At 48.3% G+C, this 57,671-nt stretch carries 52 protein-coding genes and 1 tRNA gene (1 of these 53 only partly in view); 35 read left to right on the top strand and 18 right to left on the bottom strand.

Annotated features, from left to right (window positions below; genetic code table 11):
• Positions 1-96: 96 nt before the first annotated feature.
• The 4 genes from K7B07_RS26155 to K7B07_RS26140 all read right to left on the bottom strand — a co-directional run bounded on the left by K7B07_RS26155 (position 97) and on the right by K7B07_RS26140 (position 3,263).
• Positions 97-170 (bottom strand) — tRNA-Met (locus tag K7B07_RS26155).
• A gap of 103 nt (positions 171-273) precedes the next feature.
• Positions 274-603, bottom strand: coding sequence for a bacillithiol system redox-active protein YtxJ (gene ytxJ, locus K7B07_RS26150; RefSeq protein ID WP_223713502.1), 330 nt, complete (start codon positions 601-603; stop codon positions 274-276).
• A 15-nt stretch (positions 604-618) separates the two neighbouring features.
• Positions 619-1,341, bottom strand: a complete 723-nt coding sequence (locus K7B07_RS26145; RefSeq protein ID WP_223713501.1) for a YebC/PmpR family DNA-binding transcriptional regulator — start codon at positions 1,339-1,341, stop codon at positions 619-621.
• A 176-nt stretch (positions 1,342-1,517) separates the two neighbouring features.
• A complete protein-coding gene (locus K7B07_RS26140) occupies positions 1,518-3,263 on the bottom strand; it encodes an amino acid permease (protein ID WP_223713500.1) in 1,746 nt (581 codons plus the stop codon).
• Positions 3,264-3,440: 177 nt separating this feature from the next.
• Between K7B07_RS26140 and K7B07_RS26135 the strand changes: the two genes are divergently transcribed.
• Both K7B07_RS26135 and K7B07_RS26130 read left to right on the top strand, forming a co-directional pair.
• The gene (locus tag K7B07_RS26135; protein WP_223713499.1) at positions 3,441-4,910 is read left to right on the top strand and encodes a dicarboxylate/amino acid:cation symporter; all 1,470 of its coding nucleotides are present in this window, start codon (positions 3,441-3,443) and stop codon (positions 4,908-4,910) included.
• Positions 4,911-4,930: 20 nt separating this feature from the next.
• Positions 4,931-5,713, top strand: a complete 783-nt coding sequence (locus tag K7B07_RS26130; protein ID WP_223713498.1) for a DedA family protein — start codon at positions 4,931-4,933, stop codon at positions 5,711-5,713.
• Positions 5,714-6,268: 555 nt separating this feature from the next.
• Here K7B07_RS26130 and K7B07_RS26125 read toward each other — a convergent pair.
• On the bottom strand, positions 6,269-7,327 hold the full coding sequence (locus K7B07_RS26125) for an RluA family pseudouridine synthase (protein WP_223713497.1): 1,059 nt from the start codon (positions 7,325-7,327) through the stop codon (positions 6,269-6,271).
• Positions 7,328-7,428: 101 nt separating this feature from the next.
• On the opposite strand from K7B07_RS26125, the gene lipB reads away from it, so the two are divergent.
• From lipB to K7B07_RS26080, 9 genes are all read left to right on the top strand, one after another.
• Complete coding sequence (gene lipB, locus K7B07_RS26120) at positions 7,429-8,157, top strand: lipoyl(octanoyl) transferase LipB (RefSeq protein ID WP_223713496.1); 729 nt, start codon at positions 7,429-7,431, stop codon at positions 8,155-8,157.
• Between the two features lie 300 nt (positions 8,158-8,457).
• The gene (locus K7B07_RS26115) at positions 8,458-9,393 is read left to right on the top strand and encodes a prephenate dehydratase (protein WP_223713495.1); all 936 of its coding nucleotides are present in this window, start codon (positions 8,458-8,460) and stop codon (positions 9,391-9,393) included.
• On the top strand, positions 9,384-10,544 hold the full coding sequence (locus K7B07_RS26110) for a pyridoxal phosphate-dependent aminotransferase (RefSeq protein WP_223713494.1): 1,161 nt from the start codon (positions 9,384-9,386) through the stop codon (positions 10,542-10,544). The genes K7B07_RS26115 and K7B07_RS26110 overlap by 10 nt, the downstream gene beginning before the upstream one ends.
• A 10-nt stretch (positions 10,545-10,554) precedes the next feature.
• Entirely contained in the window at positions 10,555-11,406 is an 852-nt protein-coding gene (locus K7B07_RS26105; protein ID WP_223713493.1) for a prephenate dehydrogenase, read from the top strand.
• Between the two features lie 31 nt (positions 11,407-11,437).
• On the top strand, positions 11,438-12,529 hold the full coding sequence (locus tag K7B07_RS26100; protein WP_223713492.1) for a chorismate mutase: 1,092 nt from the start codon (positions 11,438-11,440) through the stop codon (positions 12,527-12,529).
• Between the two features lie 83 nt (positions 12,530-12,612).
• Positions 12,613-13,629, top strand: a complete 1,017-nt coding sequence (aroB, locus tag K7B07_RS26095; protein ID WP_223713491.1) for a 3-dehydroquinate synthase — start codon at positions 12,613-12,615, stop codon at positions 13,627-13,629.
• Positions 13,630-13,676: 47 nt separating this feature from the next.
• Positions 13,677-15,026, top strand: a complete 1,350-nt coding sequence (gene aroA, locus K7B07_RS26090; protein ID WP_223713490.1) for a 3-phosphoshikimate 1-carboxyvinyltransferase — start codon at positions 13,677-13,679, stop codon at positions 15,024-15,026.
• Between the two features lie 177 nt (positions 15,027-15,203).
• Positions 15,204-16,202 (top strand): chorismate synthase, encoded by a 999-nt coding sequence (locus tag K7B07_RS26085; protein ID WP_223713489.1) that lies wholly within the window; start codon positions 15,204-15,206, stop codon positions 16,200-16,202.
• 108 nt (positions 16,203-16,310) lie between these two features.
• Entirely contained in the window at positions 16,311-16,574 is a 264-nt protein-coding gene (locus K7B07_RS26080) for a GlsB/YeaQ/YmgE family stress response membrane protein (protein WP_223713488.1), read from the top strand.
• Between the two features lie 47 nt (positions 16,575-16,621).
• Here the strand turns inward: K7B07_RS26080 and purU are convergent, their stop codons facing one another.
• Entirely contained in the window at positions 16,622-17,455 is an 834-nt protein-coding gene (purU, locus tag K7B07_RS26075) for a formyltetrahydrofolate deformylase (RefSeq protein WP_223713487.1), read from the bottom strand.
• Between the two features lie 31 nt (positions 17,456-17,486).
• Between purU and bshC the strand changes: the two genes are divergently transcribed.
• On the top strand, positions 17,487-19,130 hold the full coding sequence (gene bshC, locus K7B07_RS26070) for a bacillithiol biosynthesis cysteine-adding enzyme BshC (protein ID WP_223713486.1): 1,644 nt from the start codon (positions 17,487-17,489) through the stop codon (positions 19,128-19,130).
• Positions 19,131-19,146: 16 nt separating this feature from the next.
• On the opposite strand, the gene purE is transcribed toward bshC, so the two are convergent.
• A complete protein-coding gene (purE, locus tag K7B07_RS26065) occupies positions 19,147-19,659 on the bottom strand; it encodes a 5-(carboxyamino)imidazole ribonucleotide mutase (protein WP_223713485.1) in 513 nt (170 codons plus the stop codon).
• 177 nt (positions 19,660-19,836) lie between these two features.
• On the opposite strand from purE, the gene pncB reads away from it, so the two are divergent.
• The 4 genes from pncB (at position 19,837) to K7B07_RS26045 (ending at position 24,918) form a co-directional block, all read left to right on the top strand.
• Complete coding sequence (pncB, locus tag K7B07_RS26060) at positions 19,837-21,021, top strand: nicotinate phosphoribosyltransferase (RefSeq protein ID WP_223713484.1); 1,185 nt, start codon at positions 19,837-19,839, stop codon at positions 21,019-21,021.
• 224 nt (positions 21,022-21,245) lie between these two features.
• Positions 21,246-22,031 carry a murein L,D-transpeptidase catalytic domain family protein gene (locus K7B07_RS26055; RefSeq protein ID WP_223713483.1) on the top strand — a complete coding sequence of 262 codons (786 nt, stop codon included), beginning with the start codon at positions 21,246-21,248 and terminating at the stop codon, positions 22,029-22,031.
• Between the two features lie 122 nt (positions 22,032-22,153).
• Positions 22,154-24,130, top strand: a complete 1,977-nt coding sequence (locus K7B07_RS26050) for a sialate O-acetylesterase (RefSeq protein ID WP_223713482.1) — start codon at positions 22,154-22,156, stop codon at positions 24,128-24,130.
• A gap of 56 nt (positions 24,131-24,186) precedes the next feature.
• Positions 24,187-24,918 carry an esterase family protein gene (locus K7B07_RS26045; RefSeq protein ID WP_223713481.1) on the top strand — a complete coding sequence of 244 codons (732 nt, stop codon included), beginning with the start codon at positions 24,187-24,189 and terminating at the stop codon, positions 24,916-24,918.
• Here K7B07_RS26045 and aat read toward each other — a convergent pair.
• On the bottom strand, positions 24,915-25,562 hold the full coding sequence (gene aat, locus K7B07_RS26040) for a leucyl/phenylalanyl-tRNA--protein transferase (protein WP_223713480.1): 648 nt from the start codon (positions 25,560-25,562) through the stop codon (positions 24,915-24,917). The two genes, K7B07_RS26045 and aat, sit on opposite strands and share 4 nt — an antisense overlap.
• Positions 25,563-25,573: 11 nt before the next feature.
• Complete coding sequence (locus K7B07_RS26035) at positions 25,574-25,876, bottom strand: ATP-dependent Clp protease adaptor ClpS (protein WP_223713479.1); 303 nt, start codon at positions 25,874-25,876, stop codon at positions 25,574-25,576.
• 226 nt (positions 25,877-26,102) lie between these two features.
• On the opposite strand from K7B07_RS26035, the gene K7B07_RS26030 reads away from it, so the two are divergent.
• From K7B07_RS26030 to K7B07_RS26015, 4 genes are all read left to right on the top strand, one after another.
• Complete coding sequence (locus K7B07_RS26030) at positions 26,103-27,785, top strand: GMC oxidoreductase (RefSeq protein WP_223713478.1); 1,683 nt, start codon at positions 26,103-26,105, stop codon at positions 27,783-27,785.
• A gap of 97 nt (positions 27,786-27,882) precedes the next feature.
• A complete protein-coding gene (locus K7B07_RS26025) occupies positions 27,883-28,542 on the top strand; it encodes a gluconate 2-dehydrogenase subunit 3 family protein (protein WP_223713477.1) in 660 nt (219 codons plus the stop codon).
• Between the two features lie 110 nt (positions 28,543-28,652).
• A complete protein-coding gene (locus tag K7B07_RS26020) occupies positions 28,653-29,567 on the top strand; it encodes a sugar phosphate isomerase/epimerase family protein (RefSeq protein ID WP_223713476.1) in 915 nt (304 codons plus the stop codon).
• 117 nt (positions 29,568-29,684) lie between these two features.
• The gene (locus K7B07_RS26015) at positions 29,685-30,143 is read left to right on the top strand and encodes a GNAT family N-acetyltransferase (protein ID WP_223713475.1); all 459 of its coding nucleotides are present in this window, start codon (positions 29,685-29,687) and stop codon (positions 30,141-30,143) included.
• Positions 30,144-30,229: 86 nt separating this feature from the next.
• On the opposite strand, the gene K7B07_RS26010 is transcribed toward K7B07_RS26015, so the two are convergent.
• Entirely contained in the window at positions 30,230-31,312 is a 1,083-nt protein-coding gene (locus K7B07_RS26010; protein WP_223713474.1) for a zinc-binding dehydrogenase, read from the bottom strand.
• Positions 31,313-31,622: 310 nt separating this feature from the next.
• Here K7B07_RS26010 and K7B07_RS26005 point away from each other — a divergent pair, with 310 nt between their 5' ends.
• Genes K7B07_RS26005 through K7B07_RS25995 form a run of 3 tightly spaced genes read left to right on the top strand, consistent with a single transcriptional unit; the run spans position 31,623 to position 34,785 of the window.
• Complete coding sequence (locus K7B07_RS26005) at positions 31,623-32,909, top strand: DUF5690 family protein (protein WP_223713473.1); 1,287 nt, start codon at positions 31,623-31,625, stop codon at positions 32,907-32,909.
• A 27-nt stretch (positions 32,910-32,936) separates the two neighbouring features.
• Positions 32,937-34,097, top strand: coding sequence for a TIGR03364 family FAD-dependent oxidoreductase (locus K7B07_RS26000; protein ID WP_223713472.1), 1,161 nt, complete (start codon positions 32,937-32,939; stop codon positions 34,095-34,097).
• Between the two features lie 4 nt (positions 34,098-34,101).
• Complete coding sequence (locus tag K7B07_RS25995; protein ID WP_223713471.1) at positions 34,102-34,785, top strand: phosphonatase-like hydrolase; 684 nt, start codon at positions 34,102-34,104, stop codon at positions 34,783-34,785.
• 37 nt (positions 34,786-34,822) lie between these two features.
• Here K7B07_RS25995 and K7B07_RS25990 read toward each other — a convergent pair whose 3' ends face one another.
• The 4 genes from K7B07_RS25990 to K7B07_RS25975 form a co-directional block, all read right to left on the bottom strand.
• Positions 34,823-35,401 (bottom strand): helix-turn-helix domain-containing protein, encoded by a 579-nt coding sequence (locus tag K7B07_RS25990; RefSeq protein ID WP_223713470.1) that lies wholly within the window; start codon positions 35,399-35,401, stop codon positions 34,823-34,825.
• Positions 35,402-35,466: 65 nt separating this feature from the next.
• Positions 35,467-37,344 (bottom strand): ABC-F family ATP-binding cassette domain-containing protein, encoded by a 1,878-nt coding sequence (locus K7B07_RS25985; protein WP_223713469.1) that lies wholly within the window; start codon positions 37,342-37,344, stop codon positions 35,467-35,469.
• Positions 37,345-37,507: 163 nt separating this feature from the next.
• The gene (locus tag K7B07_RS25980) at positions 37,508-38,293 is read right to left on the bottom strand and encodes an SDR family oxidoreductase (protein WP_223713468.1); all 786 of its coding nucleotides are present in this window, start codon (positions 38,291-38,293) and stop codon (positions 37,508-37,510) included.
• Positions 38,294-38,300: 7 nt separating this feature from the next.
• Complete coding sequence (locus K7B07_RS25975; RefSeq protein WP_223713467.1) at positions 38,301-39,875, bottom strand: M1 family metallopeptidase; 1,575 nt, start codon at positions 39,873-39,875, stop codon at positions 38,301-38,303.
• Positions 39,876-40,162: 287 nt separating this feature from the next.
• On the opposite strand from K7B07_RS25975, the gene K7B07_RS25970 reads away from it, so the two are divergent.
• Genes K7B07_RS25970 through K7B07_RS25950 form a run of 5 tightly spaced genes read left to right on the top strand, consistent with a single transcriptional unit; the run spans position 40,163 to position 44,488 of the window.
• Positions 40,163-40,786, top strand: a complete 624-nt coding sequence (locus tag K7B07_RS25970; protein ID WP_223713466.1) for an SRPBCC family protein — start codon at positions 40,163-40,165, stop codon at positions 40,784-40,786.
• Positions 40,787-40,789: 3 nt separating this feature from the next.
• The gene (locus K7B07_RS25965; protein ID WP_223713465.1) at positions 40,790-41,584 is read left to right on the top strand and encodes an SDR family NAD(P)-dependent oxidoreductase; all 795 of its coding nucleotides are present in this window, start codon (positions 40,790-40,792) and stop codon (positions 41,582-41,584) included.
• A 4-nt stretch (positions 41,585-41,588) separates the two neighbouring features.
• Positions 41,589-42,581, top strand: a complete 993-nt coding sequence (locus K7B07_RS25960) for an NAD-dependent epimerase/dehydratase family protein (protein WP_223713464.1) — start codon at positions 41,589-41,591, stop codon at positions 42,579-42,581.
• 32 nt (positions 42,582-42,613) lie between these two features.
• Positions 42,614-43,705, top strand: a complete 1,092-nt coding sequence (locus K7B07_RS25955; RefSeq protein ID WP_223713463.1) for a sensor histidine kinase — start codon at positions 42,614-42,616, stop codon at positions 43,703-43,705.
• A gap of 12 nt (positions 43,706-43,717) precedes the next feature.
• The gene (locus K7B07_RS25950) at positions 43,718-44,488 is read left to right on the top strand and encodes a LytR/AlgR family response regulator transcription factor (RefSeq protein WP_223713462.1); all 771 of its coding nucleotides are present in this window, start codon (positions 43,718-43,720) and stop codon (positions 44,486-44,488) included.
• Between the two features lie 67 nt (positions 44,489-44,555).
• Here K7B07_RS25950 and K7B07_RS25945 read toward each other — a convergent pair whose 3' ends face one another.
• Together K7B07_RS25945 and K7B07_RS25940 are read right to left on the bottom strand one after the other, a co-directional pair.
• Positions 44,556-45,266 (bottom strand): rhomboid family intramembrane serine protease, encoded by a 711-nt coding sequence (locus K7B07_RS25945; RefSeq protein WP_223713461.1) that lies wholly within the window; start codon positions 45,264-45,266, stop codon positions 44,556-44,558.
• Between the two features lie 32 nt (positions 45,267-45,298).
• Positions 45,299-45,937 carry a J domain-containing protein gene (locus tag K7B07_RS25940; RefSeq protein WP_262903593.1) on the bottom strand — a complete coding sequence of 213 codons (639 nt, stop codon included), beginning with the start codon at positions 45,935-45,937 and terminating at the stop codon, positions 45,299-45,301.
• Between the two features lie 217 nt (positions 45,938-46,154).
• Between K7B07_RS25940 and K7B07_RS25935 the strand changes: the two genes are divergently transcribed.
• Positions 46,155-47,588, top strand: coding sequence for a DUF6600 domain-containing protein (locus tag K7B07_RS25935; protein WP_223713460.1), 1,434 nt, complete (start codon positions 46,155-46,157; stop codon positions 47,586-47,588).
• 132 nt (positions 47,589-47,720) lie between these two features.
• Here K7B07_RS25935 and K7B07_RS25930 read toward each other — a convergent pair whose 3' ends face one another.
• Entirely contained in the window at positions 47,721-50,132 is a 2,412-nt protein-coding gene (locus K7B07_RS25930; protein ID WP_223713459.1) for a hypothetical protein, read from the bottom strand.
• Positions 50,133-50,368: 236 nt separating this feature from the next.
• On the opposite strand from K7B07_RS25930, the gene rpmI reads away from it, so the two are divergent.
• Together rpmI and rplT are read left to right on the top strand one after the other, a co-directional pair.
• On the top strand, positions 50,369-50,566 hold the full coding sequence (rpmI, locus tag K7B07_RS25925; RefSeq protein ID WP_223713458.1) for a 50S ribosomal protein L35: 198 nt from the start codon (positions 50,369-50,371) through the stop codon (positions 50,564-50,566).
• A 50-nt stretch (positions 50,567-50,616) separates the two neighbouring features.
• Entirely contained in the window at positions 50,617-50,961 is a 345-nt protein-coding gene (gene rplT, locus K7B07_RS25920) for a 50S ribosomal protein L20 (RefSeq protein WP_223713457.1), read from the top strand.
• Positions 50,962-51,027: 66 nt separating this feature from the next.
• Here the strand turns inward: rplT and K7B07_RS25915 are convergent, their stop codons facing one another.
• On the bottom strand, positions 51,028-51,879 hold the full coding sequence (locus K7B07_RS25915) for a hypothetical protein (protein ID WP_223713456.1): 852 nt from the start codon (positions 51,877-51,879) through the stop codon (positions 51,028-51,030).
• Between the two features lie 259 nt (positions 51,880-52,138).
• On the opposite strand from K7B07_RS25915, the gene K7B07_RS25910 reads away from it, so the two are divergent.
• The 4 genes from K7B07_RS25910 to fusA form a co-directional block, all read left to right on the top strand.
• Positions 52,139-53,611, top strand: coding sequence for a type III PLP-dependent enzyme domain-containing protein (locus K7B07_RS25910; protein WP_223713455.1), 1,473 nt, complete (start codon positions 52,139-52,141; stop codon positions 53,609-53,611).
• A 297-nt stretch (positions 53,612-53,908) separates the two neighbouring features.
• Entirely contained in the window at positions 53,909-55,060 is a 1,152-nt protein-coding gene (locus K7B07_RS25905) for an META domain-containing protein (RefSeq protein WP_223713454.1), read from the top strand.
• A gap of 80 nt (positions 55,061-55,140) precedes the next feature.
• Positions 55,141-55,584: an META domain-containing protein gene (locus K7B07_RS25900; RefSeq protein WP_223713453.1), complete on the top strand. Its 444-nt coding sequence runs from the start codon at positions 55,141-55,143 to the stop codon at positions 55,582-55,584.
• Between the two features lie 282 nt (positions 55,585-55,866).
• A protein-coding gene (gene fusA / locus K7B07_RS25895; protein WP_223713452.1) for an elongation factor G crosses the window boundary here: on the top strand, positions 55,867-57,671 show its 5' portion. 343 nt of this gene lie beyond the right edge of the window; only the first 1,805 of its 2,148 coding nucleotides appear in the window; the start codon lies at positions 55,867-55,869; the stop codon falls past the right edge of the window.

Below are 57,671 nucleotides of genomic sequence, written 5' to 3'. Positions count from 1 at the left end.
AAAAGTGGTAGAAAGAGCGGAGTCATTAAAAACGGCAATTCTATAAGGAATTGCCGTTTAATTTTCTGTGAGATTTCCCCACCTAGGAAAAATTTGTAGCGGGATCGGGAGTTGAACCCGAGACCTTTGGGTTATGAATCCAACGCTCTAACCACCTGAGCTACCCCGCCATACGGAATCACGAATTTCGAAATCTCAAATCGATTACCGGGCCGCAAAAATAGCCATTCTGAATGGAATTAGGAAAACAATTTCGGATTTTTCAGAAAAAAATTACCCGGCGGCATCCAGGATATCTTCCATATAAACCGCGCTATGACTTTCATTATAAACGCATTTTCCGTTTTTGATCAGCAATACCTGGGGCGATTCGTGGCGGATCCCGTAACGTTCTGCTATCGCATTGGATATGGGACGGTAGCTGATCAGATCCAGGTAGTAAAAATCGATATCTTCCGGTAGACTGCCCTTATTCAGCCGGCTTTTTATAACACTGCTGATGGAACACCGGGTGCTGTGTTTAAAAATCAGTTGCGGCCGGCTTTCGGAGGCCCGGTCGATCGCTTCCAGCTGCTCTTCTTTTTCCAGGGGAATCCAGTTCATGTTGCTTTGTTCTGACTATTGCATATTATGGAACACTTTCTGTACGTCCTCATCCTGTTCCAGGCGCTCGATCAGCTTGCTCACTTCTTCAGCCTGCTCATCGGTTACCGGAACCGTTGTGGAGGGGATCCATTCTACTTCAGCACTGATGGGCGTAATGTGTTTTTCTTCCAGCGCCTTCTGCATATTGCCAAAATCGGTAAAGGCCACACGGATCACAAGAACCTCTTTATCATTCTCATCCGTACTTTCTCCTAACTCTTCCAGGCCTGCATCAATGAGTTCCAGTTCAAGGTCCTCAGCGTTCAATCCTTCGGGGTTTAATTTAAACACGCCCATTTTATTGAACTGGAACGCCACACTGCCGCTATTGCCCAGCGTGCCACCGCCTTTGTTAAAATGCGATTTTACATTTGCTACTGTGCGTACATGATTGTCGGTTGCGGTTTCCACCAGGATCGCTACACCATGCGGACCGTATCCTTCATAAAGGATTTCGTCGTAGTTCTCCATTTCCTTGCCCTGGGCCCTTTTAATGGCGGCTTCCACGCGGTCTTTGGGCATGTTCACACTCTTGGCGTTTTGCATACAGCGGCGCAAAGCAGCATTGGTGTTGGGGTCCGGGCCACCGGCCTTTACCGCAATGGCGATCTCCTTGCCGATACGTGTGAATTGTTTTGCCATCCGGTCGTACCGGGCAAACATGCTTGCTTTACGAACTTCAAATATCCTTCCCATATAAAATTATAATACGATTATTGTAAGGCGCAAATTTAAGCTTTATACAGTAATAAGTGCGGCAGATATCGGCTGTGCCGCGATTTTTTACCATAAAGAATGACCGGCCGTCCGCAACCTGGCACCGGGATAACAAAAAAGAAGCCGCAATCTGCGGCTTCCGGTTATTACATAGTTCAGGCCTTCCTCTTTCGAACAAAATACAGGCCTGTAAAGAAGATCAGGTGGATGGCCCCCAGTACATTGGCGATCTCTACCAGGTAATCGTTTTGAACGGTATCACTGATTTCGGCGGCCTTTGTCTCCAGCTCTGCGATGGTGGGCAGGGCCTGAGCCTTTGCGGTAGCCAGTTTTTCAGTAGCGATGGCCAGTTGCTGCTGGAGATCATAATGATGCCACCATGCAGAAACAAACAGCAATAAACAAAGGACGATTGCCGAAATAATGGCGATGCCCATTCCCTGCCGTTTAAAGGTGCCGTTGCCCAGTTTACTTTTGGCTGCTCCATAAGTAAGGTAAATGTCAAACCCGATAATCATCCATACAAATAACCGGATCCAGGTATCGGGGGGGAGGGCGATCATCATATACAGACAGGTAATGACCCCCAGGATGGGTACCAGCGGAACCAGGGGGGTGCGGAAGGCCCTTGGCGCATCCGGTATCTGTTTGCGCATTACCATGATACCGATACATACCAGTATAAATGCAAAGAGGGTTCCGATACTTGTCATCTCACCTACGATTCTTGCCGGGATAAAAGCTGCAAAAATACTTACCAGCAACATAAACACCAGATTGTTCTTGGCCGGTGTCCGGTATTTGGGATGCACCGAGCTGAACACTTTTGGCACCAGGCCATCGCGGCTCATACTGTAGAATACGCGGCTCTGACCCATCAGCATCACCAGTATCACCGACATATAGCCGCCAAGGATGGCTATGATGATGGCCCGGTTGAGCCAGGGATAATCCGCGTGATAAACGCCGCTGGCGTCCTGCTTGCCCATATGTTCAATAGCCACCGCTACAGGGGCGATGCCATCCTTTCCCTGGAAGGATTTGTAGGAGGTAACCCCTGTCATTACATGTGCAAACAGTATATATAATAAGGTACAGATGAGCAGAGAGATTAAGATGCCTTTGGGCATATCCTTGCCCGGGTTCTTGGCTTCCTGTGCGGCAGTACTTACGGCATCAAAACCGATGTAGGCAAAAAATACGATACCCGCCGCGCGCATGATACCCGAAAAACCAAAGACGCCATTGCCTTCGTTCTGGGGAATGTAGGGGTCATAATTGGAATAGTTGATATAGCCCCATCCCAATACGATAAATATTAATACCACGGCTACTTTCAGTGCCACAATGACCCCGTTAACGGTAGCACTTTCTTTGGTCCCTCTTATTAAAAGCAAACTCATCAGCACCACTACAAGAACAGCCGGCAGATTGATCATGCCTCCGTCCCAGGGACCGGCCATCAGCGATTCCGGTAAATTGATATTAAATCCTTCCAGGAATTTGTGCAGGTATCGGCTCCAGCTGATAGATACGGTGGCGGCACCCACCGCATATTCCAGCACCAGATCCCAGCCGATGATCCAGGCAATAAATTCACCCATTGTGGCATAACTATAAGTATAGGCACTACCGGCCACGGGTATCATGCTGGCAAACTCTGCATAGCATAATCCGGCAAACGCACAACCAAGCGCTGCTATTATAAAAGAGATCGTAATCGCTGGTCCGGCATTATTTGCCGCAGCGCCCCCCGTAATTGAAAAAAGACCAGCACCAATAATGGCACCAATTCCCAGGGCGACTAACCCCCAGGCGCCAAGGGTCTTTTTCAGACTCTTGTCATGATCTTCCGTTTCGGCTAACAATACGTTTAAGGGTTTTTTTACAAATAATCCCATAGAATAGATTCTTTAATGAGTAGTTTAATTTTTTTTAAACAAAAGCGATATTGTTGTGAAAAGTAAGCAATAATACGGTTCCCGGAGAAAACTTGTTGCATTTTTTTTAAATTTATTGAAATCGGGAATGCCTTTTTTCGGGCTAAACCCCTAGTTTTGGCGAATAACCACTCGACTATGAACAAAAGAAAAGCCGGGTTTATTTCTATTATACTTTTTACGGTTGCTGCTGCTTTACACCTAATCCATGAAGAGTGGACCCCCATCCCCGGGCAGGTACTTTTTTGCTCGCGCTGGATCGTTATTGCGGCACTTGTTTTATTCGGCTGGTATAAGAGATCACTCACTACCTGGATCTTTGTGGCCATGGCCATCGGTATTGAGATCGGGGTGGATTTCCCGGCATTTTCACAGAACCTCAAATTTCTGAGCACCATCTTTCTCCGGCTGATCAAAACCATCGTGGCTCCGCTGCTGTTCTCAACACTGGTAGTAGGTATCGCCAGTCACAGCAACCTGAAGCAGGTGGGCCGGATGGGATGGAAATCTATACTTTATTTTGAGATAGTTACCACTTTTGCACTGATCATCGGGCTGGTTTTTATCAATATCACGCATGCCGGAAAAGGTATTAAGATTCCCCCTTCTTTATTGCATGAGCTGCCCCACTCGCAGGAAAAAGTATTGCAGGAAAAAGTGATAACCATTATGGACAGCGCAGGGATAAATATACCTTCCAGGCTGATCGACCGCCTGCCGGATCCCTCCGAAAAAACATGGCAGGATCATATTGTGGATATTTTCCCGGAAAACATCATCAAATCCATTTATGAAGGCAATGTATTACCTATAGTTTTATTTAGTGTGGTATTTGGTATTTCATTGGCAATGTTGTCAGAGAGGCGAAAGAAACCTTTGGTGGATTTTACGGAAAGCCTTTCAGAGACCATGTTCAAGTTCACTAATATTATTATGCATTTTGCTCCTTTTGGTGTAGGTGCTGCAATCGCCGTCACTGTAGGACATTTGGGCATTGATATCCTGAAGAACCTGGGCATGCTGCTGATCACCTTATACCTGGCATTGTTCGCATTTATCCTGTTCATATTACTTCCCATTGCCCTGTTTATTGCCAAGGTTCCCGTGCGGCAGTTTATCAAGGCCGTGAGGGAACCGGTTTCCATCGCATTTGCCACAACAAGCTCCGATTCCGCATTGCCTAAAGCATTGGAAAACATGGAAAAATTCGGAGTACCTCAAAAAATAGTTTCGTTTGTGATCCCCACAGGTTATACCTTTAACCTGGACGGGACCACCTTGTACCTCTCACTGGCCTCGGTGTTTGTAGCACAGGCAGCAGGTATCCCGCTTTCATTTGGAGAACAATTGCTGATAGGTCTTTCTTTAATGCTGAGCAGCAAGGGAGTAGCGGCAGTTCCGCGGGCATCACTGGTGATACTTGTGGCTACCGCTCATACATTTAAATTACCGTTATGGCCCATCATGGCGATCTACGGGATCGATGAGCTGATGGATATGGCGCGTACATCTGTTAATGTTTTGGGAAATACGCTGGCAAGTTGCGTGATCGCAAGATGGGAAGGTGAATTTGATGAACAAAAAGCACGGAATTTTGTAGAGGAGTAGAGAATATTTAAACCAAAGAAATGATCGAACTTTTAACCAGCTTCAGCTGGACGGATTTGTTGCAACCGCAGTGGTATATTGAGAATGGCGGCCTGTGGCTGATACTTTTTGTTGTTTTTGCCGAAACCGGTCTTTTTGCCGGATTTTTCCTGCCTGGTGACACCCTGTTATTTATTGCGGGTATTTATGCCCATAAAATAGGAGAGGGTGCTACCGCCGAGCCCGGCCTGACCTATCAGTTTTTAAAACATTTTAATTTAGGACATATACAAAATGAATGGGTAGACCTGATCGTGCTCTGGGCGCTGATCGCGCTTTGCGGGATCCTGGGAAATATGGTGGGTTACTGGACGGGCCGTAAAGTAGGGCCGGCCATGTATCACTGGAAGGAGAATTTCTTTTTTAAACGCCGCTACCTGGAACAGGCGCATGATTTTTATGAGAAACATGGTGGCGGTGCCATCATCGTGGCACGTTTCCTGCCGTTTATCCGGACCTTTGCCCCGATCATCGCGGGTATCGTAGGGATGAACAAAGCCAAGTTTACCTTTTATAATATTGTGGGTTGCGTGGCCTGGGTATTTTCCATGTTGTTTGCGGGGCACTTCCTTCAGAAATGGCTGATGAGTGCTTTCCAGTTCGACCTGAAACAGCACCTGGAATATATTGTACTGGGGATTGTAGTGATAACAACGGCACCGGTTATCATTAAGCTGGCAAGCGGCAAGAAAAAAGCAAAGGAGAAAGAAGCAGCAGACGCCGCAAAAAAAGCGATTGATGCGGCAGCCGGTAATGCAGAATGATCCGGATCGCCAATAAATTTACAGCCCGTTAAGAACGGGCTTTTTTTATGAATGCTGCTGCCGCAGGAAAGTTGCCGGCGAACTATTACGGAATCGTTTATATCCCTTAACTTCTTAACGTTGCTAAATGCCGTGGTTCGGGACTTGCAAGGGAGTGATTGGAGAACCATTAAGGTCTTAAGAATAATTAAGATGTACTTTTATATCCCTTAACTTCCTACTGTTGTTAAATGCCGTGGTTCGGGATCTGCAGGGGAATGATTGGAGAACCATTAAGGTCTTTAAGAATAATTAAGATGTACTTTATATCCCTTAACTTCCTACTGTTGCTAAATGCCGTGGTTCGGGATCTGCAGGGAAGTGGTTGGAGAACCATTAAGGTCTTAAGAATAATTAAGGTGTACCTTATATCCCTTAACTTCTTAATGTTGTTAAATTCGATGGTTCGGTATCTGCAGGGGAATGATTGGTGAACGCGATTAAGGTATTAAGGATCATTAAGTGTTACTTAATGTCTCTTAACTCCTTAATGTTTTTAACTCCGCATCAAAAAAACTACGCCCGGCTCGTATACTTCCGCCATTTTTCAATAACAGCTTCCATGTCTCCGGGCAGCGGGCTGTCGAATAAGACCTCCTCATTGGTGTCGGGATGTACAAAACCCAGTGTTTTTGCATGCAGTGCCTGCCTTGGACAAAGAGCAAAGCAGTTCTCAACAAATTGCCGGTACTTGGTGTATACCGTTCCTTTTACGATCTTATCACCGCCATAAAAATCATCATTAAACAGGGGATGCCCGATGTATTTCATATGTACCCGGATCTGATGGGTGCGGCCTGTTTCCAGTATGCATTGCACCAGTGTTACATAGCCAAATCGTTCCAGCACTTTATAATGTGTGATGGCGTCTTTGCCATGATCGCCTTCGGGGTAGGCTTCAAACAATTTACGGAAGCGGAGATGCCGCCCCACATGCGCAATGATGGTGCCCTCGTCTTCTTCCAGATCGCCCCAGACAAGGGCAATGTACTTCCGGCTTACGGTATGATCAAAGAATTGCTTTGCCAGGGAACGCATGGCTTTTTCTGTTTTTGCCAGTACCAGCAGTCCGCTGGTGTTTTTATCGATCCGGTGCACCATGCCAAATCTTGGTAAGGTCTCTTCCGTAATGGCAGCGTTCTCCTGCTGCAGGTGATAGGCTACCGCATTGATCAGGGTGCCGTTGGGATTGCCGGAACCGGGATGTACCACCATGCCCGGCACCTTATTAACGATGAGTACCGCGGCATCTTCATAAGCGATGTTTAGCGGAATATTTTCAGGAACGATTTCGCTTTCTTCGGGAGCCATATCCGTAAAAACAACGATCTCCTGAATCCCCTTCAATTTATAATTAGGCTTTACTTCCCTGCCATCCACCAGTACCATTTTATTATGGATCGCCTGCTGGATCTTGTTGCGCGTGGCCCCTTCGATGCGGTTCATCAGGTATTTATCAATGCGGAAGGGCTCCTGTCCCTTGTCGGTCTTATATACAAATTTCTGGTACAGTTCATCATTGCTGTCTGTTCCTGCCGAAAAATCGTCCAACGCATCTGCTTCCTTTATTATCATGATAAACAGTATTTTAATTTGCTGAAAAAATGACGCCCTGCATCTTCCCGTTCCTGCAAATGTAAGACATCCGATTTTCTTGGTACCTTTGCGGATCAATTATGGAGCATCAGAAAGTACGGTTCAGTGATATGGGCATTATGCGGTACAAGGACGCATGGGATCACCAGGAGCAGCTGTTACAGGAAAATGTGGCGGTGAAAACAGCCGCAAGGGAGCGCGAAGACCGTGGGGAAGCGGCAACGGAGCCGGCCACCCTGCATCACCTGCTGTTTGTGGAGCACCCGCATGTATATACGCTCGGCAAAAGCGGGCATATGGAAAATGTATTGCTGAGTGAGGAAAACCTGGCCAAAAGGGGGATTGATTTTTTCCGGATCAACCGGGGCGGGGATATCACCTATCACGGGCCCGGACAGGTTGTGGGGTATCCCATTTTTGACCTGGAACGGTTCTATACCGATATCGGGCGGTACCTGCGTAATATCGAGGAAGTGGTGATCCGCACCCTTGCCGACTACGGCCTTAAAGGCGAACGTTCCCCCGGCGAAACGGGAGTGTGGCTGGATCCGTTCCTGCCCGGAAAAGAACGCAAGATCTGCGCCATCGGTGTGCGCACCAGCCGCTGGATCACCATGCATGGCTTTGCGCTGAACGTGAATACGGATCTGAACTACTTTAATTTTATCATTCCCTGTGGTATCCAGAACAAACAGGTGACCTCCCTGGCAAAGGAGCTGGGTGGCCCGGTTGAAATGGAGGAAGTGAAGGACCGGCTCCGCCGTCATTTTGAGGCAGTGTTCGAAATAACGCTCGACCGGAAGACCTGATCCTCCCCGGTGTTTTTTCTGATCATTTCCTGTTCAAAGGGACAGGGGAAAAAATGAATAATTACTAAAAACAACCGTTAGTTTTAAAAGAAATTTCAAATATTTATTTTGAAATTTAAATTTTCGTTTTATATTTGACACGCAATTATGAAAGCGACAAAATTTTATACCTGGTTTTATTTTAGCTTCTTCTTTTTTAGCGGAAAGCCGGGTGCATTTTTGTTGAACTAATTTTAAACAACATATTCAACATAAAAGAATCCCGGCGAAAGAGGCCGGGATTTTTTTGTAACTACAAGGATGCCGGAAGCAATAGCAGGAATTGACACGATTAAACAAATGAAAGAGCAGGAACCAGCAGTAAAAGCGCAGGAACAGCACAACGTTTCTTCCGGAAAGCCGGCAGGGAGCGTACACATGGCCATACAGGGGTACGAAGGCAGTTTTCACCAGGAGGCAGCAAACAACTTCTTTAAGAACCGGGTAACGGTTGAATGTTGTGATACCTTTAAAGAAGTGATCGCGGCTGCCAGGGATGCGGACCGGACTGACGGTTGTTTAATGGCCATTGAAAATTCCATCGCGGGCAGCATCCTTCCCAATTACAACCTGCTGCAGGGCAGCGACCTGCGGATCGCCGGGGAGGTATATATGCAGATCAACCAGAACCTGCTGGTAAATCCGGAGGTGGAGCTGGATGACATCCGTGAAGTACATTCCCATACCATGGCATTGCAGCAATGCTATGAATACCTGGATCAGTTTCGCTGGAAACTGGTAGAGGCTGAAGATACCGCGCTCAGTGCCCGTCATATCGCCCAGCACAAGGCCAAACATATTGCAGCTATTGCCAGCAAGCTCGCTGCAGAGCTATACGGATTAAAGATCATTGCACCTAAAATACAAACGCTTAAAAATAACTACACCCGTTTCCTGGTGCTGCGCCGCAGGGAAGACCTGCAGGAAACGGTTGAGGGGGATAAGGCATCGATCAATTTTCATACGGATCATTCCAAGGGCAGTCTGGCAAAAGTGCTTTCCATCATCGCAAAAGAAGACGTGAACCTGACCAAGCTGCAGAGCTTTCCGATCCCCGGAACACAGTTCCGGTACCAGTTCCACGCGGATATGGAGTTTGAGCAGTTAAAGGATTTTGAGAAAGTGATGGATAAGATAAAACCGGTGACCACGGGTTTAAAAGTTTACGGAATTTATAAAAGAGGTTCATGGAAGTAGCAAAAAGATTACAGGGTGTGGGCGAATACTATTTCTCAAAAAAACTGAGAGAGATCGATGAGCTGAATAAACAGGGGAAGAATATCATTAACCTGGGCATCGGCAGTCCGGACCTGCCGCCGCATCCCGAAGTGGTAAAGGCACTGCAGGAGGCCGCTGCACAACCCAATGTACACGGCTATCAGAATTATAAAGGCAGCCCGGTATTGCGTACTGCTTTTGCCGGCTGGTACCGGCAATGGTATGGTGTGGCACTGGACCCGGATACAGAAGTGTTGCCGCTGATCGGCAGTAAGGAAGGCATTATGCATATCTGCATGACCTACCTGAACGAGGGCGACCAGGTACTGGTGCCCAATCCGGGCTACCCCACTTACCGGAGTAATGTTACGATCGCCGGCGGTGTTTGCATCGATTACGGATTGAACGGGGAGAACGGCTACCAGCCCGACTTTGCGGCGATAGAGGCGGGGGACCTTTCAAAGGTGAAGCTGATGTTTGTAAACTATCCGCATATGCCTACCGGCCAGCAGCCGGATGCGGAAGTGTTCCGGGCGCTGATCGGTTTTGCAAAAAAACACGGGATCCTTATTGTGCACGATAATCCGTACAGCTTTATATTAAATGAAAAACCGCTCAGCCTTTTGAGTGTGGAGGGTGCAAAGGAAGTAGTGATCGAACTGAACTCACTGAGCAAATCGCATAACATGGCCGGATGGCGGGTAGGCGTGCTTTGCGGTGCCGCCGGCCGTATCAATGAAGTATTGCGCTTTAAAAGTAATATGGACAGCGGCATGTTCCTCCCCGTGCAGCTGGCTGCAGCAAAAGCCCTGGGCCTCGGAAAGGAATGGCACGATGAAGTGAATGCCGTTTACAGGGCGCGGCGGGAAAAAGTATATCAGTTACTCGATCTGCTGAAATGTACGTATTCCCGGGAACAGGTAGGCATGTTTATGTGGGCAGCGATCCCGGAGGGCTATAAGGATGGCTATGAACTGGCAGACGCCGTGCTGTATAATGCCAATGTGTTTATAACACCCGGTGGGATCTTTGGAAATGCCGGCGACCGTTTTATCCGGATCAGCCTCTGCGGTTCCACGGAACGGTTCGAGCAAGCTTTTGAGCGGATAAAAGAAGCGTCTATTAAATAAGGTACCTGTAATGAACAAACGGAAAAGAATAGCGATAATAGGAGTAGGGCTGATCGGAGGATCCATGGCCCTGCAGCTGCATGAGAAGAAGCTCTCGTCCCGGCTGATTGGTGTGGAAGCCAGCAGGGAACATGCGGAACAGGCGCTGGAATATGAGCTGGTGGATGAGTTCCTCCCGCTGGATGAAGCAATCACAGCAGCGGAAGTAGTGCTGCTGGCCATTCCGGTAAATAAGATGGCGCAGCTGCTGCCGCAGATCATGGACAAGGTGACCGACCAGATCGTAATGGATATGGGATCTACAAAATCATTGGTGATCGAAGCGATAAAGGATCACCCGAAACGGGGACGATTTGTAGCAACCCACCCGATGTGGGGTACAGAGTACAGCGGCCCGAAATCGGCCATACGCGGAGCTTTCGAAGGTAAGGCCGTGATCATCTGCAACGCGGCGGAGTCTGATCCTGATGCCCTGGAATGGGTAAAGAATATGTATGCAAAGATCGGGATGCGCGTTGTGGAAATGGAAGCAAAGGCACATGATCTGCACGTAGCCTACGTAAGCCATATTTCCCATATCACTTCATTTGCCCTTGCCAATACGGTGCTGGAAAAAGAAAAAGTGGAGAGCGCCATTTTTGAGATCGCCTCCGCAGGTTTTGAAAGCACGGTGCGACTGGCAAAAAGTAATCCGGATATGTGGGTACCCATTTTTTTACAGAATAAGGATAATATCATCGATGTACTGACCGAACACATCGATCAGCTGACCAAGTTCAAGGAGTCCATACAGTCCGACGATCCCGGAAGGCTGCAATCCCTGATCACCGATGCCAATAAAATAAAACGGATCATCCGATAACAAAATAGCAAATCACAAAATCACAAGTAAAATGAAAACTCTTGAAATGACGGATAAAGAAAAGACACAACAGGTATGGGCGAAACGCCCGATCGTTATCAGCGGGCCCTGCAGCGCTGAAACAGAAGAGCAGGTGCTGGCCACGGCGCAGCGCCTGGCAGCAACAGGTAAAGTAGATGTACTGCGTGCAGGCATCTGGAAACCCCGTACCAAACCGGGATTGTTTGAAGGCATCGGTGCCAAAGGATTACCCTGGCTTCAGGCAGCAAAGAAAGCAACCGGCCTGCCTACCGCAGTGGAAGTGGCAACCGCCAAACAGGTGGAAGATGCATTGACCTTTGATGTGGACATCCTCTGGATCGGAGCGCGTACTACCGTAAACCCCTTCAGCGTTCAGGAAGTGGCAGATGCCCTCAGAGGCGTTGATGTGCCGGTACTGGTAAAAAACCCGATCAATCCCGACCTGGAACTGTGGAGCGGCGGCGTGGAGCGTATCTCCCGTGCCGGTATCAAGAGCCTGGGCCTGATCCACCGCGGATTTTCCTCTTACGGAAATACACAATTCCGTAACGCACCCATGTGGCACCTGGCCATTGAAATGAAACTGCGTTACCCCGAACTGCCGATCATCAATGATCCTTCTCATATCTGCGGTAACCGCGAAGGCTTGTTTGATGTGGCACAGAAAGCCATTGACCTGGATTACGACGGGGTAATGATCGAGGCACATATCGATCCGGACAACGCCTGGAGCGATGCAAAACAGCAGGTGACCCCCGAGCGGCTGAAAGAAATGCTGGAAGCCATCGTATGGAGAAAAGAAAATACCGATAACTCCGAGCTGCAGGCCGGACTGGAAAAACTGCGCCAGCAGATCAACCACCTGGATGATGAAATGCTGCAGATCCTTTCCCAGCGCATGAAGATCGCCGATAAGATCGGACAATATAAAAAAGAGAATGACCTGACCATCCTGCAAACCAACCGATGGCAGGAAGTGCTGGATAAAATGATGGGCAAGGGCGAGAAGCTGGGCCTGAGCAAGGATTTTATTATGAAATACCTGGATGCAGTGCACCTGGAAAGCATCAATCATCAGAAGAATATCATGGACGCGCAATAGTTCATGGATCCTGGTTCATAGTTCATTGCAGATCGCGTTTATCTCATGAATTATGAACCATTCACTCTTAACCATCGTCAGGAATGGAAAAAATAATAAAATTCTCAAACGCTTCCACACATTTTTATTTCGACAGCAGCTTTAAACAGGTTACAAAAATTGCCGATAAAAAAGCACTGGTAGTAATAACGGATGAAAACATATTCAAAGCGCATCCGGCAACATTCAAAGGGCTGAATACGATCGTGCTCAAACCCGGCGAAGCCTATAAAGTACAGGCAACAGTAGATGAGGTGATCAATACCCTTATCAGCATGGAAGCCGACCGGAAGACCGTGCTGGTAGGCGTCGGCGGGGGCGTGATCACGGATCTTACCGGTTATATCGCTTCTGTGTATATGCGCGGCATACGGTTCGGGTTTGTACCCACATCCATATTGGCCCTGATAGATGCATCTATTGGCGGAAAGAATGGTATTGATGTGGACCGGTATAAGAACCTGGTGGGTATCATCCGCCAGCCTTCCTTCATTTTGCACGATGTATCTTTCCTGCAATCGCTGCCGCAGAATGAATGGGAGAACGGTTTTGCAGAGATCATCAAACATGCCTGTATCAAAGATGCGGCGATGTTCCGGCAGCTGCAGCAGGAATCGCTTTCCACGTATCAGAAAGATAAGAAAAAATTAAGCAGCCTGATCCGGCGGAATGCGCTGATCAAAACCAAGGTGGTGCAAAAGGATGAATTTGAAAAGGGAGACCGCCGCTTGCTGAACCTGGGGCATACATTGGGACATGCGCTGGAAAAAGAATATGAACTGATGCATGGACAGGCAGTGGCCATTGGTACTACTTATGCCTGTCATATTTCTGAACAACTGACCGGTTTTTCCCAGACAGCAGCCGTAGTGGCGTTGCTGGAGCAATACCAGCTTCCGACCTATGCGAGTTTTGATAAACAGAAAGTGTTTAACGGGCTGAAGATGGATAAGAAAAGAGAGCAAAAAGAAATGAACTTTGTATTGCTCAATAAGATCGGGCAGGGGGTGGTGAAACCGATTGCCATGAAGCAGCTGGAAAAAATCATAAATAAATTGTAAAGACCGTACCGGCAGCTGACGGCTTCCGGAACTTAAATAAAATCTGAATGAATAGAACCATACATCCTTCAAAGCTGAAGGGGGATATCTATGCGGCGGCTTCCAAAAGCTCGATGCAGCGGGCCTGTGCCGCTGCATTGCTTTCGCGCCGGCGCGTAGTGGTCGAGAATCCCGGTCACAGTAACGACGATCTCGCGGCCATGAGTATCATCAGGGCACTGGGCGCCACGATCACGGAAACCGGAAAAGACCATATGATCGAGATCGAGAGCTCCTTTTTAAAGAATGCCCCGGAAGTAAGGTCAAAAGAGGATGCGGTGAACTGTGGCGAAAGCGGTTTGAGTATCCGGATGTTTACACCCATTGTGGCCCTGTGTGAGAACCAGGTGACCATTAACGGGGAAGGCAGCCTGGTAACGCGTCCTATGGACTTCTTTGATACCGTATTGCCCGAACTGGGCGTACACATTCAATCAAATAATGGTAAACTGCCGCTGGTGGTTCAGGGCCCCCTGCTGCCGGCAACGATCACCATCGACGGATCGCTGAGCTCCCAGTTCCTTACAGGGCTTTTAATGGCTTTTTCCGCATCTCCGGTGACAGCGCCGGTCACCATCCGGGTAAACGAGCTGAAAAGCCGGCCGTATATCGATCTTACGCTGGATGTGATGAAACGGTTTGGCATGCGGATGCCCGAAAATCAAAACTATGAGGCCTTTGTATTTGATGGTGCTGCACCGCCAACCACAGATGAGCCGGTACATTATACGGTGGAAGGGGATTGGAGCGGCGGCGCCTTTTTGCTGGTGGCCGGTGCCATTGCCGGTGATATCCGTGTAAGAGGCCTGCAGCAGACCAGCACGCAGGCAGACAAAAAAATCATCGAAGCATTGATGGCTGCCGGTGCCGGTATTGCTATGGAGGCCAAAGGGATAGTATTGCATGCAGCACCCCTGAAAGCATTTGAATTTGATGCGACTGATTGTCCGGATCTCTTCCCGCCGCTGGTGGCACTGGCTGCCAATTGCAAGGGTGTTACCACCATTAAAGGGGTGAGCCGCCTGGCGCATAAGGAAAGCGACAGGGGTATTACCCTGCAGGAAGAGTTCGGGAAGATGGGCATCCGGGTAGAACTGGATGGTGATCAGATGCGGGTGCATGGTGGTGTTATAAAAGGCGCAGTGGTGCATTCCCGTCATGATCACCGGATCGCGATGGCCTGTGCTACTGCTGCTTTAAAAGCGGATGGTGCGGTGACCATCGAAGAAGCCCAGGCAGTGAATAAATCCTATCCCGATTTTTATGACCATTTGAAAGAACTGGGGGCAACGGTTACGGGCGGACTTGAATACAGAGATGCATTAAATGAAATTTATTCAAATAAGGGAGATCAATAGTTAGGTTTGTGCGGTGGGATGCGGGTCGTGAACGATGACCGTTTTATAAGGGGATGCTCATTTCATTTTTTACTTTCTCTCCCGCTAATCAACCCGGGTTCAGATCCGCCAGAGTAACTGATTCAGATCCGGATGAACTATGAGCGGGTATTTTTTTGACTAAAAATATTGATAATAATGAACACGTTCGGACAATTATTCCGGGTACAGATATTCGGAGAATCACATGGGGAATGCGTGGGAGTGGTGCTGGACGGGGTGCCTGCGGGACTGGCCGTGCCGGTGGAGGATTTTCTGCCGGATATGGAGCGCCGGAAAGGAGGTACACAAAAAGGGGCTACTCCCCGGAAGGAAGATGATATCCCCCTATTCAAAAGCGGTGTCTTTAATGGCATGACCACAGGGTTCCCGGTGATGATCTATTTTGAAAATAAAAATACCCGCAGCGGGGATTATGAAAAACTGCGGAGTTTTCCGCGGCCGGGGCATGCGGATTTTGTGGCGCATAAAAAATTTGGCGGGTTTGAAGATTACAGGGGGGGAGGACATTTCAGCGCCCGTCTTACAACAGGATTGGTGGCTGCGGGAGTCATCGCAAAAAAACTGCTGGCCGGAATCACTATCGAAGCCCGGATCACCGAGATCGGCGGCGATCCCGACCCGGAGCGGGGCCTGCAAAAAGCCATCGATGCCAAGGACTCGGTCGGCGGACTCATTGAATGCCGCGTAACAGGGCTTCCCGTAGGACTGGGAGAGCCGTATTTTGATTCGGTGGAATCGGTGCTGGCCCACCTGCTGTTCACCATTCCGGCTGTAAAAGGGGTGGAGTTCGGTGCGGGTTTTGCCGCAGCAAAAATGTTTGGTTCGCAGCACAATGATCCTATCGAAAATATGGAAGGTAAAACCGCTACCAATAATGCCGGCGGAATTGTTGGCGGCATCACCAACGGGAATGAACTGGTATTCCGGATCGCCATCAAGCCCACAGCTTCTACGCCAAAGCCGCAGCACAGCCTCAACTGGGAGACCGGCCAGATGGAGGATTTTTCAGTAAAAGGGCGTCACGATCTTTGTGTGGCACTGCGTGCACCGGTGATTGTAGAGGCTGTTACAGCGATAGCCCTGGCGGACCTGATGCTGCTGGAAGACCGGATCAGCCGGGTTGTCAAATCCTAAGCTGTTGATAAAGACCCCGTTCCTTAACGCTAAATTATTTTTTGGCATGTTTTTTTGTATTAACTTTAAAGTGACGAAAACTTTATTCACTTGTTAAACTGAAAAACTATGGGTATTTTATCTTGGATCATTTTTGGATTGATAGCAGGTGCTATTGCTAAAGCCTTACACCCGGGCAAAGATCCCGGTGGATGGATCGTGACTATTATTATAGGTATTGCCGGGGCCTTTGTGGGCGGATGGATCGGAACACAGGTGCTGGGCATTCCTATTAACGGGAACTGGTCGTTTAAAGGCTTTGCATTTGCTATTTTGGGAGCCGTTATTTTATTGTGGTTGTACGGGATGATCACCCGGAAGAAAGGCGTCTGACCTGCAATCGTCTGCATATAATTTCAACCCGCTGTAAAGCGGGTTTTTTAATTTTCAAACACTACGGTTTTGTTGCCATCCACAATGACACGATCCTGCAATACCAGCTGAAGGGCCCGGGCCAGTACTGCTTCTTCTACCTCTTTACCCAGTGTTACCATATCCCTTACCGAATGGGAGTGATTGACGGGTATGATCTGCTGGGCGATGATGGGGCCTTCATCCAGTACATCCGTAACAAAATGGGCAGTAGCACCAATAAGTTTTACACCGCGCTCATGTGCCTGCCGGTAAGGGCTGGCACCTACAAAGGCGGGCAGGAAAGAGTGGTGGATATTGATGATGCGGTGCGGGTAGGCGGCCACAAAGCCGGAGGACAGGATCCGCATGAATTTTGCCAGGATGATATAGTCAAATGTATAGGCGTTCAGTGCTGTCAGCAATGTTTCTTCAAACGCTGCTTTTGAACGGCTGGTGTGATCGATATAATGAAAGGGGATATCGAATTTTTCGGTAAGCGACCGCAGGGTCTCATGATTGCCGATCACACATTCCACGGAAGCCCCCAATGTGTTGAAATAATTCCGCAGCAGGATATCACCCAGGCAGTGGTATTCCTTAGTTACAAGAACTGCAACCTTTTTTTTGGGAGCGGTATGGATGACAATGGTGCTGTTTTGCGGTAATACCCTTCTGAGCTGTTCTTTAACGCCAGCGGCCTGCGCATCCCCGTCAGCGATCTCAAGACGCAGGTAAAAGCGGTCGACTTCCACATTCACATATTCCCGCATGGAGATGATGTTAAGACCGGCATCTGCCATTACCCGGGAAACAACGGCTACAAGCCCCACCTGGTCCGGACACTGTATTAAGATGATCATTGGCTAAAAATAAAACTATTTCACTTTAAAAATGTTATTGTATTTTCATTTTGGATTGCAATATCAATGTATGGACTGTAAGACCCTAGATTTTTCTTACGAGAACACCGGTTTCTTTAGCAAACTGGTGCTGGATTATCTGAATAAGGATGAAAAACTAAGCCCTTTTTACAACGAATTTCCTTCTGATGCCGCCATTGGGCGTGCGCTGGAACACAGAAAGAAAACCGGAGGGGTGGATCGTTCCCGTTTGTCCCGCGCATTGCAGCAGCAGTATACATCGGTGCCGGTTTCTGCCTCCGTAAAGACCAGTCTGGAACTGTTAGAACAGGAAACGACGTTTACGGTCACCACGGCGCACCAGCCCAACCTGTTTACAGGTCCGTTTTACTTTATTTATAAGATCCTGCATGCCATCCGCCTTGCGGAAAAATGCCGGCAATTGTACCCGGCATATAATTTTGTACCGGTATATTATATGGGAAGCGAGGACGCCGACCTGGATGAGCTGGGGCATCTTTTTATCAGCGGGCAAAAAATGGAATGGCAGACCCGTCAGACCGGTGCTGTAGGACGGATGAAGGTTGATGATGCTTTGCTGGAACTGCTCGGCAGGATAGAAGCCCAGATCGGCGTATTGCCCTGCGGAACTGAGATCAGCCGTCAGCTGCGGTCTTTTTATGAGAAGGGAGTGTCGATACAGGAAGCTACTTTCCGGCTGGTAAATTTTCTGTTTGAGGCTTACGGCCTGGTAGTGGTGATCCCCGACAGCGCCCTGCTTAAAGCTGCGGCAATTGAATTATTTAAAGACGAATTGCTGAACAGCCGGTCCTCCGTTATTGTGGAAGCAACCGCTGCGCAGCTGGCCGGCGCAGGGTACAGGGTACAGGCGCATGGGCGGGAGATCAACCTGTTCTATCTGACGGATGAGGGGCGTTACCGGATCGAACGGTCGGAGGAGCAATGGAAGGTATTGGAGACCCATCTTGTTTTTTCAAAAGAAGAATTGTTACAGGAGCTGGAGAAACATCCCGAACGCTTCAGCCCGAATGTGATCCTGCGCCCTGTTTTCCAGGAGCTCATCCTGCCCAATCTCTTGTTTATAGGCGGTGGCGGAGAGCTGGCTTACTGGATCCAGCTGAAAAAAATATTTGAACAGTATGGAGTGCCTTATCCGTTACTGGTTTTACGGAATTCATTTTTGTTCATTAACAGTAAGCAGGCTGCTTTAATGCAGCAACTGGAATTTGAACCACTGCAATTATTCCGGACGCTTCACCAGCTTAAAAACGACTGGATCACCCGGCATTCCGTGCATGAGCTGGGGGTGGAGAAAGCCCTGCTGGATGTGGAGCAACTGTACAACGGACTGAAAAAACAGGCGGCGCCGGTTGATGAAACACTATTGCGGCATATTACAGCCCTTGAAAAAACGACCGGAAAAGGAATTCTTGAACTCGGAAAAAAATTACTTCGCGCCGAAAAGCGGAACCATGAGTCGGCTATGAATCAAACCGGAAAGCTAAAAGATCAGTTGTTCCCTCATAACAGTTTGCAGGAGCGTATTGAAAACTTCCTGCCTTTTTATGCCGTATATGGTAAAGAAATGATAGCAGCGCTTTACCGGCATTCATTGGCATTGGAGCAGCGGTTCGTCGTCTTGCAGGAAAAATAGGCATGCCGGTGTTGCTCTAATCGAACCGGTTGGGTTGTCCGCCGGTTTTCAGGCGTTCTACTTTTTGAAGCACTTCTGCTTCCATTTCGGTTTTATAGGCAGCCAGTTTTTTGCTTACTGCTTCATCGGAAGCGCCGATGATCTGGGCGGCAAGGATGCCGGCGTTTTTTGCGGCGTTCAGAGCCACAGTAGCAACAGGCACGCCATTTGGCATCTGCAGGATGCTGAGTACCGAATCCCAGCCATCGATCGAATTACTTGATTTGACAGGCACGCCGATAACAGGAAGGGTGGTGATGGAAGCCACCATACCCGGCAGGTGCGCCGCACCACCGGCGCCGGCGATGATCACTTTCAGTCCGCGTTCTTTTGCCTTCTGCGCATAGCTCACCATGCGCAGGGGCGTGCGGTGTGCGGAAACGACTGTTATTTCATAATCGATACCAAATGTTTTCAGAACTGCAGCCGCGGGTTCGATTACCGGAAGATCGCTGTCGCTGCCCATGATGATGCCTACCTGTATTGCCATACTGCAAAGAACGGTAAAAAGATGTTATCAGCAATGAGCCAGCGGCTGTCAGTGATCAGCCGTCAACAGTCAAATCCCAGTTCTCAAATCTCAGTTCTCAATTCTCAAATCCCCGCCCCCTCTTTCCGGCTGAAAGCTAATAGCTGATAGCTCCTGAATTTTATGTAGGTTTGAAAAATGAAGACAGAAATGCCGCTCCCTTCGCCGTCTATCCTTGACAACGACTTTTATAAGTTTACCATGCAATGCGCGGTGGTACAATTGTTCCCGGATGTAAAAGCGCGGTACACCTTTATCAATCGCGGAGCACATGAATTTCCCGATGGATTCGGGGCAGCGTTAAGGGACCTGGTGGACCGGATGGCAGAGCTGAAGCTGGCGCCGGAAGAACACCGGTATCTCTCAAAGAATTGTCCTTATCTGAATGCGGCTTATCTGGACCTGCTGGCCGGTTACCGGTATGATCCGTCAGAAGTGTGTATTGAGCAGACAGGGACAGCGCTGGAAGTTTCTGTGGAAGGGCATTGGTTCCGTACCATTCTCTGGGAAGTGCCGCTCCTGTTCCTCATCAGCGAATTGTATTACCGGCTTACCCGCCAGCAGCGGGACAGCGATGAACAGGTGATCCGGAATACGATCGAAAAAACAACCATCTACAAGGAGCTGGACGTACCCGTGGCAGAGTTCGGTACGCGCCGCAGGCATTCTTATGAAGTGCAACGACTCGTGGTGGACACACTTACAGCGCACGGCGGTAAAAGCTTTGTGGGAACGAGTAATGTACACCTGGCCATGTGCGCCCGCACCAAACCCATCGGTACCCATGCGCATGAATGGTTTATGTTTCATGCGGCCAAATACGGATTTACAATGGCAAATGCATTAAGCCTGGAACACTGGACCGATGTTTACCGCGGCGATCTTGGTGTTGCCCTGTCGGATACCTATACCAACGATGTTTTCTTTGAGCAGTTCGATAAAAAATTTGCCAAACTTTTTGACGGTGTGCGGCACGACAGCGGCGATCCGATTGCCTATTCTGAGAAGGTGATTGCCCATTACAAAAAATTGGGTATCAATCCCGCTTATAAATTTATCATTTTTTCCGACGGGCTGAATACCGGCAGGGTGGCCGAGATCACCCATGCCGCCAAGGGAAAGATCGGTATTTCCTTTGGTATCGGCACCAATCTTACCAATGATGTAGGACTAAAGCCAATGAATATTGTGATGAAGCTAACGGCTGTTCAGTTTGACGGCAAACGTTGGGTATCTACTGTGAAGCTTTCTGATGAGCCGGGAAAACATACCGGTGATCCCGGGATGATCCGGCTGGCGAAGGAAGTATTAGGGATTGAATAGTAGAAATATATAAATTGGATTATATTAAATATTTTATTTAAGCTTTTCGTAACAGAAAAACCGGCTTTCTGTTGTAGCTTTGCAACTGTTTGTGGAGGAAACAATGCGCTTAACGGGTATATTGACAGCTCCCTGAACACCGGGTGATGCACCCGCCATAGGATTCAATCCGAATCAATTTAAATCTTAGTCTGTTTTTTAAAATTAAAAAAGAGTTTTTTTTAATGATGAGACTTTTTGTAAAAAAGATAGCAGGAGGACTGGCCATATTGCTGATCGCGCTGACAACAATGTCATGGAAGGCGCCTGCTGCCGCACCGGCTAAAGAAGAAACAGGTTTTTTCTCCCTGTATGGACTGTCATTCGGATGGGGAATGGACCGGCATATGCTGTTATATGATAGCCTGCACCTGGATCTGAAAGGCTTGTCGGAAAAAGCATTTACGTATGCACTGGATGGCCTGGAAGAACTGAAAGCAGAAGGGACTGTACAAAATGACTCCATTATTACGATCGTCGATTTTGACCAGCCCAGCACGAGCAAGCGAATGTACATCCTGGATGTTAAGAACTACCGGGTCCTCTTCAATACATGGGCGGCGCACGGAAGGAATTCCGGGGCATTAATGGCCACCTCCTTCAGCAACCGGATGTCGTCCAATAAAAGCAGCCTGGGCTTTTATCTTACGGATGCGCCCTATTATGGTGGTAATGGTTATTCGCTGAAGCTGAAGGGGATGGAATCCGGTATCAACGACAGGGCCATGCAACGGGCCATCGTGCTGCACGGTGCCCGGTATGTAAGTCAGGCCAGTATTGATGAACTGGGCTACCTGGGCAGGAGTTTCGGGTGTCCCGCTGTGCCGGTGGAGCTTACCCGCCCCATCATTGATGCTATAAAAGAGGGGTCGGTACTTTTTATTTATAACAGCAGTTATCAGCCGTCCTTAAATTATCTTTTGGATAATCCCCTGCGGTTACCGCTGCAGATAAACAATACGATTTCTTAAAGCCCTCCGGGGCTTTTTTTATTGCAGCACATCATAAAAAAGGGAATACGGCTTTACGCCGTTTTAAGCGGCTTGCCCGGTCGGCAGATTATCTGTAATTTAGTGACCCTAAAAACGATCATATGAAGTCTTGCCGATTCCTGCTGTTGATTTTTCTTATGACCGGCATCGCCGGAAAACTAACCGCCACGGTAAGGCTGCCGGCGGTTATCAGCAATAACATGGTGTTGCAGCAGAAGGCCACCCCGGCGCTCTGGGGTACTGCCGGTGCGGGAAAGACCGTTACTGTACAGACCTCCTGGGATAAAAAAACCTATCTCGCAAAGGCTGATAGCGAGGGGAATTGGAAGGTAAAGGTAAAGACGGCTTCCTATGGAGGCCCGTATGTAATCACCATTGCGGAAGACAATACCATTACGCTTGAAAATGTACTGGTCGGCGATGTATGGTTGTGCTCCGGTCAGTCCAATATGGAAATGCCGCTGGCCGGTTGGGGAAAGATCCTAAACTATGAAGAAGAAATCTCCAACGCGGATCATCCGTCCATTCGTTTATTGCAGGCAACCCATGTTACGGCCAATCAGCCGCAAAAAGAACTTGAGGTTCGTAATAATGGCTGGGATATTTGTACACCTGCCACGGTTGCAGAGTTCTCTTCGGTGGCGTATTTTTTTGCACGCGAGATCTATGAAAAGACAAAGATCCCTATCGGGCTCATACATAGTTCCTGGGGCGGTACCATTGCAGAAGCCTGGACCAGTTATGAAACCCTTCAGCAGCTTCCCGATTTTGCTGCCGCTGCGGCGAAGATAAAAGCGACGCCCAAAACAGATAAAGCAGCCTTTGAAGGGTTGATGGCAGAATGGAATGCAAAAAAGCAGGCTGCGGATAAGGGAATGCAGAACGGGAAGGCCGTTTGGGCTGCTGCCGGTCTGAATACGGCAGACTGGAAGCAGATGCAGCTTCCCGGACTGGTGGAAGATAACGGGTTGCCTGGCTTTGACGGTGTGATCTGGTTCAAACGGAAGATCACGATCCCGGACAACTGGCAGGCGGGCGATCTCACCCTTAGCCTCGGTCCGGTTGATGATGACGATATTACCTGGTTTAACGGGGAACAGATCGGTGCCACCGAAGGCTGGAATAAAGAACGGGTCTATACGATCCCGGCAGGGCTGATCAGAAAAGGAGAAAATGAGCTGACCGTGCGGGTGACAGACAATGGTAACGGAGGAGGTATATATGGAAATGCAGCGCAGCTTTTTATTAAGAACGGCACCGGACAAAAGGTAGCGCTTTCGGGCAACTGGCAGTATAAAACATCCTTTGCATTAACCGACCTGCCGCCGGCACCCGAGAACCCGGAGAATCCCAATCGTCCGACCGTCCTGTACAATGCCATGATCTATCCCATTATTAATTATACCATAAAAGGTGCTATCTGGTACCAGGGGGAATCCAATGCCGGAAGGGCCTACCAGTACCGGCAGCTCTTTCCGGCAATGATCAGGGACTGGAGGTCAAAATTTTCCTCCGGTGATTTTCCATTCTATTTTGTGCAGCTGGCTAATTTTATGAAACGTTCTGAAACACCGGCCGCATCTGCATGGGCAGAGCTGCGGGAGGCGCAGCTGATGACCACCGGTCTGCCGCATACCGGCATGGCCACCATTATTGATATCGGCGATGCTGGGGATATCCATCCAAAGAACAAACAGGAGGTAGGAAGAAGGCTGGCGTTGATCGCACTGAATAAGGATTACAAAAAGAAGGTGGAGTATTCAGGTCCCCTTTATAAATCACAGCAAATAAACAACGGGCAGATTATACTGACATTCGACCATGCTGCCGGAATGAAAGCGGCCGGTGAAAAGCTGACCGGTTTTGCAATTGCCGGAACCGATCAGCAGTTCCACTGGGCGGATGCGGTCGTTAAAGGCAACACCATTATTGTAACTGCTGCTGCCGTAAAACAGCCTGTGGCAGTGCGTTATGCCTGGGGGGATAACCCCGAAGCGAATCTTGTGAACAGTGCAGGGCTTCCGGCTGCTCCGTTCCGTACGGACCGATGGGAAGGCGTGACCCGGAATGCGAAGTAATTTTTTTATAAATCGGTTTTAATACCTATTTTGTATGGGCATTAAAATTCTGATTTATGGAAAAAAAGATCAGTCACTGGTTCAGCCCATCGCTTCAAAAAGAGATGCCGGTCGTGTCCTATGGTTATTTCGGGACGGTGCTGCTGCTGGTACCTACTGCAGGTGCAGACTACCTGGAATATGAGCGGTTTCAGCTGATCGACAGCCTGGCTCCTTTTATTGATACGGGCCGGTTGAAAGTATATTCGATCGACAGTGTGAATAATGAGAGTTGGCTGAACAAAGAAATGAACAATTGGGATAAGGCCCAGCGGCACGAACAGTGGAATACCTATGTGTTCAATGAAGTGCTCCCATTTATAAAAAATGAATCCGGTGCGCAAACCCCGGTATTCATCAGCGGTGCTTCCTTTGGTGCGCTGCACAGTATGAATCTTTTTCTGAAACGCCCCGATCTGTTGAGTGGGGTGATCGCCATGAGCGGGGTATACGATCTTACCTATTATTCCGGTGGCTTTATAAATGATACGGTGTATTTGAACAGTCCCTGGCATTACATGCCCAATCTTACGGATCATGGAATGCTGGAGCAGATCCGGAAAAGCCCGCATATCCATATCTTAACGGGTGCGGGCGCTTATGAAGATCCGACGGCGGGAGGGGAGTTTGCAAAGATCCTGTATGACAAAGGGATCTATTATGAATTTGACAACTGGGGAGAAGATTACAAACACGACTGGCCTACCTGGCGGGCGATGCTGCCGCATTATATTGAGACCCGTTTTTAAGGGTTATACTGTTTCAGCAACGCGGCAAATTGTTTTCCTTCGATCATTCGCGCGCCCATGCTCTCAAGGTATTCCGAATAGATCTGGCAATCGATCAGCTGCACCTGCTCTTCCTGCAGCAGCTCCACATATTTTGTAAAGGCATAGCGGGACGCATTGCTTACCAGGCTGAACATGCTTTCCCCGAAGAAAACGCCCCCCAGACGGATGCCATAGAGGCCGCCGACGAGCATACCATTCTGCCACACTTCGGCACTATGCGCATAACCCATACGATGCAGGTTGCAATAAGCAGTTACCACTTCATCGGTGATCCAGGTGCCGTCCTGGTCGACACGCTTCACATGGCGGCACTGCCGGATCACGCCTTCAAAATCTCGGTTGACCGTAAAATCAAAAGCATTCCTGTTGAGAAGCGACCGGACGGTTTTACTGCGTTTGAATTCACCAGGGAATAACACAAAGCGCGGATCGGGGCACCACCACAATACAGGAGGATGTTCATACCAGGGGAAAATACCGGAGGAGTAGGCCAGCAGCAGCCGTTCGGGACTCAGATCACCGCCAACGGCCAGGAGGCCATCCTTCTCCACCAGATGTACAGGAGGGAAATACAATGCATCGGATAACGCAAAAATGGCCATGGTATACAGGGCTATGCCACCAGCTCTTCGATCGTGGCAGCGATCCCGCGGTCGAGGATCGCATTGCACATGGGCTTAAGATCTTCATACATGCCTTCCTTAACAGCATATTTGCCCTTAAAATGAATGATATAGGAGCATTGCTCTGCCTGCTCATAGGTATGACCACATACCTCCATGAGGGTTTCGATCACCCATTCAAAAGTGTTTACCTCATCGTTCCATACGATCAGCTGCCAGGAAGCTGATTCCGCCGTCAGTACGTCGGTTTCAACTGCTGTTTTTGTAAACGGGTTGGTTTCTGAAAAACTCATGGAGCAAAGATAACCCATTCCCAAGAATTCATTTTCTGGTAGTTTTTTGTTAGAAAAAATTAAAAAAAAGCCGCAAATCAGGGGTATGTATTAAATACACAACACCGTTCATATAATTTAAAAAAAAATAGCAAAGAATTTAAATTTAAAACGATACTTTTATAGCTATTAAATGATTGTTTATTTTTTTTACTAACGATTTAAAGATTTTTTTAAAATCAGTCTAATGGCAGAAACGAATACTTACGACGCTATTGTAATCGGTAGCGGTATTTCCGGTGGATGGGCTGCAAAGGAACTCACCGAAAAAGGGCTCAAAGTGATCATGCTGGAGCGCGGTAAAAACATTGAACATGTAAAGGACTATGTAAATGCCGGCAAGGCTCCCTGGGAGTTTCCGCACAGGGGAACAAAAACACAGGAGATGATCAAGGAGCACCCGGTATTGAACCGGGACTACCCGCTGAACGAAATGAATACCGATTGGTGGGTGGATGAAAAGGAATCGCCTTATACCGAAATCAAACGCTTCGACTGGTTCCGCGGATACCATGTGGGCGGACGTTCCCTGCTGTGGGGCCGTCAGAGCTATCGCTGGTCCGATCTGGATTTTGAAGCCAATGCCAAGGACGGAATTGCCATTGACTGGCCGGTACGTTATAATGAGATCGCTCCCTGGTATGACTATGTAGAAAAATTTGCAGGCATCAGCGGAAATAAAGATGGTATTTCGCACCTGCCCGACGGACAGTTTCTGCCACCGATGGACATGACCATTGTAGAAAAAGATTTTGCTTCACGGATCAAGGACATTTATAAAGGTCAGCGGCATGTGATCATTGGCCGTACTGCTAACATTACCGAGCCGCTTCCCGGGCGTACGAATTGCCAGTACCGGAATAAATGTTGGCTGGGATGCCCCTTCGGTGCCTATTTCAGCACACAGTCGTCTACTTTACCGGCTGCGGTGAAAACAGGAAACCTTACATTAAGACCCTGGAGCATTGTTACGAAGATCTTATACGATAAAGATAAAAAACGCGCTACCGGAGTAGAGGTGCTGGATGCGGAAACCAATAAAACATACGTATATAACGCAAAGATCGTTTTCCTTAATGCATCCACCCTGAACAGTACCTGGATCCTGATGAATTCAGCCACAGATATATGGCCGGGCGGATTGGGAAGTTCCAGCGGTGAGCTGGGGCACAACCTGATGGACCATCACCTCGGCGTGGGAGCTTCAGGTCGTGTTGAAGGGTTTGAAGATAAATATACTTACGGACGGCGGGCAAACGGCATCTACATCCCGCGGTTCCGGAACATGAACGGCGAAAAACGCGATTACCTGCGGGGCTTTGGCTACCAGGGCGGCGGCGGCCGCGGCCGCGGTAATGCTTCAGCAGAAGAAATGTCGATAGGTGTAAGTCTGAAGGAAGCACTTACGGAACCGGGATCATGGTCTATGAACATCGGCGGTTTTGGCGAGATATTACCCTATCATGAGAACCAGGTCACACTGGATAAAACAAAGAAAGATAAGTGGGGGCTGAATGTACTGGCGATCGATTCTGAGTGGAAGGAGAATGAACGCAAGATGCGGGTGGATATGAAGAACGATGCAATAGAAATGCTGGAAAAATTCGGTGCAAAGGATGTAAAAGGCCGGGACGGTGACGGTACGATTGGCCGCGGTATCCATGAAATGGGAACAGCACGGATGGGAGCGGATCCCAAGACCTCTGTGGTAAATAAATGGAATCAGGTTTGGGATGCCCCAAATGTATTTGTTACTGACGGTTCGTTTATGACATCCGCCAACTGTGTGAATCCCTCACTCTCGTATATGGCCTTTACAGCCCGTGCGGTGGATCATGCGATGGAAGAGCTGAAAAAACAGAATCTTTAAAATGTGTGGTCATTCAGAATGATGCAATAAATCAAATTTTGTTACAAGAATGACCGGAAAGGAGCAGAAGTACTTTCCGGTCTAAAAAAAATAATCGATGAACAGAAGAGAAGCTTTATCACGCGTAGGTATTTTGCTGGGAGGTACCATAGTGGGCGCCGAGATGTTTATGTCGGGCTGTAAGGCCCCCGGCGCAAAGGCCGGTTCATTTTCACCGGAAACCATCGCCCTGCTGGATGAAATAGGAGAGACCATTATCCCTACCACGCCGGATTCGCCGGGCGCAAAGGCTGCAAAAATCGGCGAGTTTATGAAAGCCATTGTTACGGATTGTTACCGGGAGAACGAACAAAAGGCGTTTAATGATGGTATCGGGAAATTTAACGATGCCTGTAAGGCAAAATATAAAAAGGCCTTTGCGGAACTGTCTGCAACAGAGAAGACCGAATTCCTGACGGCATTGGATAAGGAAGCAAAGGATTTTGTAAAAACCGAGGTCTATAAAAATGAAAGAGATGCCTTCAATAAACAACAGGATGAATGGGTGAAAGCAGAGGAGGCAAAAAAGAATTTTGGTGCGGTGAAGGTAAAACAAAGTTATCCGCCACATTATTTTACAATGATGAAACAATTAACGTTGTGGGGGTACTTTACTTCCAAGCCAGGTGCCACACAGGCGCTGCGTTATGTAGAAACCCCCGGAAAATTTGACGGTGCCTATCCTTATAAAAAAGGAGATAAAGCCTGGGCATTATAATGATATAAAATGGCACTGTATCAGTCAGGGCCGGAAAGAAAAGCGTTCCTGTTGAATGGAACGCTGTTTTTTTAGCGATCAACTCACCTTACAATCCCCTCAAAATGCGTATGAACAGAAAAGATTTTTTAAGAACGACATCCGTGCTGGCGGCTGGTGCACTGGGCAGCCAGTCGCTGCTGGCAGCAGGTAAAGTAAAAACATATCCGATATCGCTGGCCGAATGGTCGCTCCACCGTGCCCTTCAAAAAAAGCAGATCACCAACCTCGATTTTCCGAGGATCGCAAAAAAGGAATTCGGGATCTCCATTGTGGAATATGTGAACCAGTTCTTTAAGGATAAAGCAGAGGATACGGGCTACCTGAATGAGTTGCTTACGGTATGTAAGGATAATGGGGTATCCAATCACCTTATCATGTGCGACGGGGAAGGAGAGCTGGGAAATACCGATGACAACGAACGGAAAAAAGCAGTGGAGAACCATTATAAATGGGTACACGCGGCCAAGCACTTGGGCTGTAAAACCATCCGGGTGAATGCTGCAGGCAACGGAACGGCGGAAGAAGTTGCCAAAGCCGCAGTGGACGGATTGGGGCGGCTGGGCGAATATGCAGCCAAAGAAAATATTAATGTGATCGTGGAAAATCACGGGGGCTATTCCTCGGATGGTAAATGGCTGAGTGGCGTAATGAAAGGAGTGGGCAAAAAAACAGTGGGTACACTTCCCGATTTTGGAAATTTTTGTCTGAAGCGGGGCGAGAACTGGAAATGCGTGGAAGAATACGACCGCTACCTGGGGATAAAGGAAATGATCCCCTATGCAAAAGGGGTGAGTGCAAAGTCGTATGGTTTTGATGATAAAGGAAACTGCATCGAAACGGACTATAAAAAAGTGTTTGATATTATTAATGCCTCCGGTTTCTCCGGCATAGTGGGTATCGAATATGAAGGCGATGTCTTAAGCGAATATGATGGCATTAAGGCTACCCTTGCCTTATTGAAAAGAGTAATGGGCGCCGCCTGACAGGGGCCGGCATACCAGAATAAAGAGCGGGCGGTTCATGCGTCCGCTCTTTATTTAAACCGGGGGGAGCTATTTTATGTTAGTGAATCGCTTCTTTTGTAAAATAAAAGGATCAGTATGGACCTGGTGATACGAGCGGCCGTTGCAGCGGATGCTGAAATACTTCTGGAATTTGAAAGCGGCATCATAAAGGCCGAACGGCCTTTTGATAATTCGTTGAGGGAGGGGGAGATCCATTATTACGATCTCCTTGAACTGATCCGGTCGCCCCGGGCGACCGTGCTGCTGGCTGTAACGGAACATGAGATCATTGGCTCGGGCTATGCAAAAATACTGCCGGCCAAACCCTATCAGAAATATAAGGAATACGCTTACCTGGGGTTCATGTATGTAAAGCCCGCTTTTCGCGGACAGGGGGTAAGTCAAAAAATACTGGAAGCGCTGATCGCGTGGGTGAAAACCACAGGGGTCACGGAAGTACGGCTCAATGTTTACGACGAAAATACTGCTGCCAAAAAAGCATATCAGAAATTTGGTTTCCGGCCCAACCTGCTGGAAATGCGTTTGGAGTTATAGCAGAAGACCGGGAAGTTTCCGGTAGCAATGTCTGTCCGCCTGGACAGGAATCGCAGCGCATACATTTATTCCGCAGGTGGAAAAAATTATTGTACTACGCCTACACGATAGTGCAGCCCTTTCTTTGCAAGCGCAAATGCTTCATCAATGCGATCGAGCGGAAATGCAGCCCCGACAAGCGTTTTAAAGGGATAGTCGTGTTGTTTTGCAATGATAAACCGTACCGCAGCATCCAGATCGGGAATGGTGTAATTGTGCAGCCCCTTTATGGTCAGCAGGTTTCTTACCACCATTTCGGCATCCACTGCTACGGGCGGCTGGGTAAATACAGCGCCCACCCAAATGGCCTGCCCACCGGTGGTCAGCAATTGCAGGCCCTTTGTCATTACATCCGGGATGCCAGTAGTATCAATCACGATATCGATCTTTTCTTCAGCCGAAAGCTGATTATTGATCTCGTCTGCGGACAGGCTTCCGTTAAACAATCTGGCAGCCCCGAATTTTTTTGAAAACTCCAGCCGCTCCTTATTTATATCCAGGGCATAAACAGTTCCGGCCCCGCTTTCTTTGGCCATTGCGCAGGCTGAAAGCCCCAGCATGCCGGTGCCGGTGATCAGTATATTTTTATTTTTCAGATCGCCCGCAAGCCGCAGCGCGCCCGCAATGGTAGCATGGGTACAGTTGATCGGCGCGACCGTTCCCGGATCGATCGTGTCCGGCAGTTTAAAAACAGCGGTACCATTCTTGAGCAGACAGTGGGTTGCAAACCCGCCATTCAATCCGTCGGTGGATGTGAATGGCTGATGGCCGTATTTGTAAATTCCCGGCGATTTCTGTGGCATTCCTTTCCGGGCTATTTCTGTGGTAGCATCAAAGGCATAAACACACCAGGTAATCAGATCGCCGGTTTGCAGGGCAATACCGTTATGGTCGGTCTGCCTGTTTGCTCCGCAACGCACGATGCGGCCGATGATCTCATGACCCAGCACTCCGGGACAGGGAGCAGAACGCCGTCCGGAATGGGTATGCAGATCGCTGGTGCAGATGGTCGTATAAGTGATCTGCACCAGCAGTTCACCCGCACCCGGATCGGGCAGGGGATATTGCTTTTTCATAAACGGATCACCGGCGCCGGTAAATACCATGGATGTGGCCTGTGTAGGATACATAATTATTTATTTTTACTATTTGTAATAATTTGTTTTATTCCGGAACGGCCGGCACAGTTGCTGCTGCTGTTTCGCATACCAGGCAAGCAATATAATGTTGATTTTTTATCAGAATTTTCCCGGATGATCTTAAATAAGCCTGTTTTTATTTTAATTATTTGATTATAAATTAATTATAATTATTATTGTGCAATATTAGTAAAAAAACAACATAATTTCGTGCGTAACAATTGCTTAACCTTAAGTTGACAAAGGCTTAATAAAGCACAGGACTAAAGGATCTAATTTTGGGGCGTTTAATAAAAATACCATGCCCGGATCTGAAAATAAATTTACAAATAGTAAAAAATCAACGATCTTTATCCTCTGCGCCGTATTTCTTTGTTATACTGCAATGTACGCTGTAAGAAAATCTTTTCTGGCGGGGCAATATACAGATCTGGATCTTGGTTATGGTTTGGACGCGAAGACGATACTGGTGATCAGCCAGGTATTGGGTTATATGGTGTCAAAATTCATCGGTATCCGGGTGATCTCGGAAATGAAGCAGGAGAAAAGAACACTGTGGCTGATCGGTTTTATCACCTTCGGGCTGGCCATGCTGGGTTTGTTCGCCGTAGTGCCGCCCCGGCTGAAAGTACTGGCTCTTTTTTTTAATGGAATGCCTCTGGGAATGGTGTTCGGCATTGTGTTCTCTTATATCGAAGGGCGCAAAAACACAGAATTGCTGGCAGCAGCGCTCAGCGCTACTTTTATTTTCTCAACCGGATTGGTGAAGACGGTCGGGTTGGTGCTGATGAAGGATTTTAATGTCAGTGAATACAATATGCCGTTTTTGACGGGGCTGTTATTCTTCCCGGTTTTTATCCTGTCGGCCCTTGTGCTGAAAAAAACCAAAGGCCCGGATGAGCGCGATATCAAAGAACGGACGCAACGGGTGCCGATGTTCCGCAGCGACCGGAAGCGTTTTTTAATACAGAATGGCCTTGGGTATTTCGGGTTGGTGCTGATCTATATACTATTGACGATCATGCGTGATTTCCGGGATAATTTCATCGTGGAGTTCTGGGCGGAGCAGGGGGTGTCGGGCGTACCGCAGCTTGTTACTTTAACAGAGATACCGGTTGCGGTGGTGGTACTGGTTGTGGCAGCCGGAGGGATACTGGTGCGGAACAATCAAAAAGCATTTGGCATGGGGATGGTACTTATTGCAGCCGGGGCCCTGCTGGCCATTCTTTCCAGTTATCTGTTCCACCGGGCCGTATTGTCACCTGTGTGGTGGATGATCCTTTCAGGCATCGGGAGTTACCTGCCTTATATCCTGTTTCATTGCCTTATTTTCGAACGGCTGGTAGCATTGCTGGGATTCAGGGGCAATGTAGGGTTTTTGTTCTACCTGGCGGATGCGCTGGGTTACCTGGGAACGGTGATCATCCTCTTCCTGAAAGAGATCATCGGATTGAAACAAAGCTGGACGAGTTTTTTTGTGTCTTTAAATATTCAGTGTGCGGCACTCATCCTGGTGTTGGTTGCATTTGCGCTCTGGTATTTTAACCGCAGGATCAGCCCAAAAAGCCGCGACATGGTTCTCGTATAACCGCAGGGAATTTTTGATAAAATGAGTATGAATAAAAAGTATGATCTGATAGTTGTAGGCGGTGGGGTACTGGGTACTTTTCATGCCTGTCATGCACTGGAGAACGGACTGCGTGTAGCGGTCATAGAAAAGGATAAACTACCCCAAAGCGCTACGGTGCGCAATTTTGGGCAGGTGGTGCCATCTGGGATGAATACCAAATGGCAGGAGTATGGAAGGGAGAGTCTGAGAATTTATAAACAGATCCAGGACCGGTTTGATATCTCCGTAAGGCAGAGCGGATCGGTTTACCTGGCATCCAATGAGGAAGAGGTACAGCTGATCGAAGAACTGAGCGGTATCAACAGGAAAAATAATTATAAATCCCGGCTGCTGACCCGGCAGGAATGCCTGGAGAAGTATCCGGGACTAAACCCCGGCTATGTTAAGGCCGGACTGTTCTTTCCGGATGAAATAACCGTAGAGCCGCGGGTGATGATCGGACGACTGCTGGAATACCTTGTCAGCGAAAAAGGCCTGGACTATTACGACAGCACTCCTGTGCTTCATTGTGCGGCGGTAGCGGACGGAGCAACCCTGCACACTTCAGGAGGAAGGGTGTTTACGGCTGCTAAAGTGATCATCTGTTGCGGATCGGAATTTAAGACCCTGTACCCGGAGCTGTTTGTAAACAGCGATCTTGAGGTGACCAAGTTGCAGATGCTTCAAACCGTTCCGCAAACAGGCTATGAGCTGAAAGGCTCGATACTGACGGGTTTGTCCATAAGAAGATATGAAGCGTTCAGCGAATGCCCGTCGTTTGCGGCCATTAAAGCAAAGGAAGACCCAGACGCGTTTGAAAAGAAATGGGGCGTGCATATCCTGTTTAAACAGGCAGTTGACGGATCCGTTATCATCGGCGACTCTCACGAGTATGCGCCTGCCGCTGATGCCGATGTGCTGGGCTTTGATCTGCGGACGGATGTGGATGATTTTATGATCAGTGAGGCGCAGAAGATCGTTGCGCTGCCCAGTTATGAGATCCGGAACCGCTGGTACGGGATTTATTCCCAGTGCCGGACGCAGGACCTGTTTCAGCATACCATTGATGGATGCATACATATTGTTACGGGTATCGGGGGTAAGGGAATGACCGGCAGTGCGGGATTTTCCAAAGAAAACATTAAACGGATATTTGATTTAAATTAGAGATATGAGTAAAATTAGAATGGTTGTTTTTGACATGGCGGGTACCACGGTAAATGAGAACAACCTGGTGTACCGCACCGTGTTAAAAGTGATCAATGATCAGGGATTTAAACTGACACTGAGTGATGTACTGAAATATGGTGCAGGCAAGGAAAAATATAAGGCGATAACTGATGTGCTTACGGCCTGCACGGATGTAGCCGATGTTAAACCGGTTGCTGATGCGGCATTTGCGCACTTTAAAACAGCGCTCGAAAAAGCCTATGATGAGGCGGCTGTGAGCAGCTTTAAAGGGATGGAGGCTTTTTTTGAACGGCTGAGAAATAACAATATTCTTGTAGCGCTGAATACCGGGTATGATAAAAAAACGGCATTGAAGCTGATCGGCAAGCTCCAATGGCAGGAGGGACGCGATTTTGATACGCTGGTGACCGCCGATGATGTTCAGAAGGGGAGGCCCTTTCCCGATATGATCGAATGCGCCATGCGGCAGTTTCATATTACAGATGCCGGCAGTGTATTAAAGGCCGGGGATTCTGTAATTGATATCGAGGAAGGAAAGAATGCCGGTTGCGGTATAACGGTTGGGGTATTGAGCGGCGCCCAGACAAGGGAACAGCTCGAAGCTGCGAAGCCCGATTATATTTTGGATACGGTTACAGAACTTGATGCAATACTGTTGAATTAGGAGTGTTCTTTCATAAAGCTGATGCGGCCTATAAATCTTATTCATTTTTGGGAAGAAAGAAATACATCACGATCATTTTTGCAGCAGCCTTGCCCCGGTTCACCGGTACATGTGGTATACGTCCGTCAAAAAAAAGGGCATCTCCTTCCCGGAGCGAAACCTCTTCTTCCCCGATGATATAAGCACATTCTCCTGATAAGATATATTTGAATTCAAAGGCGTCTGTTTCAACCCTGTCTCTTTGAGAGCCCGGCTGCACTTCCAGTAAAACAGCCTCAAAGCCTACCGAAGATAGCTGCCTGCCCAATAAGGAACGGTATTCAAAGCCCCGGGCCTCATCTTCCTTTTCGATAATGGTATTGTCTTCTTTTCTGGAAACAATAAAGCTCTTTCCGCCGGATAAAGGGATGTCTTTAAAAAAATCGGCAATGCCTACATCCAGAACGTTGATGATGGTTAACAGTACCGGAAGCGAAGGAATGGTCCTCCCGTTTTCAATACGTGAAATCAGTCCATTGCTCAGGTCGGCCTTGCCGGCGACATTGTTGATGGTAAAGCCTTTGTTTTTCCGGAGCGCTTTTATCCGTTTTCCGATACCGATAAGATAATCTTCCATAGTTTAAATATACCCGGTTTAGGCCGGTCATTAAATAGTTCACTTCCCACGTCTCATATCTTATTTCACCCCTCTATCAGCTCACTCAGTTCCAGCCAGCGCAGTTCTTTTTCATCCAGCAATCCGGTGATCTCACCGATCCTGCGGGACAGGGCCTCCAGCTGTTCAAAGTCGGTGGTGCCGCCGGATAACTGCGCCGTAATGGTTTCTTTTTCGGCATTCAACCCGGCAATTTCTTTTTCCAGTTGCTCGTATTCCCTCTTTTCCTTGAAAGATACTTTTTTATTGCCCGGTTTTTGCGTTGCAGTCACGGCGGAGGTTTCCCTGGCGGGTATAGCTGCGGCAGCGGGCTGGCTTTTTTCCTGTAACCGGTACTGGGTGTAATTTCCGGGAAAGTCGGTAATGACGCCGTCGCCCTCAAAAACAAATAAATGATCGACCAGCCGGTCCATAAAATACCGGTCGTGCGAGACGATCAGGAGGCAGCCGGGATATTCGCTGAGAAAATTCTCCAGGACCGAAAGCGTAGGAAGGTCCAGGTCGTTTGTCGGCTCATCAAGAATCAAAAAGTTAGGATTGCGGAACAGGATGGAGAGCAGGTGCAGCCGTCTTTTTTCGCCCCCGCTCAGCCTGCTGATATAAGTGTATTGTTTGTCCGGGTCAAAAAGGAACAGTTGGAGGAACTGGGACGCACTGAGCGTACTGCCATCGGCCAGGGGAAAATTTTCTGCGATGTTCTTTACAAACTCGATCACCCGCATGTCTTCTTTTAAGATCAGCCCCTGTTGTGAATAGTTGCCGAACACTACCGTATCGCCAACATTGATCTTGCCATTGTCGGCAGATTCAACACCCTGTAATATATTGATAAAGGTCGACTTTCCCGCTCCGTTTTTCCCGATGACGCCCGCCCGCTCGCCTTTCTTAAAAGTGTAGTCAAATCCATCCAGTATTTTTTTGCTGCCAAATGATTTGTACACTTTTTTTAGTTCCACTACCTTGCCGCCGAGGCGGTTCATTTTCATCTGCAGTTGCAGCTGGTCATCAGAAACCTGTTGTTTGGCGGTTTTCTCAATGGCATAAAAATTATCTTCCCTGCTTTTCGATTTGGTAGTACGTGCCTTCGGCTGTTTCCGCATCCATTCCAGCTCGCGGCGATAGAGGTTACGGGCTTTATCAATAGAGGCATTCAGGTTCTCGATCCGCAGTGCTTTTTTTTCGAGATAGTATTCATAATCGCCTCTGTGTACAAACAGTTCGCCCCCTTCCATTTCCCAGATCTCATCGCAAACCGCATCCAGGAAATAACGGTCGTGGGTAACAAGCACGAGGGTAACGTTCTCCTTTCCCAGAAAATGTTCCAGCCATTCCACCATTCCTACATCCAGATGGTTGGTGGGCTCATCCATGATCAGCAATACATGCTTATGCTCAAAACCAATGTCGATCAGTGTTCTGGCAAGTGCAACCCGCTTTTTCTGACCACCGCTCAGGGTCTTTATTTTCTGATCAAGATGGTGAATGTTCAGTTTGCCAAAGATCTGTTTCACACGGGAATCAAAATCCCAGGCATTCAGCTCATCCATCCGGACAAGGGCCTGGCCGATACGGTCGGCATTCCCGCTTTCGCTTGCCAGTTCGTATTCCCGGATGGCCTGCACGGTAGGGTGGTTGTGAAAGAAAATATTATCGGAAACCGTCAGCTCTTCTTCCAGGTCCGGCTCTTGTTCAAAAAGGATCACTTCCACATCTTTGTGGACCCAGAGCTTGCCGGCGTCGGGCGTTTCTTTTCCTGCAAGTATTTTTAATAATGTAGATTTTCCTGTACCATTCCGGGCTACAATAGCTACTTTATCACCCTCTTCTATATGAAATGAGATATCAGAGAAAAGGGGCTGGATCCCATAGCTTTTTCCTAAACCTTCCGCAGAAACATAATGCATCTGGCAAAGGTAGGAAAGTTTGGGGTTTGAGATGAGAAGTGAGCACTGGGATCTGAGACGCGAGATGGGATATGAACGGATAATAATGAAGGCGGTGTGCCGTTAAGCGATCCGGTAAAGTTTAACTGCTGACTTTTCACCATCGACTGCTCACTTTCCGTATTTAAACACTCTTTATCAATCCGCCGTCAATCGCAATGCTGGTTCCGGTAATATAGGCTGCTTGATCCGAAGCCAGGAAGGTGACGAGGTCGCCCATCTCCTCCGGCTTGCCCAGGCGCTTCATCGGGATGCTTTCGAGTGCCTGTTCTTTATAGGCCTCCAGCGGCAGGCCCTTTGCGGCAGCCTCCCTTTCGTATAGCTCCAGGATGCGGTCGGTTTCGAAATTACCGGTAAGGATATTATTGACCGTTATATTGTCCTTCGCCACCTGCGTGGCCAGGGTCTTGCCCCAGGTTACCACCGCAGAGCGGATGGTATTGGATAAAGCCAGTGCTTCAATAGGCTCTTTAACCGATCGCGAAGTAAGATTGATGATGCGCCCGAACCGGTGGGCGATCATATGGGGCAATGCCTTTTCCGTAGTGTACTGAACGGTCCGGAACAACAGGTTGAATGCCGTAACATAGTCCGCATCCTTTTTCTCAAGTGCAGTACCCGGGCTGGGCCCACTGGTATTGTTTATCAGCAGGTCCACCTGGTTGTTTGCAAAGTAGTCATCCATTTTGTTTTTGTATGCATCTATATCCGAAAAGTCGGCCACCAGGTATTGATGCTGCTGGTTCCCGGAACAGGGTAAGCTGGTCACCAGCTGCTGAAGCGTGTACTCCCTCCGCGCAAGGAGGGTCACTGAAGCCCCTGAGGCCGCCAGCTGCAGGGCGATGGCTTTTCCCAAACCGCTGCTGCTGGCACCCACCAGTGCTTTTTTATTCGTTAAAGAGATCTGCATAAATTATTTATTGAGTAATGGATCCTTCTTTTTTCAGAAGCTCGAAAAAGCGGTCAAGGTTCGTTCCCAGACTTTTTTCAAAAGAAGCCTTCAGGTCTTCCGGCTGCGGATGCTTATTATTCCAGGTATCGAAATAGTCGCGGAATGCCTGGTCTACCTTTTCCTGGCCGAACTGGCGCTCGAGCAGGTACATCCAGATAGAGGTCTTGATATAGGAGACCAGCCCATAGTCCTCCGATGTTTTGAAGTCAGCGGCGGGTTGTTCTATAGGACTTTGCATGGGGATTTGTGAAAGCGCAAAATAAACCCGCTCCTGGAATTCCTTCACCGGTAACTTTTTGATCTCTTCGGGGATGGCTTCACGGGCCACCGAATTGTAATGGTATTTTTCTGCTTCATACCGGAACTGGTAGTAGGTGTTCAGCCCTTCATCCTGCCAGGTATGTGCGCGCTCATTGGAGCCCAGCATGCTCATGAACCAGTTGTGCCCCACTTCATGGGCAATAACACCATCTAGGTATTCCTTTGTGGCATCAGGACAGGTGATCAGGGTGATCATGGGGTATTCCATGCCCCCGCTGGAATTGTTTTTAGGCCCTTCAAAAGCCTGAACGGTCGGGTACTGGTATTCACCGATCCATTTGCTGTAATGCTGAACGGCATCCTTCACATAGTCGATGCTGTTATTCCATAAGGTACCGGGCTGGTTGTGGTAATAGGTGAAGGCATCCACGGTTTTATTTTTCAACTGTATGGTGTCATATTGAATGATCAGGCCTTTTTCTGCAAACCATGCAAAATCCGGAACATTCTGAGCGGTATACGTAAGGGTTTTGGTGCCGGGCTTTGCCGCTTTGTAAAGCGATGGGGTGGTTCTGTTGGTAGCATTCTTTTTCCCCAGGGTCTTGTAGTGCTCCAGCTCGTCCTTATCCTGCAGTACACCCGTTGCGCCAACCACATAATCGGACGGCAGGGTTATTTTAACATTGTAATCAGCATATTCACTATAAAACTCACCCATGTCAAGGTAAGGAAACTCGTGCCAGCCACTCTTGTCAAATACGGCCGGTTTCGGATACCACTGGCAGATCATGTACTCGCCGTCGGAAAAACCGGATCTTGAAAAATAGGAAGGGAGCTTCACGTGGAAGTCGGTAGTAATGGTAACAGAAGCTCCCGGCTTCAGCGGCGCCGGCAATAGTACCTTGATGATGTCAATGTATTCCGGGTTGGAATGCGGTACTGTTTTAGCGGGCTTTCCATCTACCTTAAAATTGAGTCCATCAATGGAGCCATATGTTACCGCATCCAGTTTCTCCTTACGGGAAAGATCAGAGTGTATCTGTTTGAACAGGGCTGTTGAATCATTCTTGTAGGCATTGGGCCAGAGATGAAACCAGATAAAGTCCAGTGTTTCGGGTGAATTGTTTTTGTACTGGATGGACTGTTTTCCGGTAAGCGATTGATTCTTGTCGTTCAAGGTTACCTGCATGTCATATTTCAGGTATTGCTGCCAGTAACCATCCTGCGCAGAACCAACAGCAACAATAGCCATAAAAATGAGCGTAAAGATTTTCTTCATGTATACATTTTTTTTAAAGATAGAAAAAAAATGACAGGTGACGGATTTCCGGTTACTGCAATCAGTTCCGGCGGCGGAAAGTCGGGCTGCAACAGGATATTGGCCGGTAAAAGACTGCTGCCCCGGCCAGGCTGTTAAAGCGGATTTAAGGAAATCTTAAAGATTGTTAAGCCGGTAAAGTCAGTTCCGGTTCAGTTACATAAGCAACATTCCAGCGGGGAAATCATACGGCTCGTATACTATTCCTTTAAAAGGGATCACGGGCAGTTTATGTTTGTAAAAAAAATATGAAACAAACACTTTTAATCTTTTTTCTGATACTGTTCTGCGGCCGCCTGCTTGCAGCTCCCGGCGGTGACTTTAAGCTGGTGAAGACCTCCAACGGGATCAATCTCTATGAGCGCTGGGTAATGCATAACGGCAGCAAGGTGCGGGAACTGAAGGTTTCTTTTGAGGTAACAGGTGTCGGTTTTTCAGATGTGGTAACGCTGCTGAAAGATGCCGGCAAGGGAGGCCGCTGGAATGTGAAATCGAGTCAGTATAAAATCGCCGTAACAAGGGATGCAAACGTATGGCTGAATTATATCCGTTATGCATTGCCCTGGCCCATGGAAGACCAGGACTGCAGTCTGAAGTTTTTTTATACCCCGACGGGAGGTTCCGGAGCGCAGACCATCTATTTCGAAAGCGTGCAGCACCAGGTATATCCCCGGTTAAAGAATGTGACCCGGCTGGAGGGCACATCCGGGCGATGGGTGCTGGATCCGCTGGGTGGGCAGGAAGCCCGGATTACTTATCAGATCCTTACCAATAAAAGCGCAAGCGTACCCCGCTGGGTTTCGGACCCGATCGTCTATGATAATATCCTCAACACGATGTACCGTTTTAAATCATTACTGCAACAGCATTAAACTATGAATAAAAAATATACCTTGATCACAGGAGCCAGCGGCGGACTGGGAAGCGCATTTGCCCATTGCTGCGCCCGACTGAACAGGAACCTGATCCTTATCGCCCTTCCGGGAAGCGCTATAAAAAAAATGGGAGAAGAGCTCAGCCGGTTCTACCAGGTTGATATAAAGGTTTTCGAATTTGACCTGACGGACCGGCCTTCATTTGACGCGCACGTTGAGATGATCAGCCGCAATTTCTCGATCGATTTCCTCATTAATAACGCGGGTATGGGAGGAACGGTATCGATGCTGGATTGCGCGCCAAAGGTGATCGATAAGATCATTCAGCTCAACATTGGTTGTACGGCGCTGCTTACCCGGCAGCTGTTACCCCTGCTGCTGGAGCACGACCGGAGCTTTGTGTTGAACATCGCGAGCATGGCGGCCTTTTCGCCGATCGCCTACAAAACCGTATACCCGGCATCAAAGGCATTTGTGTCTTCCTTTTCATTAGGGCTGCGGGAAGAAATGCAGGACCGGGGCGTTTCGGTAAGCGTGGCGTATCCCGGACCGATCATGACGAATTCCAATACTTCGCAGCGGATCCTGTTACAGGGATATAAGGGCCGGCTGGGGCTGTTCTCCACAATGGACCTGGCCAACCGGATCCTCCGGCAAACGCTGGCAGGACGGGCCACCATTGTGCCCGGCTGGTGGAACCGGATGAACCAGAAACTGATGGGACTGATCCCCCCCACAATAAAAGTACGGCTGATCTCGGGAGCTATTAAACGTGAACTGCAATTAACCCATTAAAAAAATGTCAAAGGTACTGATAACAGGCGCCAGCGGATTGCTGGGGTATAATACAGCGCTGGAATGCTGCCGGCACGGACTTGAAGTAAGAGTGCTGGTCCGGAAATCGTCCAATACCAATTTATTGAACGGGCTTTTTTGTGAAGTGTATTATGGCTCGATCGAAAACGGTGCAGAGGTACTGACCGCGGTGAAAGACTGCGATTATGTAGTACACACTGCATCACTTACCGAACAATGGGGAAAAAGCCGGGAAGATTATGAACAGGTGAATATCCGGGGTACGGAACACATCATCCAGGCTTGCCTGCACCACGGGGTAAAGCGGCTTGTTTATATCAGCACTGCCAATACCATGGCACCGGGTTCGCTGAAGCAACCGGGCACCGAACTGAATTCTTTTTCACTTTTCAGGATCAATTCGCCTTATATCAATACAAAGTACATTGCCCAGCAGAAAGTACTGGAGGCCGTGGTGGAGCGGCAATTGCCCGCGGTGGTACTGAATCCTACTTTCATGATCGGAGCGCATGATCTGAAGCCGAGTTCGGGGCAGATCCTGAAATATGCGATGAACAAATGGCTGTTGTTCTGTCCGCCCGGCGGAAAGAACTTTGTTCATGTACGGGATGTGAGCCGGGCTATAGTAGAGGCCTGCACACAGGGCGCGAACGGTGACTGTCTGCTGATTGCCGGGGAGAACCTGAGCTATCGCGAATTTTTCCGGATCGTGAACCGGCTGGCACAGCAAAATCCCGTTATGCTGCGGATCCCGCGCTTTATCTTAAAGATCGGCGGATTGCTGGGTACCGCCCTGGGAAAGATAACAGGGAAACGGTTGAAACTCAACTATGCATCGGCATACTTATTATGCCTTGATAATTATTATTCGGGACAAAAAGCTGCTCGGGCCCTGGGACTTACCTATACACCGGTTACCACTGCCGTGGAAGAAGCGCTTGACTGGTTTCAAAAAAACAATAATTCTTCCGTATGATTTTAGGAGCTATAGTACTAATTTTAAGGCGCATGACGAAACGGCAATTTGAAATAATGCTGCAGCATCCGATGGTAAAATACATCGCGCGGATTGTGATCCTTTATGGTTTCAGTGTTGTATTCCGTTCTTTTGATATGTCGTTTAAAAGCGATGCGGATTCTTCTTTTTTCCGCGAACAATCCTTCAGCCTGATGTTTGTTTCACTGGGTCTGCTGATCTGGGAAGGAGGAGAGCGGCTGTCGCGGTTATTGCAGAAGGGCACCGTCAAGAAAAGATTTCCCTACACCATTTTGTTCCTTTGCCTTGGCCTGATTATATATGGGGTTTTTGCTGCTTTTTTGTTTGGTCTTACCTATTCTTTTTTTGATATTTATTTTTTTAACAACTATGAAGCATGGAAAAGCTTCAGCGCTCTCAGCTACGACCTGATCTTTGGAGCATTTATTTTCTACCTGTTGATATTGAGCTTTAGCGGGATCCTTTTTTATTACAAGAACTGGCAGGAGGCCCGCCTGAATGCCGAGCGGCTGAAACGGGAGAACATGCAGGCACGTTATGATGTGCTGAAAAGCCAGATCGATCCGCATTTCTTTTTTAATTCCCTGAGTGTGCTTACCGGTCTTGTTTATAAAAGCGCCGATCTTTCCGCGGAATATATCACCCAGCTTTCCAAATGCTACCGGTATATCCTCGATCAGAAAGAAGAGAACCTTGTTTCGCTGCAGACCGAATTGTCATTCCTGGAGTCCTACCTGTTCCTGATCCGGATCCGGCATCAGAATAGTATCCTGTTCCATATCGATCAGCCTTCCGAAACGCAGCAGTATTCGATGCTTCCGCCTTCTGCACTGCAGATGCTGGTGGAGAATGCGGTAAAGCACAACCGCTTTGCCGCAAACGATCCGCTTCATGTGAACATCCGGTTCACCGATCATCATATTATTGTGTCCAACGACCTCCGGAAGCGAAACGGCATCCGGTTCTCTACGGGGGTAGGACTTTCCAATATCCGCAAAAGATATGAGCTGATCACCAATGAACAGGTGGAGATAATTGAGGCAGACGGGAATTTTGTGGTAAAACTTCCTTTTCTTCCGGAGACCTTAAAAGACCAATTTTAACCAGGAACCGTTATGAATGTTATCATTTTTGAAGACGAAAAACTGAACGCCGACCGTCTGATCCAGCTGCTGGAGGCCCTGGTGCCGCGTTTGAATGTGCTGAAAGTGATCGAATCGATCGATGAAGGAAAGAAGTGGCTGGCCACGAACGGCGCGGATGCAGACCTGGCATTTATGGACATTCAGCTTTCGGACGGAAATTGTTTTGAATTGTTTCAGCAAACAGAAGTGCGGATGCCGGTGATCTTTACAACCGCCTATGATAAATTTGCACTACAGGCATTCAAGGTGCACAGCATCGACTACCTGATGAAGCCCATCGACAAAACGGAGCTGGAACGGGCGTTGCAGAAATTCAGTTATTTTAAACCGCAGGCAAACCCGGTACTGGATCTTTCGCGGATCGCGGAGGCTTTTTACCGCCAGGAGAATACCCGCTTTATCGGAAGAGCCAACAACCAGATCGTGTATGTAAAATCAAAGGATATTGCCTGTATCTATTATGCAGATGGCATCACCAAGGCCATAACGCATGCCGGGAAAAAAGTACCGCTGGATTATTCGCTGGATCAGATGGATAAGCTGCTTAATAAAACCCTGTTTTTCCGGATCAACCGGAAGATGATCGTTTGTATTGATGCCATTGTAAAGATCAACAGCTACTACAACAGCCGGCTGATCCTGCAGCTGAACCCGGAAATGGAACTGGATACCGTTGTAAGCAGGGAGCGGGTGGGGCTGTTCAAGAGCTGGCTGGAAGGCCGTGAGACGACGGTGTTGTAGCGGATTGAAAAGTGAACGGAGTTACAGCTGACTGCTGATTACTGATAGCTTACAGCTGATCACTCCTTCAAAAAGGATACCTGTTCACTGCCGTTGGGCGTTTGTTTGCAAAGAACCGCACCAGCAGCATGCCTGCAAGAAACCCCCCGATATGGGCCGCATAGGCCACCCCCGATTGCTCGCGGCCACCGATGGTATTGACCTGGCTTACGATCTGCATCACGATCCAGATACCAAGCGTGATCACCGCCGGTACGTTAAAGGAAAACAGCAATGCCCAGATGCGCACTTTATTTCTGGGGAACATTACAAGATAGCCCCCCAAAACACCGGAAATGGCACCGGAGGCGCCAAGACTGGGGACCAGCAATCCATCATCAAGGATGAATGACATAAGCACATGCGAGCAGGAAGCGAGGACGCCGCAAAGCAGGTAGAATACCAGGTAACGGAAATGGCCCATGGCATTTTCGATATTGTCTCCAAAAATGGAGAGATAAAGCATATTCCCAAAAATATGTGCAATGGAACCATGCATGAACATGGAAGTTAAAATAGTGGCATAGACCGGAACAGGGGTTACCTCAAGATCATTCGGTCCGGCAATATCCTGTCCTGTAAGGATCTCTCCCGGAACGGTGGAAAAACGCAGCAGGAAATCGATATTGGTGCCGAACCGCTGATAATAAACAAAAACAAAAATGTTGAGTGCAATTAGCAGATAATTGACATAGGGAGTCAGGGTACGCCCCGTATTGTCATCTCCGATCGGCATCATAGCTGTAATGATTTAAAATTAGCCCCGGCCTTTCATAAGGAATAGGCAATGATTACGCAAAGTAGGATAATTAATAATAAAATCAAAAAGGGCTTAATACGGTTGAACCGGATGGTATTATGGATCTCCCGCCGTTTCTTCCCGATCGCCAGGCGCGTTTGCTCGGGAGCATGGATCTTTTCCAGTACATCGAGCAGGAGCAGCTGATCCTTCGGATAAAGCAGGAAAAGACAATCCATGATCCATTTTACAATTTCCTGGTTGATGTCCTCCTGGTTGAACCGGTTGAGCAGATCGGTCTTTTCCGGTGTGATCAGCTCCAGCAGGGATTGATGAACGCCTTTTTTGTCCACCCGGTGTTCGTCGTAAAGATGTAGCTGCCGGTGGGTTGCCAGAACGGCCTGCAGCAATTGCGGCGGTGTGTTGTCCGGAGCAACCGCTTTTTTTCCCATCGACTGGTAGAGCCAGCGTTCCCGCAGGTATTGTTCTTTTAACCCTGGCCGGGTAAGGGTAAGATAAGCTTCCTTTATCAGACTGAAATGTGCTGCAGCATAAACATCCGAAGGGTTTTTATCCGGGTGATAGCGATGGGCGAGTTTACGGTAGGCGATCTTTATCTCGGCTGTTGTGGCAGAGGGAGGAAGTCCCAGTATTTGATAATAATCCTTCAATGATCCGATGATTTATTCCGGCATCCCGGGGAACCGAATGGTTTCATTTGCAAATGTTAACAAATTTTGCTTAAATTTTTCTTAACAATTGTTAGTTTGAGCCTCCTTATGGCAACTTCAACGCCAAATCGGCGTCTATTAATCAAGAGGGCGCGACAGCATAAAATGCCTGCCACCCGGATAACAATTTTAACTCAAACAAAATAATTGATTTAACATGAAACGACTTATTAGCACAATCAGCTTTGGTTTATTTCTGGCGCTGGCTTTGTCCGTTTCGCAAAAAACGGCCGCTCAGCCGCGGGTTGGTGTCAGCATCAACTTTCAGACCTTCTATGACGAGCTGAGCCCTTACGGGGAATGGATCGATTACCCGGACTACGGGTATACCTGGCGTCCGCGGGTAGGCTCCGATTTCCGGCCTTATGCCTCCAATGGCCAGTGGGTATATTCAGACGGGGACGACTGGATGTGGGCTTCTGACTATGACTGGGGATGGGCGCCATTCCACTATGGCAGATGGTTCTATGATCCTTCTTACGGATGGCTTTGGGTGCCGGGCTATGAATGGTCTCCCGGATGGGTGGCCTGGAGAGGCGGCGGAGACTATTACGGATGGGCACCACTGCGCCCGGGAATCAGTATCAGCATTGGCTTTGGCAGTTATAGCCCGCCTTATGATTACTGGACCTTTGCACCCTGCCGGTATATGGGGTCGCGTTATATAAGCCGATATTACTATCCCTACAGGAATAATGTGACGATCATCAACCATACCACGATCATCAATAACTATGGCGGGCGTAACGGCGGAAGACGCGGATATTATACAAATGGCCCCCGCCGTACAGATGTGGAGCGGTATGCCGGCCGGATACAACCGGTACGGGTAAGGGACGCAAGCCGCCCGGGCCGTACTTCAGTAGGAAGGAACGGAGTGAGCGTGTACCGTCCATCCGTTCAGCGCAGCAACAGCAGTAATACCCGCTATGCTCCGAGAACAGTAGAACAATATAACCGCGATGCAGCGCGGACCGACCGGGGAAACAGCAGTCGTGGAAATGCAACAAATGGAAGGCGGACCGATGTGGTAAGAGACCGTCAGAATGATTCCAGGACCGAAAACCGGAGTACCGACCGTACTAACCGTACTGCCACTGAAGGGCGGGTACAGCGGGAGCGTACCGGAAATGATTCCCGGACGGATCAGTTGCGGCAACGCAGGGCAGATAACGAAAACCTGAGAAATAATGATGCAGCAACCCGTCAGCAGCAAATGGAGGCGCGGAACAGGGAAAACGTACAGCGGACGGAACAGCTGCGCCGGCAACGGGACCAGCAGGCAGCGGCCCGCAGCAACCAGGAAAACGCGCAGCGCACAGAGCAGCTGCGTCAGCAACGCCAGCAGCAGATGGAAGCCCGCAGCAATCAGCAAAATGCGCAGCGGGAACAACAGATGCGTCAGCAGCAGGAACGGCAGAATACGCAGCGCATGGAGCAGACACGTCAGCGTGAAAGTATGCAACGGCAACAGGCTACCCGCAGCCGTGAGGCCCAGGTTCAGCGAAGTGCACCTCAAAGAAGTGAGAGTGGCGGGTATCGCGGTGGTGGTGGCGGCAGCCGCAGCCGCTCCGAAGGTGGAAGAAGATAATAAAGTGTAACGTTTAGTTTTTCATAATTTAAAGTGTATGAAACAGCCCCGTTCCCGGGGCTGTTTTTTATAGAGAGTACGTAGGATGATCTTTGTTTGCCGGACGGGAACCTGCTGCATGCCTGATAGTGATCATTCCATGTTTTCTTCGTGATGGATCAGTTTGCCATCTACTGTCATTCCCTGGATCACTACGCGGAATGCATCCGTAACATCATTGTTGTAAAAAGATACCACCACTTGTTTTTTATTGGCATCCACCACTACGTTCGGGTTCCAGTAAATGGTGGTGCGCACATCCTTGTCGGCATCCGGTGCCACAAACTCGCTATAGTACTTGGGTACATAAAATTCCCGTATGGCGGTATACCCTTCGATCCGGCTGGCCGACAGGCCCTTACCGGGTTCGGGCTTGATATCGTCTCCGCGTCTCGTATAAATGGCGATGGCCCCGTTGGCTCCGTTGGTACCACCCATAAAGGGCGGGCGGAATGCCTTGATGTAAGCGATATCGTTCACATTAATGGAAGATGCAAAGCTCACATCGGCGGGCATTTCATCAATATAGATCTGCGGTGATCCGCCTCGCCAGTTCAGGGAAGCATTGGAACCGCTTCCCGAGATCTGCAGACCGGCTACCTTCCCCTGCAGATAGGTAAAGATATCGATCGCGCTTTTTGCGAAAGGATCGTTGAGCACATCAAACTGTATGGAATTCATATCGCCTTTGAAAAGCCCCGAAGAATATTTTTCATCCAGCAGCTGAACCGGCGATTTTGTCTTGGCCGCCACGGTTACGGCTTCCAGCTCCTTATATCTGTTTTTCTCTGCGATGGCATTGGCAGCATTTGCAAGCTGCAGGTGATAGGCACTTCCTGCTGTATCGCCTTTGAAAGGAGTGGTCCAGAAATTACCCGGATCCGGAACACGGAGCTTATCCGGCATGAACTGCACCATGGATCCCTCCAGGGTCTTATCCTGGATCTTATAGGCCACGCGGGCGGTATCAAAAAAGACAGACGAAGGGTCATTGAACCGCCCGTCTTTTGTAATCGGTATCATAAGGACCTTGCCCTCGGCGTCCTTTTGTGTCATCATTACAATGATGGAAGACGCCGGAGAAATGGAAGAAGGCATGATCCCTGCCAGTTTGCCTGATACGGAGATATAGGCCGTGTCTCTGGGATAACGGATGGACGGCAGTTCTCCTGCCATGATTTTTTCCCAGTTAAAGCGGCGCCAGCCGTTGGTAAGCATCACGAGATCCAGGTTTTGCTGTGCCTTCAGGGAGCTGTCTTTAAAATAATAAGCGGGATTGGAGACCTTGCCTTTTAGTTCACCGGTAAGCATCAGGGTGGAAAGAATGTTCTCGGTGCTGTCGCCGCCAATGGCCAGATCCGTAACCGCAACAGAAAGCGATGCGGGGATGGCTTCCGGAAGGGAAATGACCAGCTCATTTCTTCCGCGATGACTCAACCCCCAATGCTCCACTTCCATGCCGGCCTCCCAGGCATAACCGGAAGTGTTATTGACATACGTGATGCGCTCTGCCAGTGGCTTCCAGTCCTTGTCAAAAACAGTGATCGTAAGGATCCCGTAGGGAAGACTTTCCAGCGGAATACTGCCGGAGACCGGCGCATCTGCGTTCAGGGCGCGGGTTATAGTGAATACCGGATGCTGGTACATTGTACCGATAACATGTATACTGTCGATGCCGGCAGTACCTGGTGCCGCTGCTACTTCAAAACTCCGCTTACCTGGTGTCAGGCCGACTTTTAAAACAACCCCGTTCGGTTTTACAGCAGGAAGGGGGGTGGTATACTCATTTTTCTTATCATCCTTCCATTTTGCGGTATATTTTCCGTTAGCCCTGGGGTTAAGCAATATATATCCCATACCATCATGGATGTTCCGCAGGCTGTCTACAAACTTGCCGGCTTCATCCACCACAACCCCGGATAGCTTTACCGGGTCGCCAAAGGCAGTCACGGCCTTATAGGCCATTTTGCCGGCAATCCCTGCTACCGCATCCCCGCCTTCCGGGAAAAAGGTAAGCGTTGGTTTGAGATCGGCGCCTTTTCCGGGAGCAGGGGGCGTAGCGCTGACCACCGGAAGTTTTTTGCTGTAAAGAAAGCTGCTGTCAAAATTCAGCATCCAGCTGGTATAAGCCTTGATGGTAAGCGATTTGCCGGAATAGGTTGCCGGAAGATCGAACTGGCCGTTTGTCATGCCATTTACCAGCGGACTTGCAGTATGCTGAAGCACTTTCCCCTTGTCATCGATCCAGTCGATATAAAAGGTCTTGCTGGCTTCTGCGGGCACTATTTCGGAAAGCAGGTAGGCTTTGAACCATACGGTTTCACCGGGAGAATAACTGCTTTTGTCAAAATGAATATAGGCCCTTTCCGGGGTGAAAGCACCGGCGAAACGTTCGATCTTTCCCGTTATATCCTGCGCCCTGGCTGTATTCAGCAAAAAGGCGATGGCCGGCAACAACAGCCCAAGCCTTTTATAACCGGCTGAGTTCATTAGTCTTATCATCATAGTAAAAGCGAAAATTAACATTTGTGGCGTAATTACAAGCCACTTGGAACCCCAATTTTATGATAATTTTAATGAAAGACCGCAGCCCGGTGATATTTTTGCGGTCCTGCATGCGTTTTTTGGATTAATTCCGTACTTTTGCATCCCGTTTTTAACGGAGCATTACTGAAGAGGTCCAAAAAGGGTGGCGCCCGGGCGTCAACACCTCAAAGGTGTAACAAGAAAAAAGGTAAAAAATGCCTAAAGTAAAGACAAATTCCAGTGCTAAAAAACGTTTTAAAGTAACTGCAACTGGTAAAATCATCCATCAAAAGAGTTTTAAACGTCACATTCTGACCAAAAAATCAACCAAACGCAAACGCGGTATGCGTATTGACGGTGTTGTTGCAAAATCCAATATGAATTTTGTACAGCGCTTATTGCGTTTGAAATAAGCGAAAGCTTGATTTTTTATTTTATTCATTACAATTAAAATTATTCAGATATGCCACGTTCAGTAAACTCAGTAGCTTCTAAAGCCCGCCGGAAAAAAATATTAAAACAGGCCAAAGGCTTTTACGGCAAACGTAAAAATGTATTTACCGTTGCCAAAAACGTTGTAGAAAAAGGGATGACCTACATGTATGTGGGTCGTAAATTAAAGAAAAGAGATTACCGCTCTTTGTGGATCGCCCGTATCAACGCGGCAGTTCGCGAAGAAGGAATGACCTATTCTGTTTTCATCAATAAATTAAAAGAAAAGCAGATCGACCTGGACCGTAAGGTACTGGCAGACCTGGCGATGAACAACCCCGAGTCGTTCAAGGCGCTGGTTGCTTCTGTGAAGTAAGCCGGTTTAAAAATACAATGAAGGGCTGTCTCGGATACGGGACAGCCTTTTTTTATTTGACACGGCCTAATTAAAATAATAGCTCATGCCCAGTGCGGCATATTGCATCTTCGGCTTCCTTCCCGGCACATCACCCGGCTGCTCTTTATAGATTTTTGAAAAATGATGCGTAAAAAGGGCCTGTAACGAAAACCGGGCATTCAGTGCCTGTTCTACTTTTGCCTGTGCCGCCATGCCCGCTGTATGATAGTCGTCCTTCGCCTGGCTTTTTGTTTGCCTTAGCAGCGTACCCTGGATCGGCGGTGGTGTCAACTCCTCCTTATAAGTGTGGGTGGTGCTTTGCACCAGCAGATAGGGGACCACACCCAGACCGATGGCTGTTTTTCTTAGCAACTTGTATTTTGCTCCTATTTGCAGCTGTGCATAGAGGTGGCGGACCGTTCCCTGTTTGAAATTCTTTTCTGTGTTTTCAGGAGAAATGATATAGGGTTTGCCCGAACTAAAAAGCCGGTCTGAAAAGCCACCCGCATAACCGTCGAACTGAACACTAATGGCGCGGAAGCCGGGCATGTTCAGATCGTATATATCGCCGCTGGATCGGAAGTCCAGGGCCGTATGTGCCCGGTAGCTGGTCATTACCAGCCCCGCAGCAGCTTCCAGCGAAAGCCGCTTTACCGCTGTCGGAACCACGAACCCGCCGGAGAGCCCTGCCCCTAATTGCCGGTCAAACTCAGATCGCGCAGCCACAGTGGCCCGCACCGGTTCGTTATCGATGGTTGTATTATAGGATGTGGTATTGCTGGTTTTCCGGATCAGCGAAAGATTGCCTTCGGGCCGGATAAACCAATGCACCTGGGCGGGCCCGGGTATTGCAAACAAAAGGGATAACAATAACAGAAAAAAAATAGAACGGCTCATACCAGGATTTTGATTTAGGGCAAAGCTAAGGAAGAATGAGCTGCTGATGAACATCAGGGAAGCAGCCGGAATTTATTTTGCAATATAACGGCGTTGGTGTGCAGGAAGAAACCCCGCTTTCAGCTAAAAAATAATAATAAAAAGGAATTCAATATAAATTTGATTTTTATCAAAGTATTTAAGGAATTGCCTAATTTAGCAGGCAAATTTTAAAAAAAGAAACCTTAAAGCTGCCGGCATTCACCGGATTGATTGGGTAATGAATAATTCATACTTAGGCTTAGTAGACCAGACCTTTAACTTTCCGCAAGAGGGAATAGAAGTTGAAGACGGGTATCTGAAATTTAACGGCATTGATCTGAAAGCGCTGATCAAAAAACATGGCACACCTCTTAAGGTCAGTTACCTGCCCAAGATCGGGATCAATATCAACAAGGCCAAGCAGTATTTCCAGACTGCCATGAAGCGGCATAAGTATGAGGGCTCCTACTTTTACTGCTACTGTACCAAGAGCTCGCATTTCTCTTTTGTTGTAGAGGAGGCATTAAAGCATAATATCCATCTGGAGACTTCTTTTGCCTATGATATCGACATCATTAACCAGTTGTACAAAAGAAGGAAAATTACAAAGGACATCAATATCGTTTGTAACGGATTCAAACAAAAAGCATATACCTCAAGGATCGCCAAGCTTATTAACAACGGCTTTAAGAATGTGATCCCGGTTCTCGATAATAAACAGGAACTGCAGATGTACAAACGGAGCATCAAAAGCAAGGAACCGTTTAAACTGGGGATCCGTATTGCCGCAGAGGAAGAACCGACATTTCCCTTCTATACCTCACGTCTGGGGATCCGGGCAAAGGATGTACTGGAATTTTATGTAGATGAGATTGAAGGGAACGAAGATAAATTCCAGCTGAAGATGCTGCACATCTTTTTAAATAAAGGGATCAAGGATGATATCTATTACTGGAGCGAACTGCGTAAAAGCATCAACCTCTATTGTCAGCTAAGGAAGATCTGTCCCGAGCTGGATTCCATCAATATCGGCGGCGGTTTCCCCATCAAACACAGCCTGGCTTTTGAATACGATTATCAGTTCATGATCAATGAGATCATCAGCAATATCAAGTCGGCCTGCAAAAAAGCAAAAGTTCCCGTGCCCAATATTTATACGGAGTTCGGAAGCTATACCGTAGGGGAGAGTATGGCACATATTTACAGCGTTATCGGGGAAAAAGTACAGAACGACCGTGAAACCTGGTATATGATCGATTCCTCGTTTATAACCACCCTGCCGGACACCTGGGGGATCGGGGAAAAATTCCTGATGCTGCCGATTAATAAATGGAACAATGAATACCAGCGGGTGGTGTTGGGGGGCATTACCTGTGACGGCCATGATTATTATGATTCGGAAGAGCACATTAATGAAGTGTTTTTACCCAAAATAAAAAACGACAACGGTGTAGGGGGGCTGGGTGTGCCGGCGATAGAAGCCACACCCAAAAATGCGGAAAGCGATGCGGAGCCACTGTATGTCGGTTTTTTTCATACCGGGGCTTACCAGGACCAGATCAGCGGGTACGGAGGTATCAAGCATTGTCTTATCCCTTCGCCCAAGCACATCATCCTGGAATACGACAAGAACGGCAAACTGATCGAATGGGTGTATGCAAAGGAGCAGACCTCGCAAAGTATGCTGAAGATACTGGGATACCTGAGATAGTATAAAAGGCGACTAATTGCCGGAGAACGATTTTGTTAAAAGAGCAGCTATAGCGGATGCTCTTTTTTATTGGGCGTACCTGTACTTTAAACATGCAGCCCTTAAAAAACGGACAGGATCATCATATGATTATCCGGAGGACAGCGCAACCATCAAATATGCATTTGCAGGCAGTTGCCACAGCAGCGCAAAGAATACAAAGAAAGTAAATCTGAATTTCGTTAGTTTTAATATTTAATCGGATAGCGTGCCGGATTTAGCACCGATGCCGGAATATAAATTTCTTATGCACCTTTTATGAAAGATCGCTTAAAAATCTGTTTCGCCGTATTTGGAATCGCAATGATGATCGCCTGCAACCGGAGCGCCGCGCCGCTCACAAGCACACTGCATACAGAAGGCCTTCACCATAAATGGACCATAACTGCGCTCAATGGCTACGGCGGAGCGTTGACCAATGCAAGTTTTGACCTCCGGAATGTGCACCGGTCCTATGCCGCCGCGGGTTGCGACACTATAAAGCTTACACCACGGTTTGGCCATAATAGCCGGATCTCCCTGGATGACCTCGGTTTTTATGCTGATACGCGTAATTGCGGGGATGCAGCGCTGCGTACTGCGCTAAAGGACAACCTTGGTAAAGCGTACCGGTTCCGGCTGGAGGACGGCCGGCTGGAGCTGGCTGATGACCACGGCGGCAGCCTGTTAAAGGCGGTCGTTTCTGCAGAGGATGAAAAGGGGAGTATCAGCCGCAAATGGAAGATCACAAAAATGATCAATGTAACATCCGACAGCTTTGCAATGGTTGACCCCTTTATCGATCTCAGCAACCTGGCTGCCTCCACAGCATTCGTGGGATGCAATCAGTTCCGTTTCCCGGTAACGGTGGCTCCTCCTTTTACTGTTTCGATCGGGCAGATCGCCGGTACTAATAAATATTGTAATGAGGCCGCCGGATTTGAATCCATTATCAGCAAGGCATTGCCGCTGGTGGCCAAATACCAGGTGATCGGTAACCGGCTGAAACTGTTTGATAAGGAGGATGTACTGTTGCTGGAAGCCGTGGAGGCCATAGAGGAAACTCCGGTTTATCCGAACGGATGGAATCCCCTGCGCAGGGAATGGATGCTGAAGCAGCTGAAAGGGGTGGCGGATGACCTGGTGATTAAGTCCAGGGCCTCCATCAACCTGGCGGATCTGTCCAGTACGCAGGGAAAGGCAGGGTGCAACCAGGTACGGTTCCAGACGGCCACCGGTTCCGGTTCAGGGGTCCGTTTTTCCGGCATTGTAGGTACCGAAATGTTTTGTGAAGGGCTTATGCCCGTTGAAGAGGCCTACCTGAAGACGATGCCCCTGATCCGGACTTATGAGATCAGTGGCCATTTTATAAAGTTTAAGGATGAAGCCGGCAACGTGCTGATTGAGGCGGTTGCGGCAGACTGGGATTGATTTCCCGGCAGTGTTGCATTTGCGGGTTTGGGTACGTCTTCTTATTGTAAGTGATCAAAAAAACGCACTTAACGATTGTTATGAAACAACTGTTTACTGTTTTACTCGCTGCAGGGTTTTTACTAACCGGATGCTCGAAAGACAAAAATGTGAACCAGCCCGTTCCTTTGGAATTAAAGGGCAACTGGGCCATCTCCTATGCAAAAGATGTGTCCGCCCTTCAGTTTGACGTTACCCGGACGGCCTATCCGACAATAAGTTTTAAGGACAGGTCCGGCAATGCTTCTGCGGGATGCAATATCATTCAGTTCGGAGTAAGAGCACCGGGAACGGGAAATGATTTAATATTAAACAATTTAAGCATAACAAATATAGCTTGTGTAAACTATGCCCCCACCGAAACGGGGATCATGAAAAACCTGGAGCTTACACAGCGTTTTAAAATAGAGAACCGGGAACTGAAGTTGTTCGATGGCAACGGGACAATACTGCTGAAGGCGGATCGGATTTACGCAATTGATTGATTATTATTAAAATAGTAAGCTTTTTTTAGATCTGAACATCAAATTGCCGGTGTCTGGTGCCCGACAGGGAATCCACTATCCCGATTTTGTCCACACTTCAGTACTTTAGGAAAAATTTCCCTTTTTTTTACATATTTATCGTACCTTTGCGCCCTGAAATTTGCTTTTTAGGGCAGATTTTGGTGTGCCTGACCAGGGCGGGGACGCTGAAGAGTGCGACGCAACAGCAGCTGAATCAGGGATCTGAAGCTGGTTAACAAAAAAATAATAATTTAAACACTTATGGCAGATTTAAAATTTCAAAGGAACTTTGGTATTGCCGCTCACATTGACGCCGGTAAAACCACTACAACTGAACGTATTTTGCGTTACACCGGTATGATTCACCGAATTGGTGAGGTACACGAAGGTGCTGCTACAACCGACTGGATGGATCAGGAAAAAGAACGTGGTATTACCATTACTTCTGCCGCTGTTAGTTGCCAGTGGAACTTTCCCACTGATAAAGGAAAGGCTACCGCTGATACAAAAAAATATTCTTTCAATATCATTGATACTCCGGGACACGTGGACTTTACCGTAGAGGTAGAGCGTTCCATGCGTGTACTGGATGGCCTGATCGCGCTGTTCTCCGCGGTGGATGGGGTGGAACCTCAGTCGGAGACCGTATGGCGCCAGGCCAACCGTTACCGGGTACCCCGTATCGGTTTTGTGAACAAAATGGACCGTCAGGGTGCTGATTTTCTGAACGTGGTAAAACAGGTTCGGGAAATGCTGGGCGCAAAAGCAGTGCCCCTGCAATTGCCCATCGGCGCTGAAGATAATTTTAAAGGCGTGGTGGACCTGATCAAAAATACAGGGATCATCTGGGATGATGCCACAGAGGGAATGACCTATACGGAAGTGCCCATTCCGGATGAAATGAAAGCAGAAGTGGAAGAGTGGAGAGCGCAGCTGATCGAGGCAGTAGCTGAGTATGATGACCAGTTAATGGAAAAATTCTTTGAAGATCCTAACACGATCTCTGAAGATGAGATCCATGAGGCCATCCGCAAGGCAACCATCGACCTGAGCATCGTTCCGATGATGTGTGGTTCTTCTTTCAAAAACAAAGGGGTACAAACCGCACTGGATGCAGTTTGCCGTTACCTGCCTTCCCCGGTTGATGTGGAAGCGATCGAAGGATCTGATCCTAACGATCCTGAAAAGAAGATCATCCGCAAGCCGGATGCAAAAGAACCGTTTGCTGCACTGGCGTTTAAGATCATGACCGATCCGTTCGTGGGTCGCCTGGCCTTCTTCCGTTGCTACAGCGGTCGCCTGGATGCCGGTTCTTATGTACTGAATGTAAGAAGTGGTAAGAAAGAGCGGATCAGCCGTATCATGAAAATGTTCGCCAACAAGCAAAACCCGATCGATTTTATCGAAGCCGGTGATATCGGTGCTGCTGTAGGTTTCAAGGAAATTAAAACAGGAGATACCCTTTGTGATGAAAACCACCCGATCGTACTGGAAAATATGTTCATTCCCGAGCCCGTTATCGCTATTGCCGTTGAGCCTAAAACGCAGGCGGATGTTGATAAAATGGGTATGGCGATCGCCAAGCTGGTGGAAGAAGATCCGACGCTGCGTGTAAATACAGATGAAGATACCGGCCAGACCATCCTTCGTGGTATGGGTGAGCTGCACCTGGAGATCATCATCGACCGTATGAAACGTGAGTTTAAAGTAGAAGTAAACCAGGGTGCACCCCAGGTGGCTTATAAAGAAGCGTTCAATGCTACTATCGAGCACAGGGAAACGCTGAAGAAACAAACCGGTGGTCGTGGTAAATTTGCCGATATCCAGTTCAGCCTGGGTCCGGTGGATGAAGACTGGAAGAAAGAAAACCCTGATAAAAACTACCAGTTTGTAAATGACATCTTTGGTGGTTCTATCCCCAGGGAATTTGTACCGGCTATTCAGAAAGGTTTTGAAACCTCAATGACAAGTGGTGTACTGGCAAACTACCCTGTGGATAATATGAAGATCCGTGTATTTGACGGAAGCTTCCACGCGGTGGATTCCGACTCTATGTCGTTCGAACT

Origin of the sequence: Niabella beijingensis (assembly GCF_020034665.1) — a bacterium.
Taxonomy (GTDB): Bacteria; Bacteroidota; Bacteroidia; order Chitinophagales; family Chitinophagaceae; genus Niabella; species Niabella beijingensis.
The sequence above is the reverse complement of the archived record's forward strand: the minus strand, read 5'-3'. Positions and strand labels throughout refer to the sequence as shown.

Bases quoted from the DNA above. Each gene is read 5' to 3' on its own strand.
- ytxJ (WP_223713502.1), bottom strand. From the start codon at position 603: ATGAACTGGATTCCCCTGGAAAAAGAAGAGCAGCTGGAAGCGATCGAC.
- K7B07_RS26145 (WP_223713501.1), bottom strand. From the start codon at position 1,341: ATGGGAAGGATATTTGAAGTTCGTAAAGCAAGCATGTTTGCCCGGTAC.
- K7B07_RS26140 (WP_223713500.1), bottom strand. From the start codon at position 3,263: ATGGGATTATTTGTAAAAAAACCCTTAAACGTATTGTTAGCCGAAACG.
- K7B07_RS26135 (WP_223713499.1), top strand. From the start codon at position 3,441: ATGAACAAAAGAAAAGCCGGGTTTATTTCTATTATACTTTTTACGGTT.
- K7B07_RS26130 (WP_223713498.1), top strand. From the start codon at position 4,931: ATGATCGAACTTTTAACCAGCTTCAGCTGGACGGATTTGTTGCAACCG.
- K7B07_RS26125 (WP_223713497.1), bottom strand. From the start codon at position 7,327: ATGATAATAAAGGAAGCAGATGCGTTGGACGATTTTTCGGCAGGAACA.
- lipB (WP_223713496.1), top strand. From the start codon at position 7,429: ATGGAGCATCAGAAAGTACGGTTCAGTGATATGGGCATTATGCGGTAC.
- K7B07_RS26115 (WP_223713495.1), top strand. From the start codon at position 8,458: ATGCCGGAAGCAATAGCAGGAATTGACACGATTAAACAAATGAAAGAG.
- K7B07_RS26110 (WP_223713494.1), top strand. From the start codon at position 9,384: ATGGAAGTAGCAAAAAGATTACAGGGTGTGGGCGAATACTATTTCTCA.
- K7B07_RS26105 (WP_223713493.1), top strand. From the start codon at position 10,555: ATGAACAAACGGAAAAGAATAGCGATAATAGGAGTAGGGCTGATCGGA.
- K7B07_RS26100 (WP_223713492.1), top strand. From the start codon at position 11,438: ATGAAAACTCTTGAAATGACGGATAAAGAAAAGACACAACAGGTATGG.
- aroB (WP_223713491.1), top strand. From the start codon at position 12,613: ATGGAAAAAATAATAAAATTCTCAAACGCTTCCACACATTTTTATTTC.
- aroA (WP_223713490.1), top strand. From the start codon at position 13,677: ATGAATAGAACCATACATCCTTCAAAGCTGAAGGGGGATATCTATGCG.
- K7B07_RS26085 (WP_223713489.1), top strand. From the start codon at position 15,204: ATGAACACGTTCGGACAATTATTCCGGGTACAGATATTCGGAGAATCA.
- K7B07_RS26080 (WP_223713488.1), top strand. From the start codon at position 16,311: ATGGGTATTTTATCTTGGATCATTTTTGGATTGATAGCAGGTGCTATT.
- purU (WP_223713487.1), bottom strand. From the start codon at position 17,455: ATGATCATCTTAATACAGTGTCCGGACCAGGTGGGGCTTGTAGCCGTT.
- bshC (WP_223713486.1), top strand. From the start codon at position 17,487: ATGTTATTGTATTTTCATTTTGGATTGCAATATCAATGTATGGACTGT.
- purE (WP_223713485.1), bottom strand. From the start codon at position 19,659: ATGGCAATACAGGTAGGCATCATCATGGGCAGCGACAGCGATCTTCCG.
- pncB (WP_223713484.1), top strand. From the start codon at position 19,837: ATGAAGACAGAAATGCCGCTCCCTTCGCCGTCTATCCTTGACAACGAC.
- K7B07_RS26055 (WP_223713483.1), top strand. From the start codon at position 21,246: ATGATGAGACTTTTTGTAAAAAAGATAGCAGGAGGACTGGCCATATTG.
- K7B07_RS26050 (WP_223713482.1), top strand. From the start codon at position 22,154: ATGAAGTCTTGCCGATTCCTGCTGTTGATTTTTCTTATGACCGGCATC.
- K7B07_RS26045 (WP_223713481.1), top strand. From the start codon at position 24,187: ATGGAAAAAAAGATCAGTCACTGGTTCAGCCCATCGCTTCAAAAAGAG.
- aat (WP_223713480.1), bottom strand. From the start codon at position 25,562: ATGGCCATTTTTGCGTTATCCGATGCATTGTATTTCCCTCCTGTACAT.
- K7B07_RS26035 (WP_223713479.1), bottom strand. From the start codon at position 25,876: ATGAGTTTTTCAGAAACCAACCCGTTTACAAAAACAGCAGTTGAAACC.
- K7B07_RS26030 (WP_223713478.1), top strand. From the start codon at position 26,103: ATGGCAGAAACGAATACTTACGACGCTATTGTAATCGGTAGCGGTATT.
- K7B07_RS26025 (WP_223713477.1), top strand. From the start codon at position 27,883: ATGAACAGAAGAGAAGCTTTATCACGCGTAGGTATTTTGCTGGGAGGT.
- K7B07_RS26020 (WP_223713476.1), top strand. From the start codon at position 28,653: ATGAACAGAAAAGATTTTTTAAGAACGACATCCGTGCTGGCGGCTGGT.
- K7B07_RS26015 (WP_223713475.1), top strand. From the start codon at position 29,685: ATGGACCTGGTGATACGAGCGGCCGTTGCAGCGGATGCTGAAATACTT.
- K7B07_RS26010 (WP_223713474.1), bottom strand. From the start codon at position 31,312: ATGTATCCTACACAGGCCACATCCATGGTATTTACCGGCGCCGGTGAT.
- K7B07_RS26005 (WP_223713473.1), top strand. From the start codon at position 31,623: ATGCCCGGATCTGAAAATAAATTTACAAATAGTAAAAAATCAACGATC.
- K7B07_RS26000 (WP_223713472.1), top strand. From the start codon at position 32,937: ATGAATAAAAAGTATGATCTGATAGTTGTAGGCGGTGGGGTACTGGGT.
- K7B07_RS25995 (WP_223713471.1), top strand. From the start codon at position 34,102: ATGAGTAAAATTAGAATGGTTGTTTTTGACATGGCGGGTACCACGGTA.
- K7B07_RS25990 (WP_223713470.1), bottom strand. From the start codon at position 35,401: ATGGAAGATTATCTTATCGGTATCGGAAAACGGATAAAAGCGCTCCGG.
- K7B07_RS25985 (WP_223713469.1), bottom strand. From the start codon at position 37,344: ATGCATTATGTTTCTGCGGAAGGTTTAGGAAAAAGCTATGGGATCCAG.
- K7B07_RS25980 (WP_223713468.1), bottom strand. From the start codon at position 38,293: ATGCAGATCTCTTTAACGAATAAAAAAGCACTGGTGGGTGCCAGCAGC.
- K7B07_RS25975 (WP_223713467.1), bottom strand. From the start codon at position 39,875: ATGAAGAAAATCTTTACGCTCATTTTTATGGCTATTGTTGCTGTTGGT.
- K7B07_RS25970 (WP_223713466.1), top strand. From the start codon at position 40,163: ATGAAACAAACACTTTTAATCTTTTTTCTGATACTGTTCTGCGGCCGC.
- K7B07_RS25965 (WP_223713465.1), top strand. From the start codon at position 40,790: ATGAATAAAAAATATACCTTGATCACAGGAGCCAGCGGCGGACTGGGA.
- K7B07_RS25960 (WP_223713464.1), top strand. From the start codon at position 41,589: ATGTCAAAGGTACTGATAACAGGCGCCAGCGGATTGCTGGGGTATAAT.
- K7B07_RS25955 (WP_223713463.1), top strand. From the start codon at position 42,614: ATGACGAAACGGCAATTTGAAATAATGCTGCAGCATCCGATGGTAAAA.
- K7B07_RS25950 (WP_223713462.1), top strand. From the start codon at position 43,718: ATGAATGTTATCATTTTTGAAGACGAAAAACTGAACGCCGACCGTCTG.
- K7B07_RS25945 (WP_223713461.1), bottom strand. From the start codon at position 45,266: ATGATGCCGATCGGAGATGACAATACGGGGCGTACCCTGACTCCCTAT.
- K7B07_RS25935 (WP_223713460.1), top strand. From the start codon at position 46,155: ATGAAACGACTTATTAGCACAATCAGCTTTGGTTTATTTCTGGCGCTG.
- K7B07_RS25930 (WP_223713459.1), bottom strand. From the start codon at position 50,132: ATGATGATAAGACTAATGAACTCAGCCGGTTATAAAAGGCTTGGGCTG.
- rpmI (WP_223713458.1), top strand. From the start codon at position 50,369: ATGCCTAAAGTAAAGACAAATTCCAGTGCTAAAAAACGTTTTAAAGTA.
- rplT (WP_223713457.1), top strand. From the start codon at position 50,617: ATGCCACGTTCAGTAAACTCAGTAGCTTCTAAAGCCCGCCGGAAAAAA.
- K7B07_RS25915 (WP_223713456.1), bottom strand. From the start codon at position 51,879: ATGAGCCGTTCTATTTTTTTTCTGTTATTGTTATCCCTTTTGTTTGCA.
- K7B07_RS25910 (WP_223713455.1), top strand. From the start codon at position 52,139: ATGAATAATTCATACTTAGGCTTAGTAGACCAGACCTTTAACTTTCCG.
- K7B07_RS25905 (WP_223713454.1), top strand. From the start codon at position 53,909: ATGAAAGATCGCTTAAAAATCTGTTTCGCCGTATTTGGAATCGCAATG.
- K7B07_RS25900 (WP_223713453.1), top strand. From the start codon at position 55,141: ATGAAACAACTGTTTACTGTTTTACTCGCTGCAGGGTTTTTACTAACC.